General features: G+C 70.9%; 52 protein-coding genes and 2 tRNA genes (1 of these 54 running past the window's edge). 30 read left to right on the top strand and 24 right to left on the bottom strand.

The features are described 5' to 3' along the window. From CEK69_RS04300 to CEK69_RS04290, 3 genes are all read right to left on the bottom strand, one after another. Positions 1–1005 carry the 5' end (the start) of a TonB-dependent receptor gene (locus CEK69_RS04300; RefSeq protein ID WP_226975034.1) on the bottom strand. The gene continues 1908 nt to the left of window position 1, outside the view, so 1005 of the gene's 2913 nt are visible here — the first part of the coding sequence; its start codon is at positions 1003–1005; the stop codon falls past the left edge of the window. Between the two features lie 845 nt (positions 1006–1850). Beyond that, entirely contained in the window at positions 1851–3497 is a 1647-nt protein-coding gene (groL, locus tag CEK69_RS04295; protein ID WP_010340980.1) for a chaperonin GroEL, read from the bottom strand. A 147-nt stretch (positions 3498–3644) separates the two neighbouring features. After that, entirely contained in the window at positions 3645–3932 is a 288-nt protein-coding gene (locus tag CEK69_RS04290; RefSeq protein ID WP_010340979.1) for a co-chaperone GroES, read from the bottom strand. Positions 3933–4212: 280 nt separating this feature from the next. Here CEK69_RS04290 and CEK69_RS04285 point away from each other — a divergent pair, with 280 nt between their 5' ends. The 4 genes from CEK69_RS04285 to CEK69_RS04270 all read left to right on the top strand — a co-directional run bounded on the left by CEK69_RS04285 (position 4213) and on the right by CEK69_RS04270 (position 9343). Continuing rightward, positions 4213–5991, top strand: a complete 1779-nt coding sequence (locus CEK69_RS04285) for an endonuclease (RefSeq protein ID WP_017907318.1) — start codon at positions 4213–4215, stop codon at positions 5989–5991. A gap of 127 nt (positions 5992–6118) precedes the next feature. After that, a complete protein-coding gene (cutA, locus tag CEK69_RS04280) occupies positions 6119–6451 on the top strand; it encodes a divalent-cation tolerance protein CutA (RefSeq protein WP_017907317.1) in 333 nt (110 codons plus the stop codon). 4 nt (positions 6452–6455) lie between these two features. After that, a complete protein-coding gene (locus CEK69_RS04275) occupies positions 6456–8753 on the top strand; it encodes a protein-disulfide reductase DsbD (RefSeq protein WP_152244037.1) in 2298 nt (765 codons plus the stop codon). Next, positions 8750–9343 (top strand): TlpA disulfide reductase family protein, encoded by a 594-nt coding sequence (locus CEK69_RS04270; RefSeq protein ID WP_152244035.1) that lies wholly within the window; start codon positions 8750–8752, stop codon positions 9341–9343. The genes CEK69_RS04275 and CEK69_RS04270 overlap by 4 nt, the downstream gene beginning before the upstream one ends. A 234-nt stretch (positions 9344–9577) precedes the next feature. Here the strand turns inward: CEK69_RS04270 and CEK69_RS04265 are convergent, their stop codons facing one another. Both CEK69_RS04265 and CEK69_RS04260 read right to left on the bottom strand, forming a co-directional pair. Then, positions 9578–10975, bottom strand: a complete 1398-nt coding sequence (locus tag CEK69_RS04265; RefSeq protein ID WP_193313888.1) for an FAD/NAD(P)-binding protein — start codon at positions 10973–10975, stop codon at positions 9578–9580. Between the two features lie 428 nt (positions 10976–11403). After that, entirely contained in the window at positions 11404–13359 is a 1956-nt protein-coding gene (locus CEK69_RS04260) for a beta-N-acetylglucosaminidase domain-containing protein (protein WP_152244031.1), read from the bottom strand. A gap of 311 nt (positions 13360–13670) precedes the next feature. On the opposite strand from CEK69_RS04260, the gene aroQ reads away from it, so the two are divergent. The 4 genes from aroQ to accC all read left to right on the top strand — a co-directional run bounded on the left by aroQ (position 13671) and on the right by accC (position 16509). Next, a complete protein-coding gene (gene aroQ / locus CEK69_RS04255) occupies positions 13671–14117 on the top strand; it encodes a type II 3-dehydroquinate dehydratase (protein ID WP_019801847.1) in 447 nt (148 codons plus the stop codon). A 92-nt stretch (positions 14118–14209) separates the two neighbouring features. Next, positions 14210–14692, top strand: coding sequence for an acetyl-CoA carboxylase biotin carboxyl carrier protein (gene accB, locus CEK69_RS04250; RefSeq protein WP_148827977.1), 483 nt, complete (start codon positions 14210–14212; stop codon positions 14690–14692). Between the two features lie 17 nt (positions 14693–14709). Then, complete coding sequence (locus CEK69_RS04245) at positions 14710–15087, top strand: four helix bundle protein (protein ID WP_026143397.1); 378 nt, start codon at positions 14710–14712, stop codon at positions 15085–15087. A gap of 54 nt (positions 15088–15141) precedes the next feature. After that, positions 15142–16509, top strand: a complete 1368-nt coding sequence (gene accC, locus CEK69_RS04240) for an acetyl-CoA carboxylase biotin carboxylase subunit (protein ID WP_017911501.1) — start codon at positions 15142–15144, stop codon at positions 16507–16509. A 239-nt stretch (positions 16510–16748) separates the two neighbouring features. On the opposite strand, the gene CEK69_RS04235 is transcribed toward accC, so the two are convergent. Further along, complete coding sequence (locus tag CEK69_RS04235) at positions 16749–17105, bottom strand: hypothetical protein (RefSeq protein WP_017911500.1); 357 nt, start codon at positions 17103–17105, stop codon at positions 16749–16751. After that, entirely contained in the window at positions 17102–18028 is a 927-nt protein-coding gene (locus tag CEK69_RS04230) for a hypothetical protein (RefSeq protein WP_152244029.1), read from the bottom strand. Before CEK69_RS04230 ends, CEK69_RS04235 begins: the two co-directional genes overlap by 4 nt. Before the next feature lie 435 nt (positions 18029–18463). Here CEK69_RS04230 and prmA point away from each other — a divergent pair, with 435 nt between their 5' ends. The 4 genes from prmA (at position 18464) to fis (ending at position 21290) form a co-directional block, all read left to right on the top strand. Further along, positions 18464–19384 (top strand): 50S ribosomal protein L11 methyltransferase, encoded by a 921-nt coding sequence (prmA, locus tag CEK69_RS04225; protein WP_152244027.1) that lies wholly within the window; start codon positions 18464–18466, stop codon positions 19382–19384. A gap of 86 nt (positions 19385–19470) precedes the next feature. Next, complete coding sequence (locus CEK69_RS04220) at positions 19471–19917, top strand: helix-turn-helix domain-containing protein (protein WP_017911565.1); 447 nt, start codon at positions 19471–19473, stop codon at positions 19915–19917. 456 nt (positions 19918–20373) lie between these two features. Further along, complete coding sequence (locus tag CEK69_RS21190; protein WP_017916453.1) at positions 20374–20901, top strand: DUF3426 domain-containing protein; 528 nt, start codon at positions 20374–20376, stop codon at positions 20899–20901. A gap of 116 nt (positions 20902–21017) precedes the next feature. Continuing rightward, complete coding sequence (gene fis / locus CEK69_RS04210; protein WP_010343856.1) at positions 21018–21290, top strand: DNA-binding transcriptional regulator Fis; 273 nt, start codon at positions 21018–21020, stop codon at positions 21288–21290. A 459-nt stretch (positions 21291–21749) separates the two neighbouring features. On the opposite strand, the gene CEK69_RS04205 is transcribed toward fis, so the two are convergent. From CEK69_RS04205 to CEK69_RS04170, 8 genes are all read right to left on the bottom strand, one after another. Continuing rightward, a complete protein-coding gene (locus CEK69_RS04205; protein ID WP_017916454.1) occupies positions 21750–22724 on the bottom strand; it encodes a phosphatidate cytidylyltransferase in 975 nt (324 codons plus the stop codon). Beyond that, positions 22721–23353 (bottom strand): lysophospholipid acyltransferase family protein, encoded by a 633-nt coding sequence (locus tag CEK69_RS04200; RefSeq protein ID WP_017909397.1) that lies wholly within the window; start codon positions 23351–23353, stop codon positions 22721–22723. The genes CEK69_RS04205 and CEK69_RS04200 overlap by 4 nt, the downstream gene beginning before the upstream one ends. After that, entirely contained in the window at positions 23350–24003 is a 654-nt protein-coding gene (locus CEK69_RS04195; protein ID WP_152237846.1) for a CDP-alcohol phosphatidyltransferase family protein, read from the bottom strand. The genes CEK69_RS04200 and CEK69_RS04195 overlap by 4 nt, the downstream gene beginning before the upstream one ends. Beyond that, on the bottom strand, positions 24003–25472 hold the full coding sequence (locus CEK69_RS04190; protein ID WP_152244025.1) for a TIGR04222 domain-containing membrane protein: 1470 nt from the start codon (positions 25470–25472) through the stop codon (positions 24003–24005). The genes CEK69_RS04195 and CEK69_RS04190 overlap by 1 nt, the downstream gene beginning before the upstream one ends. Continuing rightward, a complete protein-coding gene (locus tag CEK69_RS04185) occupies positions 25469–25918 on the bottom strand; it encodes a hypothetical protein (protein WP_152244023.1) in 450 nt (149 codons plus the stop codon). Before CEK69_RS04185 ends, CEK69_RS04190 begins: the two co-directional genes overlap by 4 nt. Then, positions 25915–27252 carry a phosphatase PAP2/dual specificity phosphatase family protein gene (locus tag CEK69_RS04180; protein ID WP_152244021.1) on the bottom strand — a complete coding sequence of 446 codons (1338 nt, stop codon included), beginning with the start codon at positions 27250–27252 and terminating at the stop codon, positions 25915–25917. The genes CEK69_RS04185 and CEK69_RS04180 overlap by 4 nt, the downstream gene beginning before the upstream one ends. Continuing rightward, on the bottom strand, positions 27249–29003 hold the full coding sequence (locus tag CEK69_RS04175; protein ID WP_152244019.1) for a bifunctional alpha/beta hydrolase/class I SAM-dependent methyltransferase: 1755 nt from the start codon (positions 29001–29003) through the stop codon (positions 27249–27251). The genes CEK69_RS04180 and CEK69_RS04175 overlap by 4 nt, the downstream gene beginning before the upstream one ends. Positions 29004–29065: 62 nt before the next feature. Then, a complete protein-coding gene (locus CEK69_RS04170) occupies positions 29066–29680 on the bottom strand; it encodes a CDP-alcohol phosphatidyltransferase family protein (protein WP_017911013.1) in 615 nt (204 codons plus the stop codon). A gap of 255 nt (positions 29681–29935) precedes the next feature. On the opposite strand from CEK69_RS04170, the gene purH reads away from it, so the two are divergent. From purH to yccS, 5 genes are all read left to right on the top strand, one after another. Next, positions 29936–31519 (top strand): bifunctional phosphoribosylaminoimidazolecarboxamide formyltransferase/IMP cyclohydrolase, encoded by a 1584-nt coding sequence (purH, locus tag CEK69_RS04165; RefSeq protein ID WP_152244017.1) that lies wholly within the window; start codon positions 29936–29938, stop codon positions 31517–31519. Between the two features lie 47 nt (positions 31520–31566). Then, a complete protein-coding gene (locus CEK69_RS04160; protein WP_193313895.1) occupies positions 31567–32394 on the top strand; it encodes a hypothetical protein in 828 nt (275 codons plus the stop codon). A gap of 55 nt (positions 32395–32449) precedes the next feature. Next, a complete protein-coding gene (gene purD / locus CEK69_RS04155) occupies positions 32450–33739 on the top strand; it encodes a phosphoribosylamine--glycine ligase (protein ID WP_152244015.1) in 1290 nt (429 codons plus the stop codon). 288 nt (positions 33740–34027) lie between these two features. After that, entirely contained in the window at positions 34028–34807 is a 780-nt protein-coding gene (locus CEK69_RS04150; protein ID WP_226975030.1) for a uracil-DNA glycosylase family protein, read from the top strand. After that, entirely contained in the window at positions 34777–37005 is a 2229-nt protein-coding gene (yccS, locus tag CEK69_RS04145; protein ID WP_152244115.1) for a YccS family putative transporter, read from the top strand. The genes CEK69_RS04150 and yccS overlap by 31 nt, the downstream gene beginning before the upstream one ends. Here the strand turns inward: yccS and CEK69_RS04140 are convergent. Then, a complete protein-coding gene (locus CEK69_RS04140) occupies positions 36944–38161 on the bottom strand; it encodes an MFS transporter (protein WP_152244013.1) in 1218 nt (405 codons plus the stop codon). The genes yccS and CEK69_RS04140 overlap by 62 nt on opposite strands. A gap of 214 nt (positions 38162–38375) precedes the next feature. Between CEK69_RS04140 and CEK69_RS04135 the strand changes: the two genes are divergently transcribed. From CEK69_RS04135 to CEK69_RS04100, 8 genes are all read left to right on the top strand, one after another. Beyond that, positions 38376–39302: a hypothetical protein gene (locus CEK69_RS04135; protein ID WP_152244011.1), complete on the top strand. Its 927-nt coding sequence runs from the start codon at positions 38376–38378 to the stop codon at positions 39300–39302. An 88-nt stretch (positions 39303–39390) separates the two neighbouring features. After that, a complete protein-coding gene (locus tag CEK69_RS04130) occupies positions 39391–40335 on the top strand; it encodes a LysR family transcriptional regulator (RefSeq protein WP_152244009.1) in 945 nt (314 codons plus the stop codon). 27 nt (positions 40336–40362) lie between these two features. Further along, on the top strand, positions 40363–42285 hold the full coding sequence (locus CEK69_RS04125; RefSeq protein ID WP_152244007.1) for an MFS transporter: 1923 nt from the start codon (positions 40363–40365) through the stop codon (positions 42283–42285). A gap of 153 nt (positions 42286–42438) precedes the next feature. Continuing rightward, entirely contained in the window at positions 42439–42666 is a 228-nt protein-coding gene (locus CEK69_RS04120) for a CD225/dispanin family protein (protein WP_017915514.1), read from the top strand. A gap of 46 nt (positions 42667–42712) precedes the next feature. Beyond that, positions 42713–42994, top strand: a complete 282-nt coding sequence (locus tag CEK69_RS04115) for a CD225/dispanin family protein (RefSeq protein ID WP_152240164.1) — start codon at positions 42713–42715, stop codon at positions 42992–42994. A 56-nt stretch (positions 42995–43050) separates the two neighbouring features. Beyond that, on the top strand, positions 43051–43473 hold the full coding sequence (locus tag CEK69_RS04110) for a DUF2752 domain-containing protein (RefSeq protein WP_017908845.1): 423 nt from the start codon (positions 43051–43053) through the stop codon (positions 43471–43473). 76 nt (positions 43474–43549) lie between these two features. After that, positions 43550–43900: a CD225/dispanin family protein gene (locus CEK69_RS04105; RefSeq protein WP_017912540.1), complete on the top strand. Its 351-nt coding sequence runs from the start codon at positions 43550–43552 to the stop codon at positions 43898–43900. Between the two features lie 5 nt (positions 43901–43905). Beyond that, the gene (locus CEK69_RS04100) at positions 43906–44313 is read left to right on the top strand and encodes a DUF2752 domain-containing protein (RefSeq protein WP_017908847.1); all 408 of its coding nucleotides are present in this window, start codon (positions 43906–43908) and stop codon (positions 44311–44313) included. Between the two features lie 73 nt (positions 44314–44386). On the opposite strand, the gene CEK69_RS04095 is transcribed toward CEK69_RS04100, so the two are convergent. From CEK69_RS04095 to CEK69_RS04075, 5 genes are read right to left on the bottom strand one after another with little or no spacing between them, the layout of a single operon-like run. Further along, positions 44387–45283 carry a hypothetical protein gene (locus CEK69_RS04095; protein WP_152244005.1) on the bottom strand — a complete coding sequence of 299 codons (897 nt, stop codon included), beginning with the start codon at positions 45281–45283 and terminating at the stop codon, positions 44387–44389. 52 nt (positions 45284–45335) lie between these two features. Next, positions 45336–46265, bottom strand: coding sequence for an NAD(+) diphosphatase (gene nudC, locus CEK69_RS04090; protein WP_152244003.1), 930 nt, complete (start codon positions 46263–46265; stop codon positions 45336–45338). A 48-nt stretch (positions 46266–46313) separates the two neighbouring features. Then, a complete protein-coding gene (gene erpA / locus CEK69_RS04085; protein WP_017908990.1) occupies positions 46314–46700 on the bottom strand; it encodes an iron-sulfur cluster insertion protein ErpA in 387 nt (128 codons plus the stop codon). Positions 46701–46731: 31 nt separating this feature from the next. Next, positions 46732–47181, bottom strand: a complete 450-nt coding sequence (locus tag CEK69_RS04080; protein WP_017908989.1) for a polymer-forming cytoskeletal protein — start codon at positions 47179–47181, stop codon at positions 46732–46734. Positions 47182–47188: 7 nt separating this feature from the next. After that, positions 47189–47923 carry a DUF6776 family protein gene (locus tag CEK69_RS04075; RefSeq protein WP_017908988.1) on the bottom strand — a complete coding sequence of 245 codons (735 nt, stop codon included), beginning with the start codon at positions 47921–47923 and terminating at the stop codon, positions 47189–47191. 185 nt (positions 47924–48108) lie between these two features. On the opposite strand from CEK69_RS04075, the gene CEK69_RS04070 reads away from it, so the two are divergent. The 3 genes from CEK69_RS04070 to CEK69_RS04060 are packed head-to-tail and all read left to right on the top strand — an operon-like array spanning position 48109 to position 53401. Then, complete coding sequence (locus CEK69_RS04070; protein WP_017912459.1) at positions 48109–48738, top strand: DUF4126 domain-containing protein; 630 nt, start codon at positions 48109–48111, stop codon at positions 48736–48738. A 41-nt stretch (positions 48739–48779) separates the two neighbouring features. Continuing rightward, positions 48780–50714 (top strand): EAL domain-containing protein, encoded by a 1935-nt coding sequence (locus CEK69_RS04065; RefSeq protein ID WP_152244001.1) that lies wholly within the window; start codon positions 48780–48782, stop codon positions 50712–50714. 2 nt (positions 50715–50716) lie between these two features. Continuing rightward, the gene (locus CEK69_RS04060; RefSeq protein ID WP_152243999.1) at positions 50717–53401 is read left to right on the top strand and encodes a hybrid sensor histidine kinase/response regulator; all 2685 of its coding nucleotides are present in this window, start codon (positions 50717–50719) and stop codon (positions 53399–53401) included. A gap of 646 nt (positions 53402–54047) precedes the next feature. On the opposite strand, the gene bfr is transcribed toward CEK69_RS04060, so the two are convergent. The 3 genes from bfr to CEK69_RS04045 all read right to left on the bottom strand — a co-directional run bounded on the left by bfr (position 54048) and on the right by CEK69_RS04045 (position 55523). Then, a complete protein-coding gene (bfr, locus tag CEK69_RS04055; RefSeq protein WP_017910327.1) occupies positions 54048–54518 on the bottom strand; it encodes a bacterioferritin in 471 nt (156 codons plus the stop codon). A 103-nt stretch (positions 54519–54621) separates the two neighbouring features. Continuing rightward, positions 54622–54831, bottom strand: coding sequence for a (2Fe-2S)-binding protein (locus CEK69_RS04050; protein WP_017912292.1), 210 nt, complete (start codon positions 54829–54831; stop codon positions 54622–54624). An 80-nt stretch (positions 54832–54911) separates the two neighbouring features. Next, entirely contained in the window at positions 54912–55523 is a 612-nt protein-coding gene (locus CEK69_RS04045) for an RNA pyrophosphohydrolase (RefSeq protein WP_010341422.1), read from the bottom strand. A gap of 120 nt (positions 55524–55643) precedes the next feature. On the opposite strand from CEK69_RS04045, the gene CEK69_RS04040 reads away from it, so the two are divergent. Both CEK69_RS04040 and CEK69_RS04035 read left to right on the top strand, forming a co-directional pair. Further along, positions 55644–55720, top strand: a tRNA-Met gene (locus tag CEK69_RS04040). A 41-nt stretch (positions 55721–55761) separates the two neighbouring features. Further along, positions 55762–55836 (top strand) — tRNA-Gln (locus CEK69_RS04035). Positions 55837–56003: the final 167 nt, after the last annotated feature.

Genomic DNA, 56003 nt, shown 5'->3' with positions numbered 1-56003 from the left:
CGAGCCGCTGTCGCCGCCGCTGGCGGCCAGCCAGTCGGCGTAGTCGTGGGCCATGCCGCAGTAGCCACCGAGGTTGCGCACGGTGTCGCTGTTGTAGTCGTAGCTCAGCCGCTGCGCATCGATGAACTGGCCGCCGAAGCGTGCGCAGGTGCCGCTGGGCGGCGCCAGGCGCGTGTTGTTGCCGGCGTCGACCAGGCTCAGGCCGGTGAACGGATTGAAGCCGTACTTGCGCGCCTGCGCAGTCCAGTTGCTGTAGGACTCGTCGTCCTGGTCGTCCATCTTCGGCCGCTCGCCGACCGAGAGCGGATCGCGCCGGGTCCACTGCAGTGCGTAGGTCAAGTTCCACGTGTCGCCGCTGCGCCCGCCGACCCAGGACAGGTCGACCACGTCGCGCCCGCCGGCGGTGGCGGTGCCGCCGCGCAGGCGCACCTGGTTGCCCTCGTAGCCTTGCTTGAGGATCACGTTGATGACGCCGGCGACCGCGTCCGAACCGTAGATGGCCGACGCGCCGCCGGTGAGGATCTCGATGCGCTCCACCGCCGCGGAGGGGATGTTGGCGTAGTTGGCGAAGTTGCTCTCGCCGGCGTACGGCTGCGGATAGTCGGCGACGCGGTGGCCGTTGACCAGCAGCAGGGTGCGTCCGGGGCCAAGGTCGCGCAGGCTCACCGGCGAGGCGTTGGGCGTGTGCGAGCCGTACTTGGTGTCGGCCTCGACGCTGCCCTGCTGGTTGAGCGTGCTGAGCACGTCGTAGACGGTAAGGAAACCTTCCTGCTGGATCTGCTGCGCGCTGATCGTCAGCACCGGTTCGGCGCCCTCCACCTCCGAGCGTTTGATCCGCGAGCCGGTGACCACGACCTGACCGAGGTCGGTGGTGGCGGCGGCCTTGGGCGCGGCGGTGTCGGCGTCCTGCGCGCGCGCCTCGCTGGCGCCGTACAGCGCCAGCACGATGCCGAACGCGAGGGTGGTGGATGAGCGAAGTGGCATGCGGTGTCCCCGGCAGCGGATGGAAGCAGCGCCGTGCGAACACGACCTGCGGCGCCCTCTTCGCTGCGCCGCGCCCACGACCGTGCTGCGCATGCCGCAGGCACGCGCCACCGTGCGCCGGCCGCGACGCAAACAAAAGGACGAACATGCGGGCGTGCAGATCCCCCTGGACGCCCGTGCGTCCTAACCTGCATGGCGCTGAAAACGCTGTCAACACGCGGCTACAGCGCACTTGTAGACGATTGCACGTTGTGCGCGATTCGCCGCGCAGCGCGTCGATTCTCGCCGTATCGCCACCGCAGGCCGTGCCAGCCGCACCTCTGGCGGAGACGCTGCTGGGCAACGATGGGCTGCATGCGCATCGCGATCGCGTGCCCCTCTTCCGTTGAGAGAGGGGTTGGGGCAAGGGTCCGGCGCGCAGCGTCTCGTGGTGTTTGAGGCGCATGGAGCGAAGCCTGCACTCGCATCCGTCCGGTTGGGTCACGGCCGCCTGGCACGCCTGTGCCGCGCCTCGGTCGGGGAGATCGCACAAGCCCGGCACAGGCAGCTTCCATGACCCGCTTCGCTGCTTACCGCAGCTCGGCGAGAAACGCCGTTGTCCTCGCGGGAGCGGCTTCAGCCGCGACAGGCATTCCCGGTAGCGCCTCGTCGCGGCTGAAGCCGTTCCTGCGCATGATCCTGCGTCCTGACGGGAAGCTCGCTACAGACGCGCGCCAAGCGGATGCGCCAGCGGCGCGGCCGGCAGGTTGGTCAGCATGCGAGCGCATCGGCATGCCCCGATGTCGATGACACAAAAAAAGAGCCCCGCATCGCTGCGGGGCTCCTTTCGACTGCGTGGAACAACGGGTCGGCCGAGGCCGGCTGGATCAGAAATCCATGCCGCCCATGCCGCCCATGCCGCCGCCCATGCCGCCCGGAGCGGCCGGCTCTTCCTTCTTCGGGGCCTCGGCCACCATCGCTTCGGTGGTGATCATCAGGCCGGCGATCGAAGCGGCGTTCTGCAGCGCCGAACGGGTCACCTTGGTCGGATCCAGGATGCCGAACTCGACCATGTCGCCGAACTCGCCGTTGGCGGCGTTGTAGCCGAAGTTGCCGCTGCCTTCCTTGACCTTGTTGAGGATCACGGACGGCTCTTCGCCGGCGTTGGTGACGATCTCGCGCAGCGGCGCTTCCATCGCGCGCAGCGCGATCTGGATGCCGTGGGTCTGATCTTCATTGGCGCCCTTCAGCTCGCCGATCGCGCTCAGCGCGCGCACCAGCGCCACGCCGCCGCCCGGGACCACGCCTTCTTCCACCGCCGCACGGGTCGCGTGCAGGGCGTCTTCGACGCGCGCCTTCTTTTCCTTCATCTCGATCTCGGTCGAGGCACCGACCTTGATCACCGCCACGCCGCCGGCCAGCTTGGCCACGCGCTCCTGCAGCTTCTCGCGGTCGTAGTCCGAAGAGGTCTCTTCGATCTGCGCCTTGATCTGCTTGATGCGCGACTCGATCGCCGAGGTGTCGCCGGCGCCGTCGATGATGGTGGTGTTCTCCTTGGAGACCTGCACCTTCTTGGCGCGGCCCAGGTCCTTGATGGTCGCCTTCTCCAGCGCCAGGCCCACTTCCTCCGAGATCACGGTGCCGCCGGTCAGCACGGCCATGTCTTCCAGCATCGCCTTGCGACGGTCGCCGAAGCCCGGGGCCTTGACCGCCACGACCTTGACGATGCCGCGGATGGTGTTGACCACCAGGGTCGCCAGCGCCTCGCCTTCCACTTCCTCGGCGACGATCAGCAGCGGCTTGCCGGCCTTGGCCACGCCTTCCAGCACCGGCAGCAGGTCACGCACGTTGGAGATCTTCTTGTCGTGCAGCAGCACGAACGGGTCGTCCAGGTCGGCCTGCTGGCTCTGCTGGTTGTTGATGAAGTACGGCGACAGGTAGCCGCGGTCGAACTGCATGCCCTCGACCACGTCCAGCTCGTTCTCCAGGCCCGAGCCTTCCTCGACCGTGATCACGCCTTCCTTGCCGACCTTCTTCATCGCGTCGGCGATGATGTTGCCGATCGACTCGTCGGAGTTGGCGGAGATGGTGCCGACCTGGGCGATGGCCTTGTCGTCGGCGGTGGGCTTGCTGATCTTCTTCAGCTCGGCCACGGCGGCCACGACGGCCTTGTCGATGCCGCGCTTGAGGTCCATCGGGTTCATGCCGGCGGCGACCGCCTTGGAACCTTCGCGGATCAGCGCCTGCGCCAGCACGGTGGCGGTGGTGGTGCCGTCGCCGGCGTTGTCGGAGGTCTTGGAGGCGACTTCCTTCACCATCTGCGCGCCCATGTTCTCGAACTTGTCGGCCAGTTCGATTTCCTTGGCGACGGAGACGCCGTCCTTGGTGATGGTCGGGGCGCCGAAGCTCTTCTCGAGCACGACGTTGCGGCCCTTCGGGCCCAGGGTGGCCTTGACGGCATTGGCGAGGATGTTGACGCCGCGCACCATGCGCGAACGGGCGTCTTCACCGAAACGGATATCTTTGGCAGCCATGTTGAGTTACCTCGGGAATAGGGAATGGAGAACAGGGAATCGGCAGATCAAGAGCGGGCGGTCGGGACGGGACGGAAATCGCGGGCGACGAAGGCGCCTGACCGATTCCCGATTCACCATTCCCGATTCCCGCGATCGGCGGCGCTCTTAGCCGACGATCGCCAGAACGTCGTCTTCGCGCAGCACCTTGTACTCGACGCCTTCGGCCTTGTAGCTGGAACCGGCGTACTGGCCGTAGATGACCTTGTCGCCGACCTTCAGCGCCGGGGCGCGCACGCTGCCGTTGTCCAGCGGCTTGCCGGCGCCGACGGCCACGACTTCACCCTTGGTGGACTTTTCCTTGGCCGAATCCGGGATCACGATGCCGCCGGCGGAGATTTCGTCGGCTTCGATCGGCTTGACTACGACGCGGTCGTGAAGCGGCTTGATGCTCATTGAGTGAGACCTCTTAAGTGATTGATTGGTCTAGGAAAGGCCGGCGATGTTAGCACTCGCCCATGACGACTGCCAGCAACGCTCGCGAAAAAACCCGGTAGCGCCGGGATGCGCCTGATGTAGTGCCGCGGCCGGGGCTTTCAAGGGCGGGAGGCAAAAAATTTTTGCCAGGAACGTGCATTCGGTGGCAAGCAGTGACCGAATCCCGTCACAGTGTCACAGAGGCAGGCTAGGCTGAGCGCGGACCCATGGGGGGATCCGTCACCAAAAGGAGTTGTCGATGAAGCCATCCGCCGTTGCGCTGCCGCTGGCCTGCCTGCTCGCCCTTGCCGGGCCGGCCCAGGCCGCCGTATTCATCAATGAATTGCATTACGACGATGCCACCGCCGCCGGCGACACCGGCGAAGGCGTGGAGATCGTCGCCACCGCCGGGGAGAGCCTGAGCGGCTACCGCGTCTACCTGTACAACGGCAGCAACCCGGGGTCGGCCACGGTCTACGCCAACAGCGCGGTGCCGGCCGGCAACCTGGTCAGCTGCGGCGGGCAGGTGCGCATCGCCACCGTCAGCTACGCCAGCAACGGCATCCAGAACGGGCCCAACGACGGCCTGGCGCTGGTCGACGGCAACGGCAAGGTGGTGCAGTTCCTCAGCTACGAGGGCGCCATCACCGGCGGCGGTGGCCCCGCCGCGGGCATGACCAGCCAGAACCTGCCGGTCAGCGAGAGCAACAGCACCCCGGCCGGCACCTCGCTGCAGCTGCGCGGCAACGGCAGCGCCGCGGCCGACTTCAGCTGGAGCGACAGCGCCACCAGCACCTTCGGCGCCTGCAACAACGGCCAGACCTTCGCCGGCGGCGGCGGCAGCAACGCCGCGCCGACCGTGACCGCCACCACCCCGACCCAGGGCGCCACCGACTTCCCCGCCGCCGGCGACCTGGCGGTGACCTTCAGCGAGGCGGTGAGCCTGGCCAGCGGCGCGTTCGGCCTGAGCTGCCAGCAGTCCGGCAGCGTGGCGCTGACCTACCCCAGCAGCGGCACCCAGTTCGCGCTGTCCACCAACACCGCGCTGAAGGCCGGCGAGAGCTGCACCCTGAGCATCGTCGCCGCACGCGTGAGCGATGCCGACGGCGCGCATCCGGCGCAGGATCGCAGCGTCGCCTTCAACGTCGCCAGCGGCTCGGGCGGCGGCGGCAACGGCGCCGGCAGCTACTACTCGCGGGTCAACACCTCCAGCCCCAGCCAGCTGCGCTGCTCGCTGCACGAGACGATCAAGGGCCACACCGTCTATCCGTACAGCAGCAGCTCCGGCACCGACACCTGGGCCATCCTGGAGATCGCCGACGAGGATCCGAACAACAGCCAGCGCGTCCTCGACGCCTACCGCAACCGCAGCTATGCCAAGGGCACCGACCGTGCCGGCAGCGGCAGCGGCCTGAAGTACAACCGCGAGCACAGCTGGCCGAACTCGCTGGGCTTCGGCACCGCCACCGGCAACAAGGGCCTGCCCTACGCGCCGTACACCGACACCCACATGCTGTACCTGACCGACGCCACCTGGAACGCCGACCGCGGCAACAAGCCCTACGCCAAGTGCGACAGCAACTGCGGCGAGCGCGCCACCGAGGCCAACGCCGGCTTCGGCGGCGGCAGCGGCCGCTACCCGGGCAATTCCAACTGGGTGCGCACCCCGGACGGCAACAGCGGCACCTTCGAGGTGTGGGACCACCGCAAGGGCGACATGGCGCGTGCGGTGATGTACATGGCGATCCGCTATGAGGGTGGCGTGGATGCCAAGACCGGGCAGTCCGAGCCGGACCTGGAGCTGACCGACGACCGCAGCAAGATCGTCAAGACCTCGTCCTCGCCGGCCTACATGGGCCTGCTGTCGACCCTGATCGCGTGGAGCCAGCAGGACCCGCCGGACGACGCCGAGCGTGCCCGCAACGAGGTGATCTACAGCTTCCAGGGCAACCGCAACCCGTTCATCGACCACCCGGAGTGGGCGACCTCGTCGCTGTTCACCTCGGCCAAGCCGGCCAGTTGCCAGTTGCTCAACTGAGCCGTGGTGCCTCGCCCGCTGCGGCTGCAGCGGGCGGGGATTAGGGATTAGGGATTGGGGATGCGCGGCGGCCGGCCGCGGACCGGCGCCGCCAAAGCCCGGCCGGCATCCCTATACTGTCGGCCGCATGTCCGCGCCCGCCCTCCGCTTGCTGCTCAGCACCTGCCCCGATCCGGCCAGCGCCGCGCGGGTCGCCCAGGCGCTGGTCGACGAACGCCTGGCCGCCTGCGTCAGCCGCCTGCCCGGCGTGCAGTCCACCTATCGCTGGCAAGGCGAGGTGGAACAGGGCGAGGAGGTGCTGCTGCTGATCAAGACCGCCGCCGACCGCCTGCCCGCGTTGCGGCAGCGGCTGTGCGCGTTGCACCCCTACGAGGTCCCCGAACTGGTCGAACTCGAGGTCGCCGGCGGCCTGCCGGCCTACCTGCAGTGGGTGCATGCCGAAACCCGTGAGGAACCGTAAGCCGATGACCCTGCTGCACCGCCTCGCCGCCCTGTGCCTGCTGGCCGTGGCCGCCTTCCCCGCCCTGGCGATCAGCGAAAAGGACCTGCTGCCGGTGGACCAGGCCTTCGCGCTCAGCGCACAGGCACCCGAACGCGGCCGCATCGCGCTGCACTGGGACATCGCCAAGGGCTACTACCTGTACCGGCACCGCATCGCGGTGAAGGTGATCGGCGGCTTCAAGCCCAACCCAACCCTGCAGTTGCCGGCCGGCCACAAGAAGACCGACCTGTACTTCGGCGAGGTGGAGACCTACCGCGACGAACTGAACGCGGTGCAGAGCGGCGTCGCCGATCCCGGCACCAGCCGCGTGCAGCTGGAGGTGCGCTACCAGGGCTGTGCCGATGCCGGCGTGTGCTATCCGCCGCAGAAGCGCCTGCTCGAGGTGACCCTGCCGGCCGCCACGGCCGCCACCGATCCCGCACCGGCACTGCCCCCACCGGCCGCGACGGGCGGGCTGCCGGGCAGCGGCCCGGGCGCGGGCAACGGCGCCAAACCGCTGTTCGGTCCCGGCCCCGGCACCGCGGCGGTGCAGGGCCTGCCGCTGCCCTCGGACCAGGCGTTCCAGTTCGAAGCCATCGTCGGCGACGGCAATACCCTGCTGCTGCGTTTCACCCCGGCGCCCGGCTACTACCTGTATCGCGACCGCACCGCGCTGGCGCTGGAGGGCGCGCCCGGCATCCGCACCGGCATGCCGCGCTGGCCCAAGGGTAGCTCGCACCAGGACGAACACTTCGGCAACGTGGTGGTGTACTTCGACCAGACCGAGGTCACCGTGCCGCTGCAGCGCCAGCGCGCCGACGCCACCGCCGCGACCCTGGTGGCCACCTTCCAGGGCTGCCAGACCGACGGCATCTGCTACCCGCCGATGACCCGGCGGGTGAAGCTGGCGCTACCCAAAGGCACCGTCACCCCGGCCGACCAGGCAGAGGTCAGCCCGCTGCTGGTGACGCCGCTGGACAGCCGCCAGGCCGACGCCAACGACGCGGCCGCGGCCACGGCCGCCGATGCCCTGCCGGCGACGCCGGACGCCTCGGCGCACAACGCCGCGCGCAGCGCCGCACCGCCGCCGGCCACGCAGAACCTGCTGTGGATCCTGCTGCTGGCGCTCGGCGGCGGCCTGCTGCTGAACCTGCTGCCGTGCGTGCTGCCGATCCTGTCGCTGAAGGTGCTGGGCCTGGCGCAGAGCGGCGAGAGCCGCGGCCGCGCCCGCAGCCATGCGCTGTGGTACACGCTGGGCGTGCTCGCCTCCTTCGCCGTGGTCGGCGGCATCGCCGTGGCCGCGCGGCTGCTGTGGGGCTTCCAGTTGCAGCGCCCGGGCTTCGTCGCGGTGCTGGTGTACCTGATGTTCGTGGTCGGGCTGAGCCTGTCGGGGGTGTTCACCCTCAGCGCCAACCTCGGTGGCGTCGGCCAGTCGCTGTCCACGCGCAGCGGTCCGGTCGGCGACTTCTTCACCGGCGTGCTGGCCTGCGTGGTGTCCAGCGCCTGCATCGGCCCGTTCATGGGCCCGGCGCTGGGCTATGCGCTGACCGCGCCGGCGGCGGCGGCGATGCTGGTGTTCCTGACCCTGGGCCTGGGCCTGGCGCTGCCGTTCCTGCTGATCGGCTTCGTGCCCTCGCTGGCCAGGCGCCTGCCCAAGCCGGGCGCGTGGATGGAGACGCTCAAGCAGGTGCTGGCGTTCCCGATGTACCTGAGCGCGATCTGGCTGCTGTGGGTGCTGGGCAAGCAGCGCGGCGTGGACGCGGTGGCGCTGCTGCTGATCGGCGCCACCCTGCTGGCGCTGGGCCTGTGGTGGTTCGAGCGCGCGCGCTGGCGCGACCACAAGACCGGCATGCGCCTGGCCGCCGTGCTGCTGCTGGCCGCGCTGGTGCCGGCCTGGGGCGTGACCCGGCTGCCGCCGCCCAGCGCCAGCGTCGAGCGCAACACCGTGGCGTACTCGCCGCAGATGCTCGACCGCCTGCGCACCGACAACCGCGTGGTGTTCGTCAACATGACCGCCGACTGGTGCGTCACCTGCAAGGCCAACGAACGCAACGTGTTCGACAGCGACGCGTTCCGCGACACCATCAAGCGGGTGGACGCGGTGTACATGAAGGGCGACTGGACCAACGAGGATCCGCGTATCAGCGCCTTCCTCGCCGAGCACAAGGCAGTGGGCGTGCCGCTGTACGTGGTCTATGGCCCTGGCGCGCCGCCGACGGTACTGCCGCCGGTGCTGAGCCAGGCGGTGGTCGAGGACGCCCTGCTGCGCGCGGCGCGATGACCCCCGCCAGCGCGCGCCTGCTGGCGGTCGCCGCGGTGGCGGCGGTGCTCGGCGTGGCGGCGGCGCACTGGTGGGAACGGCGGACGCCGGCGCTGCCCCCGGCAACGTCCGCCACGGCCAGCGGCCATGCGGCCGCGCCGCCGGTCGCCGCGGCGCGCCCGGGCGATCCCGCCCCGGCGCTGCGCCTGCGCACGCTCGACGGCGGCCACCTGACGCTGGCGCAGTTCCGCGGCCGGCCGCTGCTGGTCAACGTCTGGGCGAGCTGGTGCGAGCCCTGCGTGCGCGAGATGCCGGAACTGGACCGGCTGGCCCGCGCGCAGCCGGCCGACGGCCTGCAGGTGCTGGGCATCGCCCTGGACCGTGCCGAGGACGTGCGCGCCTTCCTGCAACGGGTGCCGATCGGCTACCCGATCGCGCTGGAGACGCCCGGCCCGGCCGACGCCAGCGTGCGCCTGGGCGACACCCAGGGCCTGCTGCCGTACAGCGTGCTGATCCACGCCGACGGCCGCATCGTCAGGCAGAAGCTCGGCCCGTTCGCGCCAGGCGAAGTGGAGGGCTGGGTGGGCGGCGGCGCGCAGCCGACGCAGTAGCCGCCGAGCCAGCCGCCGATGCGCGCCCTTGTGGGAGCGACGTCCGCGTCGGCGACGCATTGCCGATAGCGCTGTCGCGACTCACCTCGCGCCTCCCAAGCGGCTTGCGGCGAGCCTGCCGGGTGCACTGTGGGAGGGACTTCAGTCCCGACGCATTGGATTATCGGGAAAGCGCGCTGCAGCGTCGTGAGAGTTGCCTCCCACGCCACGTCCACGCCGCACCGGATCAGTCCGCTAAAACGCCTGCCGCTGCCGCGCTTCGCCAACACTGCCATTCCCGGTCCGCACCTGCGCCAGCGTCGCCAGCTCCTCGGCCAGGCGCTGCGCGGCGGTACGCAGTTCCGGCACCGCGGTGATCTCCCACAGCACGCCACGCAGCAGCGGCCCGATGCAGTACAGCCCGGCGACCGGATGGCCGCTGCCGTCGCGCACCCGCAGGCGCTCGTCCACCTGCAGCCCCAGGCCCAGCGGATCGGCCTGCAGCAGGCCGGCGTCGCGCATCGTGGCGACCAGCGGATGGCTGGTGCGGGCGACGTCGGTGTCCAGCCCGGTGGCGCGGATCAGCACGTCGAAGTCCTCGGTGCGCGCGTTGCTGCTGGCGCGATCGCGGATCACCGCTTCCACCGCGGTCTCGCCGAGCCGCGCGCGCAGCAGGCGCCCGGCGCGGATGCGCAGCTGGCCCTGCGCCTGCAGTTGCGCCAGCGCGGCCGCCGCGGCCGGCGCCAGCCGATGCCGCGCCGCTTCCCAGTACGGCCGCAGATGGCGCAGGAAGCGGGCGCGCGCCGCCGGCGCCAAGCCTTGCCAGAACGGCTGCAGGTGCGGACGCAGCGCATCCACCACGCAGCGCCAGTCCTCCACCACCGTGGTCAGTTGGCGCAGGCTGCGCACCAGGCCGCGCAGGTCGTAGCTGCGCAGCGCCTGCACGACGCTGGGCGGCAGGCTCACCGGCGCGCCCGGCACCGCCAGGTGCGCCTGCGGCGCCAGGCCGCGCCGCGACAGCGCGGTGATCGGGCCGCGGTGTCCGCGCCAACGCAGGGTCAAGGCCACATCGGCCATGGTCAGGCCGGTGCCGACCAGCAACAGCCGCGCCTGCGGCGGCACCTCGTCCAGCACGCCGTCCTGCCACGGCCAACCGATGTAGCGGCGATGCACCGCCAGGCGCGGGCCGATGCCCGGCAGCGCCGCCGGCGGCAGCGCGCCGATCGCCAGCACCACCACGTCGGCGACCACGGCCTCGCCATTGGCCAGGAACAGGCGGAAGCCGTCCGGATCGCGTTCCACCGCCACCGCCTCCTCGCTCACCCGCGCCACCTCGACCGGCGACGCCGCCAGCGCGTCGTCCAGGTGCTGCTGCAGGTAGCGGCCGTACAGCAGCCGCGGCAGGAACTGCAGGCGTTGCGCGGCATCCAGCTGCAGGGCGTCGGCGAAGCCGCCCGGCTCCTGCGGATCCACGCCCAGGTCCTTGGCGCGCACGTTCAACACGTGTTCCGGCCGCGCCGCACCGTAGGCGATGCCGCGGCCGTAGGTGTCGGCCACGCCGACCAGGGTGATGTGGCGGGCGGCGCCCTGCCTGGCCAGCGTCGCGGCCAGCACGTTGCCGCAGAATCCTGCGCCGATGATCGCAATTCGCATGGCTCGCACCTTGGCCGGTCGGGCGTTCTTTGTGCCCGGGATGTCCGCCGGAGATGTAAACCCTCGGTTAATGCGTGCGCAGATCGCCATGGCAATGCGGCATCAGCACATGGGCGATGTCCATGAGTCAGGCTGCACGGCGATCGGCAAGGCCGAGCCGGAGGCCGCTGACGCCGCGGCAGACACAGAAGCGCTCGGTCCACACGTACCGACGGCGCCACCCTCGCGGCTCGCGGCTGCGGCCTCCTCGCGCGGCGTCGCCGCGGGGCCGATCAAGCTCCGCGCGTTCTCGCCGGCAACGACGCCGCCCGCCGCCTCGTGTCGGACACCGCGCGGGCCGCATCGGCAAGGTGCCGCGCCGGACCCGGCGTCCGCCGCGCAACAGGTGAGCCGTCGGCAAGGAGCGCCGTGGTGCGCCGATCCTGGCGCTAACGCGCCGGCGGACGCTGCACCAGGCCGGGGGCATCGGCGACGAAGGTGTCGAGCACGCCGTCGGCGACCTTGACCGGGCCGCCGAAGCGGGTGGCGCCGGGGATGGACGGGATCGCCGCGGCCTGCGCGGCGAGTTGCCCGGCGGTGGCGAAGGCCTGCTCGGCCGCCGGATCGCCGGCCAGCGCCTGGTTCAGCCCGTCCACGCTCAGGCGCAGCGCGCGGCCCCATAGCGCGGTCGCGTCCAGCCATGGAGCTGCCTCGGCCACGAACGCGCCGGTGGTGGTGCCGGCACGGATGCGCTGCGGTGCCGCCACCAGGTCGTCGGCGGCGCGGCCCAGCGCGGCCAGCGCCGCGCTGCGGGCAGCCGGATCGCCGTCGGCCAGCGCATCGCGTGTCGCATCGATCAACGCCTTGAGTCGCGGCGCCTGCGGCTGCCAGGGCAGATGCCCGAAGGTCGGCGCCAGGTGCTGGGTGTCGAAGAAGGTCAGCAGCGCGTCGGCGACCTGCGCATCGCCACCGGCCAGGTCGCGGGCGGCCACGCGCCAGGTGCGTTGCGCGTCGTAGCCGCGGTCGTTCCAGGCGAAGGCGAGCAGCCCGGCCACCGCCGGCCGGCTGGCCACTTCCTGGTTCATCGGGTTGGACACGATGCCGCTCAGCTCCGTCGACAGCCCGGCCTGGCGGCGGTCGTACGGCGCCAGCAGCAGGCGCCCGGCGGTCTCGGCGAAGTCGTTGACCGGGTAGTTGTCCCACAGCAGGGTCTTGCGCCCGAACGCCTTGGTCGCGTTCTTCGCATCGCTGACCGAGATCGACGCCGGGACCACATCGGTGCCGGTCCACTGCACCACCACGCGCGGATCCAGCGCCTTGCGCAGGGTCGCCTTGTACGGCGACTCGGTGACGTTGTAGTACTCGGTCGGCACCATGATCAGCGCACCGTGGCCGGCCGCGGCGATGTCCGCCTGCACCGCGTTGAGCAGTTGCGCCTGTGCAGTGGCCGCGGCCTGCTCGCCGGCCGGGCCGAACGCGGTGGCGTCGCCGGGGCAGTTCCACTTGGTGTATTCGATGTCGTCGAAGGCGATGTAGAAGCTGCGCACGCCGCGCGCGCGCAGCGCGGCGAACTTGCGCCGGATCGCCTGCAGGTCGGCCGCATCGCTGTAGCAGATCGACGGCCCCGGCGAGAGCGCGTAGACGAAGTTGATGTGCTCGCGATTGGCCACCGCGGCCAGCTTGCCCAGCGCCGCCAGCGTGGCCGCCGGGTACGGCGCGCGCCAGCGATCGCGCGCGAAGGCGTCGTCCTTCGGACTGTAGATGTAGGTGTTGGCCTTGAACCGCGCCAGGAACGCCAGGTGCGCGGCGCGCTCGGCCATGCTCCAGGGTTTGCCGTAGAAACCCTCGATCGTGCCGCGCACCGGCATCGCCGGCGCGTCGGTCACCGCCACCGAGGCGATGCGCCCGTGCGCGACCAGTTGCCGGAAGGTCTGCGCCGCGTGGTACAGGCCGGCGCCGTCGCGGCCGGCCAGCACGATCCGCGTGGCACCGCCGCTGGCCACGCTACCCAGCGCATAGCCTTCTGCGCGTTCCGGCACGTCCAGGTCGACGGCGGCCAGCGCATCGCGCACCGGCGCCGCGTCGACGGTGCCGAGCACCACCGACACCGCCTGCGGGTCGTGCGGCAGCGTGCTGGCGCGGCGGATGCGGGAAACCCCGGCCTCGCGCAACACCGCGCGCACCAGCGCGTCGGTGGCCGGGTCGGCCTTGCCGGCCTGCACCAGCACCACCGATGGCCCCAGCGGCAGCTCCGGCCCGAGCAGGCGCAGCGCGGTCGGCGTCGGGTACACCGCCGGCAGGGTGGCCGGCGCCGCCGCCAGCGCGGGCGCGGTCGCCCCGGCCAGCAGCGCGAACGCCAGGATGTGGCGGCCAAGGCCACAACGGCCAATACGCTCGGTTCGCATGCGCCTACCCTCGACTGGTATTTCAGTGATTTTGAAATGGTATATACCACTTCCGCCGGCGCGTCGACGCGCGGTGGCGATGGCGCTGCACTGTGGCCGTCCCATGCTGCAGCGACACTTGCATGGCCCGCACAAGATGCGACATAACCGCAGGCAGTGGCGCGGCCCGTTGCCCGCCCGCCATGCCTGCGCTGACGCGACGCAGACCGGCGAAAAATCAAACATTTGTTTAAAACACCCGCAACTTCGCCTAACTGGACAGCAATGCCGGCTTCGCGCAGACTGCCGCCCTTTCCGCTGCTTTGTTCCCGATGGCGCGACTGCTGCTGCTGCATGGCCCCAACCTCAACCTGCTCGGCACCCGCGAGCCGGGCGTGTACGGCCATGCCACCCTGGCGCAGATCGATGCCGCGCTGCTGGCCCAGGCCAGCGCCGCCGGTCACGCGCTGGAGAGCCTGCAGTCCAACGCCGAGCACGTGCTGGTGGACCGGGTGCAGGCCGCGCGCGGCGACGGCACCGCCTTCATCCTGATCAACCCGGCGGCCTTCACCCATACCTCGGTGGCGCTGCGCGACGCGCTGGCGGCGGTGGCGATCCCGTTCATCGAGATCCACCTGTCCAACCCGCACAGCCGCGAGCCGTTCCGCCACCACAGCTATTTCAGCGACCACGCGGTCGGTGTGGTCTGCGGCTTCGGCGCCGACAGCTACCGCTACGCGATGGACGCGGCGCTGACCCGCCTGGGAGCGGCCGCATGAGCCGCGCCCACACCCAACCGGCACCGCACACCCCCGTCTGAGTCCCCGGGCCGCGCGCCCGGTCTTTTTCAAAGTCACCTCACGAGGCCGTTATGGATCTCCGCAAAATCAAGAAACTGATCGACCTGCTGGAAGAATCGAATCTCGCCGAGATCGAGATCAAGGAAGGCGAGGAAAGCGTGCGCCTGGCGCGCACCCCCAAGGGCATGACCGCCAGCGCGCCGCAGTACGTGGCCGCCGCCCCGGCGGCCGCGCCGGCCGCGGCCGCACCGATGCCGATGAGCTCGCCCACCGAGGCCTCCACCGGCGGCAGCGCCAAGCCCGGCAACGCCCTGCCCGAGGGCCACGTGCTGCGCGCGCCGATGGTCGGCACCTTCTACACCTCCCCGGCCCCGGACAAGCCGGCCTTCGTCAGCGTCGGCCAAGCGGTCAAGGCCGGCGAGACCCTGGCGATCATCGAGGCGATGAAGATGTTCAACCCGATCGAAGCCGACGTCTCCGGCACCATCGTCGCGATCCTGGGCGAAAGCGGCCAGCCGGTGGAGTTCGACCAGCCGTTGTTTGTGATTGGCTGAGACGCCGGGAATCGGGAGTGGAGAATGGGGAATCGTCAAAGCGACCGCACGAGCGGCTCGACGTCTGGCGCGACTCCATGGATCTGGTGGAAATGATCTACCGCCTCTCCGAAACGTTTCCGGCGACGGAACGTTTCGGGCTGACGGCGCAGCTGCGCCGCGCAGCGGTCAGCATTCCCGCCAACATCGCCGAAGGCGCGGCACGCCGCTCCACTCCCGAATACCTGCGTTTTCTGTCGATCGCACGTGGCTCGCTGTCCGAGGCCAGCACGCACCTGCAGATCGCGCGCCGGCTCGACTACACCTCCGACATCGCGGCACTCGACGGATTGATCGATACGATCTTCGCCAAACTGACCGCATTGATGAATGTTCTGAGCAAGCGCGGAGATTGACGATGCACGCCGTCCTCCATTCCCGATTCTCCATTCCCAATTCCCGGCCTTCCCATGCTCGATAAAGTCGTCATCGCCAATCGCGGCGAAATCGCGCTGCGCATCCTGCGCGCGTGCCATACGCTCGGCATCCGCACGGTCGCGGTGCATTCCACCGTGGACCGCAACCTCAAGCACGTGGCCATGGCCGACGAGTCGGTGTGCATCGGCCCGGCGCCCTCGTCGGAGAGCTACCTCAACATCCCGGCGCTGATCGCCGCGGCCGAGGTCACCGATGCCCAGGCCATCCACCCCGGCTACGGCTTCCTGTCGGAGAACGCCGACTTCGCCGAGCGCGTGGAGCAGTCCGGCTTCATCTTCATCGGGCCCAAGGCCGACACCATCCGCCTGATGGGCGACAAGGTCGAGGCGATCCGCGCGATGAAGGCCGCCGGCGTGCCGTGCGTGCCCGGCTCGGGCGGCCCGCTGGGCGAGGACATCGTCGCCAACACCAAGATCGCCCGCGAGATCGGCTACCCGGTGATCATCAAGGCCGCCGGCGGCGGCGGCGGCCGCGGCATGCGCGTGGTGCATTCGGAGGCCGCGCTGAAGGCCGCCATCGAGACCACCAAGTCCGAGGCCAAGGCCGCCTTCAGCAACGACCAGGTGTACATGGAGAAGTTCCTGGAGAATCCGCGTCACGTGGAGATCCAGGTGCTGGCCGACGGCCAGGGCGGGGCCATCCACCTGGGCGAGCGCGACTGCTCGATGCAGCGCCGCCACCAGAAGGTGGTGGAGGAAGCGCCGGCGCCGGGCATCACCGAGGAACTGCGCAACGAGATCGGCAAGGTCTGCGTGGACGCCTGCATCCGCATCGGCTACCGCGGCGCCGGCACCTTCGAGTTCCTGTTCGAGAACGGGCGCTTCTACTTCATCGAAATGAACACGCGCATCCAGGTGGAGCACCCGGTCACCGAGCGCATCACCGGCATCGACCTGGTCTGCGAGCAGCTGCGCATCGCCGCCGGGCACAAGCTCAGCATCAAGCAGAAGGACATCGTCCTGCGCGGCCATGCGATCGAGTGCCGCATCAACGCCGAGGACCCGGAAACCTTCATGCCCAACCCGGGCCTGATCACCGGCTTCCACCCGCCCGGCGGCCCCGGCGTGCGCGTGGACACGCACATCTACAGCGGCTACAAGGTGCCGCCGAACTACGACTCGATGATCGGCAAGCTGATCGTGCACGGCCCCGACCGCGAGACCGCGATCGCGCGCATGCGCGTGGCGCTGAGCGAGATGGTGGTGGACGGCATCAAGACCAACATCCCGCTGCAGCAGCGGATCATGCGCGACAAGGGCTTCCAGGCCGGCGGCCAGAACATCCACTACCTGGAAAAGCGTCTGGCCGAGCGCAAGAACAAGTCGATCGCGTTGGTTTGACAGCCGGGAATGGAGAAACGGGAATCGGGAATCGGCAGTGCCGGCTCCCGAGTTTCGGCGGTGAAGGCCGCGACCTCGCCGCAGGATCGGGACGGAACGAATAGGTCCCGGGAGCGAATGGCTTCGATGCAGCGCGTCGGCGCTCGTCGCCGACATCGTTGCGACAACCACCGCGCAGTGCAATGAGGGGGCCGGGAACCCGCTCTTGCGATTCCCCATTCCCGACTCCCCATTCCCGGCTACTTCCCCTGCTGCGTCCCCGCCACCGGCTCCACGCCCAGGCTCGAGGTCGGGCTGACGATCATCACCGTCTCGGTGGAGCCGTCCGGCCAGACGATCTGGAAGGTGCTGCCCGGGGCCAGGGTGGAGAACGGCATGCCGCTGTTGGCGCGGTAGATCGCCGCCACCTGCGCGGCGCCGGCGCGGCGCACGTCCGGCGCGGCGTGCGCGGTGGTCAGTTCGACCTTGGACAGGCCGCGGTAGCGCTGCTCGGCGGTGTCGATCAGCAACAGGCCCGCCGCCGCCGCCGAATAGGCGACGAAGGCCAGGACCCAGAACCAGAATTTGGCGCCGTGCAGCCATCGCCGGTAATTCATGAGCCTGCTCCCTTGCTGTCCACCAGTCGATTGACCATGTCGTTCATCGTGTCCGTGCCTTGCCGCGGCACCGCGGCGTCATAAACAAAACTGCTGAAGTCCTGGGTGGGGTCGCGCGAGCAGATCCCGCCGTTGGCGCAATAGCGGGTCATCAACTCGCTGTCCGGGCCGCAATCCAATCCCAGCCTGCAGGCGGCCAACTGCCAGGCCAATTCGGAAAACTGGGTGCCGGCCACGCTGCCGCCCAGGCTGTCGTCGCCGCTGGCGGCCAGGCCCATCGCCGGCGACAGCGCCACGTAGGCATCGGGATCGCCGGAGGCGCGCACCCGCGCGACCAGGTCGCGCTTGTACTCGGCGCCGGCATGCAACGGCTGGCCCAGCGCCAGCAGCGCCGCTTCGGCGGCCAGGTTGCCGCCGCGCGCGGCCTGCACGCGCTGGGCCACGATGGCCTGGCGGGTCAGGCCGTCGCCGGGCGCGAAGCCGGCGCAGCGGCGGCCGACGCGAGCGCGCGCCTGCACCATCTGCGCCGAGGTCGGCAGGCGCGCGTCGGCGATCGCGCGGGTATCGGCGCCGTAGCCGACCGGGTCCATCGCATAGCCGGCGCAGTAGTCGTAGATGCGGCTGAGCCGCCAGGACGCCTCGGGGTCGCCGTGCGCGGCGGCGATCGACAGTTGCTGCGCGGCGCGGTAGAGGTCGGCGCCGCGTTCGCCTTCGTTCTTCTCCCGCACGCGCGCAGGCGTCGACGCCTGGCGCGGCGCCGTGGCCGGCGCGGCCGCAGGGTGGGCGTCGGCCGCCACCGCACTCGCCGGCGCGGGCGCCGCCGCCGGTGCAGCCGGCAGCGACAGCACGCGATAGGCGACCACGCCCAGCAACAGCGCGGCGGGCGCCAGCAACAGCCAGGTTGGACGGGACACGACGGGCATGCGCGAAAGAGCCGGACCACGGGCAGAAGCGCAGCCGGACCCCCTGTCGCCCGGCCGCTGCGAGCCGGCAGTCTACCCCAGGCTACGGCCGCGGCATGCGCCAAATGCGTGCCGCGATCCCGGCGCATGGACGTGCGGACCGGCGGCAAGGACGAACGGCACAGCGTCACGGGCGGCGCGGTGCAGATCGCAGTGCCGGTGCTGGCCCGGCAGCGTCCGGACGCATTGCTGGGCCCTGTTCGGCCCGGCGCGGCGCGGCCAGCGCGACGCCGCGTACCGCCGTCGCGTGTCGCATTCCGAACGGCGCCGGCTGGACGTAGGTGTTCGCAACCGGCCGAAATGCGTGCCGTACCCCGCTCCGCCGCAAGACAGCCTCCAGCGCGAAGCCCGCCGCCCGTCTAAGATGCGCGCTTCCCCTGATTGCCCCACCGACCGATGCCGTTCCTCGAACTGACCCTGCGCTGCACCGACGCCACCCAGCCCCGCTACGAGACCGCGCTGGAGGATGTCGGCGCGCTGGCGGTGACCCTGCTCGATGCCGACGCCGACACCAGCAACGAACGCGCGATCCTGGAACCGGGCGTGGGCGAGACCCCGCTGTGGGGCACGCTGGTGCTCACCGCGCTGTTCCCCGAGGAGCAGGACGCGCTGGTGCTGCTGGCCGCGCTGGAGGCGTTCGACCCCGGGCTGGACTGGACCCAGGCCACCTTCCGCAAGGTCGACGACCAGGACTGGGAACGGGCCTGGCTGGACCAGTTCCAACCGATGCGCTTCGGCGCGCGCACCTTCATCGTGCCGTGGAACCACGACCTGCCCGAGGACGCCCGCGGCACCGACGCCGCGGTGGTGCGCCTGGACCCGGGCCTGGCGTTCGGCTCCGGCACCCACCCGACCACCGCGCTGTGCCTGCGCTGGCTGGATGCGCTGGCCACCGACGGCGTCCTGGCGCAGGCGCGCGTGCTCGATTTCGGCTGCGGCTCGGGAATCCTGGCGCTGGCCGCGCTGAAGCTGGGCGCCGCCGCCGCGGTGGGCGTGGACAACGACCCGCAGGCGCTGCTGGCCAGCCACGACAACGCCGAACGCAACGACGTGGGCGAGCGCCTGGCGGTGTACCTGCCGGCCGACGAGCCGGCCGCGACCTATCCGGTGGTGGTGGCCAACATCCTGGCCTCGGCACTGGATGCGCTGGCGCCGACCCTGGCCGCGCGCGTGGCGCCGGGCGGGCGCATCGCCCTGTCCGGCATCCTGCATGGCCAGGAACAGGAGCTGCTGCAGCGCTACGCCCCGTGGTTCGCTCAGCTGCGCACCGAACAGGACGGCGACTGGATGCGCATCGACGGCGTGCGCCGGGACTGAACCGGGGCACGGCCACGCCGCGGCGTGGCCCACCTCAAGGCCAGCAGCCCCATTGCGCCGAGGACAGTATCGCTAACATTTCACTGATGGACAGCGCCGCGAACCAAGCGCAGTGGCCGGCGCGGCTATATCTCGCCTCCCCTGCGGAGGTGCGTGTGAACAGCAAGTTGTACGAACGGGTGCGCGAAGCGCGCAAGCTCACCGGCCTCACCCAGGAGGCCCTGGCGCTGGACCTGGGCGTGACCCGCAGCGCCGTGGCGCAGTGGGAAATGGCCGAAGGCACCGCGCCGGCGCTGGAGCACCTGATCGCCCTGGCCCGCCGCAGCGGGCTGCATTTCGAGTACCTGGCCACCGGCCGTGGCGAGCGCGTGTTCGGCGAACCGATGGCGGCGGACGCCGCGGCCATCGGCGAGCTGCCCAACCACTACCAGTTCACCGACCAGCAACTGCGCCTGCTGGAGCGCTTCGACAGCCTGAGCCCGCGTCAGCGCGCCGGCCTGCTGGACCTGCTCGACACCCGCAAGTCGCGCTGAGCACGCCGCGGGCCCCTCGCGCCGTAGAGCGTCCAGCGCTGAGAAAGGCCGCGATCCGCCGGCAGCGCACTGCAGATCCCGCCGGCGCGTGCTTGAATACGGCTCTCGCCGTCGTCGCCCGCGCGCATGCCCGATCGCACTCCGCCCCGTCCCAGCCTCGCCACCTTGCTGCGTCAGCCCGATCCGTCCGCCACACAGGGCGAGACCCCGGTCGCGCCGGCGGCGGGCGGTGACACGTCGGCACCCGCGACGTCGCTGACCGACACTGCAGCGCCGCCCGTGGCGTCGAGCGTCTCGCCAGCGTCTGCGAACGTGACGCCGGCCGAAGAGGAGGCCGGCGCGGTCCACGCCGCACCTGACGCGGGCGACCTGGAAGCACTGCCGCCCGCGTCGGCGACGGACCCGGCACTGGCACCGGCCACGGTCGCGTCCCCCGCGACCGCCCCCCCCTCGCCAATGTCCGCCGCCGCCGCGCCCAGCTTCCTGCATGGCCCGCGCGAACGCCGCCCGGTGCTGCGTGCCGCGCCCTGGCAGTGGATCGCACTGGCTGGGCTGGGCCTGCTGCTGGCGCTGCAGATCCTGATCGCCGATCGCCAGCGCCTGGGCGCCGACCCGCGCTGGCGGCCGTGGGTGGCCGGGGTCTGCCAGGTCCTGCGCTGCAGCGTGCCGGCCTGGCGCGAGCCGGCCGCCTTCACCATGCTCAGCCGCGAGGTGCGGCCGTTGCCCGGCCACGCCGGCACCCTGCAGGTGCAGGCGACCTTCCGCAACGACGCGCGCTGGGCGCAGGCCTGGCCGCTGCTGCAACTGTCGCTGGCCGACGCCGACGGCCGCACCATCGGCAGCCGCGTGCTGCGCCCGCAGGAGTACCTGGGGCGCGCACGGCCGGACAGCGCCACACTGGCGCCGGGACAGAGCGCACAGATCGCGTTCCAGGTGCGCGAACCGGCCGCCGAGACGGCGGCATTCAGTTTCGATTTCCACTGAGAACGCTGCGTTCGGGCACTACGCCATGGCAGCGGCGCAGGCCACGCGCTAGACTCGTCCCCCCGCGCCGGCCCTCCTGCCGTCCGGCGCCGCTGTCATCCGGGGATCCGTCGAACTTGAACGCCGCCACCACTCGTCCTGACTCCAGTCGCGGCGCGCCGAAGCCGCCGCTGCGCGAACACGTGGCGCAATCGGTCCGCCGCTACCTGCGCGACCTCGACGGCTGCGACGCCGACGACGTGTACGAGATCGTGCTGCGCGAGATGGAGATCCCGTTGTTCGTGGAAGTGCTCAACCATTGCGAAGGCAACCAGAGCCGCGCCGCCGCGCTGCTGGGCATCCACCGCGCCACCTTGCGCAAGAAGCTCAAGGAATACGGGCTGGCCTGAGAGAGGCCGGGATTGGGGATTCGGGATTCGGGAATCGGGAATCGGGAATCGGGAATCGGGAATCGGGAATCGGGAATCCAGCGTGCTGTCCCGCATGACTTGACTGTCAAGCGATCCGACACACATAGCGACCCAGCGTGTAGTGCCTGCACATCGCCCTCATAGGTGCGGCTTCAGCCGCGACGCCTAAAACCCACCCAGGCGAGAGCAAACGCGCTACCGCGGCGAAGAAACCACAGAACGCCGAACGCGGCGCCTCGCCATTGTGGGAGGGGCTTCAGCCCCGACGCGACATCGTCCGAAGATGCAGGTGCGGAAGCCATGCTGTGCTCCTGCGCGATCAGCCGTTACGCGCTCTCGGTAAAGCATCGCGGCTGACGCCGCTCCTACGCAGGCGCAACACTCGCAGCGCGCGCCACTCCAACGAATCCCCAATCCCGACATCCCCACTCCCCGCCCTCACACCCACCCATAGCGGATCAGGTGGAAGAACACCGGCGCCGCGAAGCACACCGAGTCCAATCGATCGAGCACGCCGCCGTGGCCTTCGATCATGTGGCCCCAGTCCTTGATGCCGCGGTCGCGCTTGATCGCCGACATCACCAGGCCGCCGAAGAAGCCCATCAGGTTGGCGACCAGCGCCAGCGCGAACGCCTGCAGCGGCGAGAACGGGGTGATCCACCACAGCGCCGCGCCGAGCAGGCTGGCCGAGAGGATGCCGCCGACGAAACCTTCCACGGTCTTGGACGGCGACAGCCTGGGCGCGATCAGGTGCCGGCCCAGCAGCTTGCCCCACACGTACTGCAGCACGTCGGAGGACTGCACCACGATCACCAGGAACGCGAACAGCAGCAGGTTGCGGTCCTCGTAGCCGGGAATGCGCAGGTTCAGCAGCGCCGGTACGTGCGAGATGCAGAACACGCTGATCATCAGCCCCCACTGCACCTTGGCGGTGCGCTCCAGGTAGCGCGTGGTGTCGCCGCCGATGGTGGACAGGATCGGCAGCACCAGGAACGCGTAGACCGGGATCAGCAGCGTGTACAGGCCGTACCAGTCGCTCCACACCAGCCAGTACTGCCATGGCAGCACCACGTAGAACGCGGCCAGCAGCGCGTAGTAGTCGCCGCGCCGGGTGGGAGTGAGGGTGATGAACTCGCGCAGCGCGAACAGCGACACCAGCGCGAACAGCACGATCACGCCAAGCCGGCCGAAGGCGAACGCCAGCGCCACGACCGTCGCCATCACCCACCAGGCGCGGATCCGCGCCACCAGGTTGTCCAGCACCGCACTGGGCCGTTCGCGCGCCCGCCAGCGCAGGGTCTCGGCGATCAGCGTGGCCACCACCAGCACCGTGGCGATGCCCAGGAACAGCCATACCGTCTGTTGCCGCAGCGAGGATTGCTGCAGGTGTTCGCTCAGCGCGATCGGATTCATCGGGCGGCCTCCGCCTGCTCCGGCGCCAGCGCCAACAAGGCCGCGCGCGCGCGATCGAGGAAGGCCTGCTTGTCCTCGCCGGCGCCCAGCCGCAGCGGTTCGCCGAAGGTGGTGGTGCACAGCAACGGCAACGGCAGCCACTTGCCCTTGGGCATCACCCGCTTGAGGTTGTCGATCCACACCGGCACGAACTCCAGTTCCGGACGCTGCCGCGCCAGGTGATAGAGACCGCTCTTGAACGGCAGCAGCCCCTCCTCGGTATTGCGCGTGCCTTCCGGAAACAGGATCAGCGAGCCGCCGCCGTCGACCGCCTCGCACAGGCAGGCGATCGGATCGCGCTGGCGCTGCTGCGGATCGCGCTCGATCAGCACGCCGTTGAACACCGCGTGGATCAGGTAGCGGCGCAACGCGTCGCGCTGCCAGTAGTCGGCCGCCGCCACCGGCCGCACCTCGCGTCGCAGCGCTGCCGGCAACGACGACCAGATCAGCACGAAATCGCCGTGGCTGGCGTGGTTGCCGTAGTACACGCGGCGCTCGCTGGACGGCATGCAGCCGCGCCACAGCGCACGTGCGCCGGTGAGCAGACGGATCGCGGCACTGCAGCCGCGGGCGATCAGACGGGCGATCATTTCCACTCCAGTTCGCGCACGATGGCGCGCACGCGAATCACGATGGTCAGGGCGGCGGCGGCGATCAGCAACGCCAGCGCCACGGCAAGCAGCATGTAGGCCAGTGTGGCGTGTTGCAGCAGCAATGCAGCGGCCGCCGCCAACGCGGCCAGCGACAGCCAATGCATGCGCTGCACGCGCGCCATCGGCCCCTGCAACGGTTCGCGCACCGCGCAGGCCAGGCCGAGCATGCGCACGTAGGCGGTGCCCATGCACACCAGCGCAGCGGCCCAGCCCAGCTCCGCACCGACGCCCAGCACCGGCTGCAGGCCATAACCCACGCCCAGGCACACCGCCACATCCGACAACCGGTCCGGCGCCTCGTTGTACACCGCACCGGCGCGGCCAATCATCTGCGCCTGCTGCGCCAGCAACCCGTCCAGGCGGTTGCACAGCAGCCGCGCCTGCAGCGCCAGCGCCGCCAGCACCAGCAGCGCGGCGGCATTGGCCGGCGGCTCGCGCCAGGCCAGGGCGAACATCAGCGCCGCCAGCACCGCGCACGCCAGTCCGGTCCAGGACACGCCATTCGGCGTGGCCCCACGCGCGCGCAACGCCAGCGCCAGCCGCGCGCGCCACTGCGCGCGCCGCGCCTGCCAGGTCGAAGCGGCCATCAGTCGCCGCCTCCACAGCCGCCGCAGCCACCACCGCCGCAACTGCTGCCGCCGTCGCTGCTGCCACCTCCCCCACCGCAGTTGCTGGTCGAACAGCTGCCGCCGCGGCCGTTGGCTGCGGGCGCACGCAAGGCGTGATAGTCGGCCCAGGGCGTGGTCATCAGCACGCTGGTCCCGGCCAGGGCCAGCGGCAGCGCCAAGTGCGAACCGGGCGCCAGCGAGGGCGCGGCGACGCCATCGCGCCAGGCCGCATCGCGCTCGGCCAGCAGCGCGTCGCCGGCGACGCTGCGCCGCGGCGGCGTGAGCAGGAAGCCGAGCGCAACGACCGCGACCACCACCATCGCCGCCACCAGAAAGCCGATCGGGCGCTGCAACTGCAGGCCGATGCGCAGCTTCAGCAGGCCCACCATCCACAGCGCCAGCAACGGTGCGGCGCCGAACAGGCGTGCGCACAACGCCTGTCCATGGCCCAGCCACAGCCCCTTGGCGACCAGCGCCCGGCGCAGCGGCGCGGCATCGCGTCGCAACGCGGCCAGCGCCTGCTGCAACTGCGGGTGCGCGCGCACGATCGCCAGCGCGCGCTGCAGCGTCGGCGGTACCGCGACCGTGGTGGACTGCAGCCGCGCCTGGCGGCGCACGTGCGGCTCCGCCTGCAGGCGCACCGCGCCGGCCGCCAGCAGCAGGGCCAGCTGCTGGTCGGCGACGCGCTCGCTGCCGCCGGCCAGATAGGCCAGTTCGGTGGCGTCGAGCGGCGTGTCGAGCGCGGCGCCGCGCAGTCCGCGCACCACCAGGCGCAGGCGCGCGCCCAGGCTCCAGGCCAGACCGATGCCGGCCAGAAACAGCAGCAGGAACGGCGGTCCCGGCCAGTGCAGCGGCGACAGCGGGCCGTGGCGCTGCCAGAGCACCGCGAACAGCAGGGCAACGCCCAGCATCCAGCCCCACAGGGCGATGCCGCCGCGCGTGGGCGCGGTGCGGCGCGTGCGTGCCTGGCGCGGTGCCGGCGCGGGCGGCCGCGTGCCGGCCGGCGCCGGCCAGCACGCCGTTGGCGGTTCGCCGAAGTAGTGCCGGTACTGCGCCAGGGTGGCCGCGTACTGGGCCTGGAAGCGCGCGGCGTCGGCCGGGTCGCCGCGCCCGGGATGGTGGTGCAGGGTGCGGCGCAGGATCTGCGGACAGAACCGCTGCCAGTATTCGCGGGTGTCGGTGAGGTGTGCATGCCAGGCCTGGTCGACCAACGGACTCGGCGTGATCTCTTCGCCGGCGACGCAGGCCAGGAAGCAGAAATGCCGGTATTCCTCGACCAGTTGCGTGGCCAGCGCCGGCGACACGCCGGCCTCCTCGGCGACGCGACGCTCGAACGCCGCCAACGCCGTCTCGCCCTCGCCGAAGTCGTCGGCCTGCAGACGCTGCCACAACGCCGCGTGATCGGGATCGACCGCGGCCGGCCGCAGCGGCGTGGACGTTGGTGTCATCGCATCGCCTCCCAGCCGACTGGGGCCATGCACAGCGCCACCACCAAGGCCAGCACCTGCAAGGCGAAGCACAGCAGCTGTCGCCGCAGCAGGTGGCGCATGCCCTGCCAGCGCGCCAGCCAATCGCGCGGCGGTGGCAGCGTGCGCAGCAGGCCCAACCGCTGCAGGACGGCGTCCAGGTCGGCACCGGCGCGCGGCAGGTCCGGTTCGGCCAGCACTGCCTCAAGCAACGCCACGTCCAGGCCAACCCGTGCCGCCCAATAGCGCTGCAACAGGCCGGCCAAGGCGGCGACGCCGCAACAGGACACGGCGAGGACGGCACCGATGCCGGCATACCACGCCGCCAGCAGCACGCTGACCGCGAGCAACAGCAGCGACAGCCGATCCAGCGGCGCACCCTGGCGCAGCACCGCCGCCATCGTGCGCAGTTCCAGCGGCGTGCTCATGCCGGCAGCTCCTGCGCCTGCAGCGGCGCCGGCGGCGCGGTGCAGGCGGCGGCGATGGCGGCACGCTGCGCCGGTCCCAGCACGATCCGTGGCGCGCGCGCCCGCAACAGCGCCAGCGCGTCGTCCAGCGTGGCGGCACGGCCGCTGCGCAGCAGCCAGGTGGCGACCGCGGCCGCACTGCGCGAATAGCCCAGCGCGCAACAGGCCAGCACCGCGCCGTGCGTGCGCGCCGCCGCGATCGCGTCGGCGGTTGCGCGCAAGGCCGCGGCCGGCGGCGCCACCAAGTCCAGCATCGGCACCACGCGGTCGTGCGCCTGCGCCTCGCGCAACGACAGTTCCGCACTGACATCGACCACCGTGGCGAAGCGCGTGCGCTCGCCGCGGCCGGGCAGGCGCCCGAGCCAGACGCCGTCGGCGATCTCGCGCGGCGCCGGATCGCGCCAGGTCCAGGCACGCGAGTTGAGCCAGGCGGCGGCCAGGTACGGCGCGTACAGCCAGCGCGCAGCCAGGCTCAGGCGGCCGTCGTCACGTTTCTGCAGGCCGAGCGGGCCGAGCAGCGCATAGCTGAGCGCGACCAGCAGCAGCGACAGCGCCGGCCACAGCAACCACCAGCCGGCGCCACCGAGCGCGCGTGCGGCGGCCGCGCAGGCCGCGCTGCCGAGCAGGTACAGCGCGGCCAGGCGCCAACGCCGCGAATCGCGCGCCGGTGCCGCGGCGCGCCACGGCGCGGCGATGCGCTCCGGCCACAGCCACACGCACAGCCAGCCGGCGGCCAGGCCGGTGGGCACGTCGAGGAAGTGATGCTGGTAGGTGGTCAGCACCGACAGCCCGATCAGCGCGAACCAGCCGTGCAGGGCCAGCCGCGCCAGCCCGTGCAGGTGCTGCGCATAGCGCACCCACAGCACCACCAGCAGCACGATGTGCAGCGACGGCGCCTGGTTGAACGGCTTGTCGAAGCCGAGCAGCACCGCGAACAGCCAGCCGAACACGCCCTCGGTCGGCGGCCGCTCGAAACTGAAGCGCAACGGCCACAGCAGGAAGCAGCCCACCGCCAGCAGTTGCGCGGTGAGCAGACGCCGCGCATGCGTGTCCAGTTCGGCGCGCGTGCGGCAGACGAAGAACGAGATCACGTAGAACAGGTCGATCGACCAGTACGGAACGATGGTCCACGGCCAGAACGGGATCTGGGTTTCCCAGGCGAACGGCAGCGACGGCACGGCGGCGCGACGCGCGGCCAGCGTGTTGGCCAGGCCGTAGCTGAGGAAGAAGAACGGCCCCAGCAGCGCCAGCCAGGCCAGCGCACGCCGCCACGGCCGCGCGGCCGCCATGCTCATGGCGCGATCCGCTGCGCCAGCGACACGGTGAAGATGCCCCATTCGTCGATGCGCTGTTCGAGCTTGCGGAAGCCGGCCGCGCGCACCAGTTCGTCCATCTCCTGCTGGGTGCGTCGGCGCATCACCCAGGCCGCGCCGCCGCGGTGGCTGGTCAGCGCGCGGGCGATGAACTCCAGCTGCGGATGCCAGGGCTGGCCGGTGTAGGCCAGGTAGCCGCCCGGTTCCACCGCCGCGGCCACGCCCTGCAGCGAGCGCAGCACCTGGTCGTTGTCCGGGAACAGTTCGTACAGGCCCGACACCACCGCCAGCGTCGGCCGCGGCTGCAGCGCGGCCAGCGCGTCGCGGTCGAAGGCATCGCCCTGCTCGAAGCGGGCGATGTCGGTGGCGCCGAGCGTGGCGATCAGCGCGCGACCCTGCGCCACGTTCAAGGGGCTGAAATCGCGCAACAGGATCGCGTCGGCGCGCTGGCTGCCGCCGGCCAGCGCTTCGAGCACGTAGCGGCCGTGGCCGGCGGCGATATCCAGCGCGCGCACCGGCAGGCCGGCGGCGCGCAGCCGCTGCATCGCCAGGCCCAGCAGCTCATGCAGGTGCTGGCGGCGCACGCGGATGCCGCGCCAGCCGATCGCATCCAGGTAGTTGCGGTCGATCATCCGCCCCAGCGGGCCGCGCCCGGCCGCCTGGTCGCGGTAGATGTAGTCCAGCGTGCTGCCGGAATCGAAACCGGTCTGCAGGCCGAGGGCGATGCCTTCGGAGAGCTGTCCACCCACGCGCAGGCCAGCGCGCACGCCGCGCCAGCGCAGCTCCTGCAGGCTGTAGCGCTGCGGCGGCCAGGCCAGGCGCTCGGCCTCCTCGAAGGTCGGCCCGCGGCGGTGCGCGTGGCGCAGACTGGGCAATGCCGGTTCCTCGGCGAAGCGCTCGCGCACGAAGCGACGGATCTGCGCCAGCGCCGGCGCGCGGTCGCGCTCGCCCAGCGTGTCGTGGAAGAAACCGGGCAGCAGGTGACGCTCCTTCACCGGCGAAGACAGGCGCTCGTAGAAGCGGTCCTGCGGGCCGCGGTGCACCACGAAGTCGCTGCCGGACACCAGCAACTGCACCGGCACGGTGATCGCCTGCGCATCGCCGACCACGCGATCCGCCGCCGCGTACAGCCCCAGCAACACCCGCACCGAGATCGGCCGGGTGATCAGCGGATCGTTGCGATAGCTTTCGACCCGCGCCGGATCGTGGGTCAGCCACTGCGGCTTGACGTAGCTGTTGACGAAGAAGTTGCCGCGCAGCGTCTGCATCAGGGCCAGCCCGGGCCGCGCGAACGGCACGTACAGCTTGACCTTGAACGCCGGCGAGGCCAGCACCAGCGCGCGCAGCGGCGGCGCGTAGTCGTGCACCCAGGTGCTGGCGACCACCGCGCCCACGCTCTGTGCCACCACCACGATGTCCTGCACGGCGATGCCGTGGACCTCGCCGATGTGCGCGACGAAGCGGTCCAGGTCGCGCACCAGCGCCGGGAAGCCGGGCGCGTCGCCGCGCGCGCCGGGCGAGCGGCCGTTGCCGCGCGCATCCCAGGCGAACAGCGCGCACTCGTCCAGGCCCAGTTCCTCGGCCAGGTGCATGACCCGCCCGGAATGCTCGTGGCCACGGTGCAGCAGCACCACCGCCCGCGGCGGCGCCGCCGGCGTCGTGGCCGGCCAGTGCCGGTAGAACAACCGTGTGCCGTCGAAACTGGCGAATTCGCTTTCGTTGACCTGCCGCATCCGTTGCCGATTCCTTGTCTGTCTTGAATCCCTGTTCGCCGCGGCCACGCCGGCCGTCCCGCTCACGCGCGTGCCGCCGCCTCGCGCAATCCCGCCGCGACCCGGCGCAGCACGGTCGCCGCGCACAACAGCGCCACGGCCATGGCGACGGCCGTGACCGTCGCCGCGCCGATCCAGGCGCCGGCCAGCAGCAACCCCAGCACGCCGATGACGAAGGCACGGTCGCTCTTGCCCATCGGCCCATCGTAACGGCGGCTGGCGCCGACCATCAGCCCGAGCACGCCGGCATATTCGGTCAAGGCCGCGGTCAGCGCCATCAGCCACAGCCAGCCGGCACCGACGCCGGGCACGCCGAGCAGGCTCAGGTACAGCGCCGCATCGGCGACCACGTCGCACAGTTCGTTGAGGTAGGCGCCCAGCCGCGACTGCTGGCCGAACTCGCGCGCCAGCATGCCGTCCACCGCGTTCAAGGCCATCCGCAGCAGCATCCACAGCGGCAGCAGCGCGTACCACAGCGGTTGCGCCGCGCCTTGCGTGTAGACCACCGCGGCGACCAGCAGCGACAGCAGCGCCGCGGCCGCCGTCACCTGGTTGGCGGTGACGCCGAGCCGATACAGCACGCGCACGCCGGGCCGCAGCAGGTCCTGGAAACGTCCTTTGAGGGCATAGATCGACACGCGCGTGGTCCTGACGGCGAGGGCGGGGCGGCGACAGCCTAATGCATCGCAGCGGCTGCGCGCGCGGCCGAGGCCACGGCGCAGGTGTTTCGCACGGCCCGCACGCACCGCGCGCGGGCTCCACGACGAGGCGCGCACACCGTGTGCCGGCGCCGCCGCACACGCGATCCGCAGGCCCGTGGGCCCCGCCGGCCGGGCGTCGGCGGGCCTCAGCGCCTACAATGGCGGCCCGTTCCGCTGCCCCCGCCCTGCCCCATGTCCTCCGATTTCCTGCCCGTGCGCCGGGCGCTGCTGTCCGTTTCCGACAAGACCGGCCTGATCGACCTGGCCCGCGCGCTGGCCGCGCGCAACGTCGAACTGCTGTCCACCGGCGGCACCGCCAAGGCCCTGCGCGAGGCCGGGCTGGCGGTGAAGGACGTGTCCGAACTGACCGGCTTCCCGGAAATGATGGACGGCCGGGTCAAGACCCTGCACCCGCTGGTGCACGGCGGCCTGCTCGGCCGCGCCGGCACCGACGATGCGGTGATGGCCGAGCACGGCATCGCCGCGATCGACCTGCTGGTGCTCAACCTGTATCCGTTCGAGGCGGTCACCGCCAAGGCCGACTGCACGCTCGCCGACGCGGTGGAGAACATCGACATCGGCGGCCCGGCGATGCTGCGCTCGGCGGCCAAGAACTTCGCCCGCGTGGCGGTGGCCACCGATCCGGCGCAGTACCCCGAACTGCTGGCCGAGCTGGAGGCCAACGACGGCCGGCTGTCGGCGGCCAAGCGCTTCGCCCTGTCGGTGGCCGCGTTCAACCGCGTCGCCCAGTACGACGCGGCGATCAGCAACTACCTGTCCGCGGTCACCGCCAGCGATGCCGCGGTGCCGACGCGCAGCGCGTTCCCGGCGCAGATGAACTCCAGCTTCGTCAAGGTGATGGAACTGCGCTACGGCGAGAACCCGCACCAGCAGGCCGCGTTCTACCGCGACCTCTTCCCCACGCCCGGCACCCTGGCCACCTTCACCCAGCTGCAGGGCAAGGAGCTGTCCTACAACAACATTGCCGACAGCGATGCGGCCTGGGAATGCGTGCGCCAGTTCGACGCGCCGGCCTGCGTCATCGTCAAGCACGCCAACCCGTGCGGCGTGGCGGTCGGCGCCGGCTGCGGCGACGCCTACGAACTGGCCTACGCCACCGACCCGACCAGCGCCTTCGGCGGCATCATCGCCTTCAACCGGCGCCTGGATGCGGCCACCGCGCAGGCGATCCTGGACCGCCAGTTCGTCGAGGTGCTGATCGCCCCCGACTACGACGACGCCGCGCTGGAATACGCCAAGAAGAAGGCCAACGTGCGCGTGCTGCGCGTCCCCGCCGGCGACGGCGCCTACGGCATCGACAGCAAGCGGGTCGGCTCCGGCATCCTGCTGCAGACCAGCGACGCGCACGTGGTGCCGCGCGATGCGCTGAAGGTGGTGACTCGGCTGGCGCCGACCGAGGCGCAATTCGCCGACCTGCTGTTCGCGTGGAAGGTGGCCAAGTACGTCAAGTCCAACGCCATCGTCTACGCCAAGGACCACCGCACCATCGGCGTCGGCGCCGGGCAGATGAGCCGGGTGTACTCGGCGCGCATCGCCGGCATCAAGGCCACCGATGCCGGCCTGGCCGTGGAGGGGTCGGTGATGGCCTCTGATGCGTTCTTCCCGTTCCGCGACGGCATCGACGCCGCCGCCGCGGCCGGCATCAAGGCGGTGATCCAGCCGGGCGGTTCGATGCGCGACGCCGAGGTCATCGCCGCGGCCGACGAGCACGGCATCGCCATGGTGTTCACCGGCGTGCGCCACTTCCGGCACTGAGGTCTGCAGCGATGCGCCTGTCCGCTGTCGTGCCCCGTCCGCTCGCAATGCTGGCCGTGGTCGGCGCCCTCGTGCTGGGCGGTTGCACGCCGGCCGCGACACCCGCGCCCAGCGCCGCACCTGCGGCCGCGCCCACCAGCGCCGCCGCGCCGGCGCACGTCAGCCGCACCGCGCGCCTGCAGACGTTCCTGCAGCAACGCTACGGCAGCGCCGCGACGCTGGCCGGGCATTGGCCGGGGCAGTGGAGCCAGGACGGCGAGAGTCATGCGGTGGACTGGCAGGTCTGCGCCGAACAGCCGGTGGTCACCGGCGACGGCTGGCAGCAGTTGCTGGCGGTGTGCGGCGCGCTGCGCGATGCCGGCCATCCCGAACCGGGCACCATCGACTTCTACGTGCTGCGCCCCGAGGGCCAGGGCTTCGCCGTCGCCGCCGAGCGCACCGGCGGCACCTACGGCAGCCAGGGCCAACCCGGCGAGGTCGGCATCGTCCGCGCCGGCAGCGATTTCTACGGGTTCCGCGTCGAGGACGGCTGGTTCGGCCAGGGCTATGCGCTGCAATCGCAGACCCTGATCCTGCCCGGCCCCAAGGGCCTGGTCGACGCCGGCAGCGTGCGCAGCCACATCGACAACGGCGCCGCCGCCGACTGCGACGCCGCAGATGCTGCAGCGGACTGCAAGGCCGGCCAGTTCGCCATCGACTTCGCCCTGCGCTTCGACGACCGCGACCACGCCGCCCGCGTCTGGCCGCTGCTGATCGAGGAAACCGGCACGGAGTGCGGCCAGCGCCCGGTGCAGCGCAGCCACCGCTTCGCCCTGGACGCGAAGACCTGGACCTACCATTTCCCCGAGGCGCTGCAGCGCGAAGGCTGCACGTGAGGCGCGCGCGCCCGGCGCAGCCGTTCCCCTTTCCCCTGCAATCTGGAATTCCGCGATGAAACTGCTCGTCATCGGCTCCGGCGGCCGCGAACACGCCCTGGCCTGGAAGCTGGCCCAGTCCCCCCGTGTCGACGAAGTGCTGGTCGCGCCCGGCAATGCCGGTACCGCCGGCGAGGCCAAGTGCCGCAACGTGCCGGTCAAGGTCAACGACCTCGACGGGCTGCTGGCGCTGGCCCGTGACGAAGGCGTGGCGCTGACCGTGGTCGGCCCGGAAGTGCCGCTGGTGCTGGGCGTGGTCGACCGCTTCCGCGCCGCCGGGCTGCGCATCTTCGGCCCCAGCGCCGCCGCCGCGCAGTTGGAAGGCAGCAAGGCCTACGCCAAGGACTTCCTGCAGCGCCACGGCATTCCCACCGCGTTCTACGCCGTGCATACCGAGGTCGAGCCGGCGCTTGCCTACGTCCGCGCCAAGGGCGCGCCGATCGTGATCAAGGCCGACGGCCTGGCCGCCGGCAAGGGCGTGATCGTGGCGATGTCGCTGGACGAGGCCGAGGCCGCGGTGCGCGACATGCTCTCCGGCAACGCCTTCGGCGACGCCGGCGCGCGCGTGGTGATCGAGGAATTCCTCGACGGCGAGGAAGCCAGCTTCATCTCCATGGTCGACGGCCACACCGCGCTGCCGATGGCCACCAGCCAGGATCACAAGCGCGTCGGCGACGGCGACACCGGCCCCAATACCGGCGGCATGGGCGCGTACTCGCCGGCGCCGGTGGTGACGCCCGAGGTGCACGCGCGGGTGATGCGCGAGGTGGTCGAGCCGACCGTGCGCGGCATGCGCGACGACGGCGTGCCGTTCACCGGCTTCCTCTACGCCGGACTGATGATCGACGCCAGCGGCGCGCCCAAGGTGATCGAGTTCAACGTGCGCTTCGGCGACCCGGAAACGCAGCCGGTGATGTTGCGCCTGCAGTCGGACCTGCTCGACCTGCTCGAGGCCGCGCTCGACGAACGCCTGCACGCCACCGAGGCGCAGTGGGATCCGCGCCCGTCGCTGGGCGTGGTGCTGGCGGCGGCGCCGTATCCGGAAACCCCGGTCACCGGCGAAGCGATCACCGGCCTGGACGCGGTGCCGGGCAACGCCAAGGTGTTCCATGCCGGCACCACGCTGGACGCGCAGGGCCGCGTGCTCAGCGCCGGCGGCCGCGTGCTGTGCGTGGCGGCGCTGGGCGACAGCGTGGCCGAGGCGCAGCGCCATGCCTACGCCGGCGTGGAGCAGATTCGCTGGGCCAGCGAATTCCACCGCCACGACATCGGCTGGCGCGCGATCGCGCGCGAGCAGGGGGCGTAGCACGTCGCCACGGGCAGGAGCGGCTTCAGCCGCGACGAGCAAAGCCCGATGCCGGCTGACACCATCCGGCGTCGGGACTGAAGTTCCTCCCACAAGGACACCCGATCCACTCCCTGTGGGAGCGGCTTCAGCCGCGACGAGTGAAGTTCAAAGCGCGGCTGACATCCTCGCTTGCCGGGACTGGTGTCCCTCCCACAAGGAGCGCACACCGCTCTCGCGTGGAAGCCCGCACGCAGCCACCATCGCCACTGCGCTAGCCTGGATTCCCCACCGATTCGCACATGCTCCATGGCCCTGTCCCCCGCTCTCCGCACCCGCTTCCGCGCGCTCGCCGCGCAGACCGACGGCATCGATACCGCGGCCTATGCCGCCTGCGGCAAGGATCCGCTCGATCCCATCATCGGCCTCGGCCGCCGCGATGCGAAGGTGTGCATCCTCGGTCGCGACCCGGGCCGCAGCGAGGTGGAACACGGCGCGCCCTTCGTCGGCAGCGGCGGCCAACTGGTGCGCAAGGCGCTGTACCGGCACCTGCACCACGGCGCGGAGATGCCCGACTTCGCCGCCGGGCTCGAGGCCGGCCGCGTCGCCTTCTGGCTCAACACCGTGCCGTACAAGCCGGTGGGTAACAAGGCGTGGTCGATGCCGGTGAAGCGGCGCTTCCACCCGCTGATGCGGCGCCTGCTGCTCGAGCAGTGGCGCGGCGATGCCATACTCACCCTCGGGCGCGAAGCCTTCCTGTGGTTCGGCATCGACCAGCCGCGCGAGGTGCGTGCGGCGCTGGAGGCATTCTGGGCGCACGAGGACCGCTTCCAGGCGCAGACCGAGGTCGAGCTGCACAGCGAGGACGGCCGCCGCAGCCGCCGCGTGGTGCTGCATCCGCCGCGTGGTGCTGCATCCGCTGCCGCACCCCTCGCCACTCAACCAGACCTGGTACAAACGCTTCCCGGCGCTGCTGGACGCACGCCTGCGACAACTCGCGGTCTGAGCCGGCCTCTCAAAGTGGATCGCATACAGCGACGGTGCGTTATCGTGGCGCGGTGCCGACCCCCTCGATCGAAACCCGCCTGAGCCGCCTGTGGGCCCATGAAAAGGCCAGCTACGGGCTGCGCGTGTTCATCGCGCTGGCGGTGGCGATGGGCGTGTGCTGGCACCTGCAGCAACTGGAGGCGGTGCCGGCGATCTTCCTGGGCACCATCGCCAGCGCCATCGCCGAAACCGACGACAACTGGCTGGGCCGGATCAAGTCGGTGCTGCTGTCGCTGCTGTGTTTCGCCGCCGCCGCGGCCGCGGTGGTACTGCTGTTCCCGTATCCGTGGCCGTTCGCGGCCGGCCTGGCGCTGTCCACCTTCGCCCTGACCCTGCTCGGCGCGCTCGGCGAACGCTACGCCTCCATCGCCCAGGCCACGGTGGCGCTGGCGATCTACGCGATGATCGGCCTGGACCACGGCACCCAGAACGGCCACGTCGGCGGCAACGCCTGGCACGGCGTGGCCTTGCTGCTGCTCGGCGCCGGCTGGTACGCGGTGCTGTCGGTGCTGTGGACGGTGCTGTTCGCCAACCGGCCGGTGCGCGAGCGGCTGTCGCGGCTGTACCTGGAGTTGGGCCGCTACTTGCGGCTCAAGGCGGCCCTGTTCGAGCCGGTGCGGCAGAGCGACCTGCACGCGCGGCGGCTGGCGCTGGCCGAGCAGAACGCGCAGGTGGTGGCCGCACTCAACGCGGCCAAGACCGCGATCATCAGCCGCTTCGGCCGCTCCGGCCGGCCCGGCGTGCAATCGGGCCTGTATTTCCGCCTGTACTACATGGCGCAGGACTTCCACGAGCGCGCCAGTTCCTCGCACTACCCGTACGAGGCGCTGACCGACGCGTTCTTCCACAGCGACGTGCTGTACCGCTGCCAGCGCCTGCTGGCCCTGCAGGGCAAGGCCTGCGCGGCGCTGGGCGAGGCGATCCGGCTGCGGCAGCCGTTCGACTACGGCGAGCAGACCCAGCAGGCCACCACCGACCTGCGCGAGTCGCTGGATTTCCTGCACGCCCGTGGCGACCCACGGCAGGCGCGGCTGCTCGGCTCGCTGGAATTGCTGGTGACCAACCTGCATAGCATCGAGCGGCGCCTGGCCGAGGCCGCGCAATCGGACACCACCAGCGACGCCCTCGACACCCGCCTGCGCGACTCCTCGCCGCACACCCTGCGCGAGATGCTGCGGCGCCTGGGCCAGCAGCTCACGCCCGGCTCGGTGCTGTTCCGGCACGGCCTGCGCATGGCGATCGCGCTGGTGCTGGGCTACGCCATCATGCAGTCGATCCACGCCAGCAACGGCTACTGGATCCTGCTGACCACCGCCTTCGTGTGCCGGCCCAACTACGGCGCCACCCGCCTGCGCCTGGCCCAACGCATCGCCGGCACCCTGATCGGCCTGGGCGCGGCGTGGGCGCTGATGCAGCTGTTCCCGGGCACCGAGCTGCAGTTATTGTTCGCCCTGCTCGGCACGCTGGTGTTCTTCGTCACCCGCACCGACCGCTACATGCTCGCCACCGCAGCGATCACGGTGATGGCGCTGTTCTGCTTCAACCTGATCGGCGACGGCTTCATGCTGATCTGGCCGCGCCTGCTCGACACCCTGATCGGCTGCGCGATCGCCGCCGCCGCCTCGTTCCTGATCCTGCCGGACTGGCAGGGCCGGCGCCTCAACCAGGTGCTGGCGACGGTGCTGTCCAGCAGCGCGCGCTACCTGGCGCAGGTGCTGGAGCAGTACCGCAGCGGCATGCGCGACGACCTGCCCTACCGCATCGCCCGCCGCGACATGCACAACGCCGACGCCGCGCTGTCGGTGGCGCTGTCGAACATGCTGCGCGAGCCCGGCCGCTACCGCCGCAACCTGGATGCCGGCTTCCGCTTCCTGGCCCTGTCCAACACCCTGCTCGGCTATCTGTCGGCGCTGGGCGCGCACCGTGCGACGCTGGCCGGCGAGACCGATCCGGACATCGCCCGCGCCGGCGACTACCTGCCGCAGGCGCTGGGCGCGCTGGCCGACGCACTGGCCGAACGACGTGCGCTGCCGGCCGCCGACGAGGCGGCCGAGATCGCACTGGCCGAGGCGCTGGAACGCGAGGACGGCATCGACGAGGCCAAGCGCCGGCTGGTGCGCAACCAGCTCGCGCTGACCCTGCGCCTGCTGCCCAAGCTGCGCGACGCCGCGCAGGCGGTCACTGCCGCGACGATGCCGCCGGCGCCGGCGCCGGCGCTTGCCGCGCCGGCCGCACGCTGAGGCCCATCCACAGCAGCGCCACCACCGCCAGCGCCGCACCGCCGAGCGCCACCCCGCGCCAACCGGCGTAGGCATAGGCCGCGGTGCCGAGGCTGGACCCGATCGCACCGCCGATGAAGTAGCAGGTGACGTAGGCGGAGGTGATGCGGTTGCGCGCGGCCGGATCCAGTTGGTAGATCACGCTCTGGTTGCCGATGTGCACGCCCTGCACCGCCACGTCCAGCAGCACCACCCCGGCGATCAGCAGCCACAGCGAGTGCGGCGCGCCGAGCAGCAGCAACCACGACAGCAGCAGCATGACCAGGCCGCCCCAGCCGACCAGATGGCCGGCGCCGCGGTCGGACAGCTTGCCGGACAGGTTGGCGGCGAACGCGCCGGCCGCGCCGATCAGCCCGAACAGGCCGATGGTCGCGGTGCCGTAACGGTAATCCGGGCCGGACAGCAGGAACGCCAGCGTGGTCCAGAACATGCTGAAGCCGGCGAACAGCAGCCCGCCCAGCACCGAGCGCGCGCGCAGCACCGGCTCGTCGCGCAGCAGCGCCAGCACCGAACCGATCAGGTGCGGATAGGACAGGTGCGGGTTGCCCGGGTGCCGCGGCAGGCCGCGCCACAGCAGCCCCGAGGCCACCAGGATCAGCGCCGCCGCGACCCAGTACACGGTGTGCCAGCCGCCGATCCCGGCCAGCAGGCCGGACACCGTGCGCGCCAGCAGGATGCCCAGCAGCAGGCCGCTCATCACCGTGCCGATGACCCGGCCGCGCTCGTGCGGCGCGGCCAGGGTCGCGGCGAACGGCACCAGGATCTGCGCCGCCACCGAACTCAGGCCGGTGATCAAGGTGCCGAGCAGCAGCAGCGCGAAGCTGTGCGCCATCGCGCTGACCAGCAGGCCGACCGCGCTGAGCGCGTACAGGCCGACGATCAGGCTGCGGCGCTCGAAGCGGTCGCCCAGCGGTACCAGGAACAGCAGGCCCGCCGCATAGGCCAGCTGCGCGGTGGTGACCACCGCACCGGCGCGGCGCACGTCGATGGCGAAGGTCTGCGCCAGCACCTCCAGCAGCGGCTGCGCGTAGTAGTTGCTGGCCACCGCCAGGCCGGTGGCGGTGGCCATCAGCAGCACCAGGCCGCGGCGCATCGGCGGATGCGAGGTCGTTTCCATGGACGGACACCGGATCGTGGGGAGGGGCGCAGTCTGTGGCGATGGCAGCGATCGTTCAAACGCATTTTTTTCACCACTGCCATCTGTTTTCGAGATAGTGTGATTCCCGCGCCGACAGGCCGGCCGGTTCGCCGGGGCCGCCGCTTCGAACGCAGACGGCGTCCGAACTGGAGCGCCGCCCCACCACCGCCCCCGCGCCGAAGGAACCCGCACCATGCCCAGCACCGACATCGCCGAGGCGCTGCAGCAGCACGGGTATGCGGTGGTCCGCGGCTTCCTGGGCGACGGCGACATTCCCGACAGCCTGCTGCGCTTCCTGGAAGGCGCCGAGAAGTTCCACGACGGCGTGATCGGCGACCTGCCGGCGGCGGACATGCAGCGCATCCAGGCCCGCATCGCCGCCACCGTGCCGGCGGTGGCCGCGGCCATGGGCCTGGCGATCGCCGTCGACCGCTTCGGCTACTGCGCCATCCGCATCCGCGAAAGCCATGCCGCGCCAAGCCTGCGTCTGCCGTTCGACCAGCACCGCGATCCGAAGACCGCGCCGGGCGGCGCGCTCAACTGGCACCTGGATCACTTCAGCTATTTCCTGCATGGCGACCACCGCAACTACCTGATCTGCTACATGCCGGTGCGCAAGCCCGATGCCGACCTGGCCAACGTGGCCATCGTCGCCGACAACGTGGTCGCGCGGCTGGATCCGCAGCTGCACCAGCGCATCCAGGGCCGCGGCGCGCTGCGCTTCCGCTGCGTGGAGGCCGACACGCTGGACTGGTTCCGGATGCGCTTTCCTGGCGAGGCCCTGGCCATCGGCGACTGGTACGCGATCGAGGATCTGTACGACGCCAGCCCCGGCTGGAAGATCGGCTTCGACCTGGAAGCGCACAAGGTGGTGCCGCACCTCGCGGTCGGCGATCTGCTGATCATGCGTGCCGACGTCATCCACCGCACCCACGACGCCGGCTGCGACCGCATCTCGGTGCGCTGCGACGCCCTGCCCGCGCAGGCGCCGCGGCTGGACACGCTGCGCGGCCTGCTCGGCATCACCCTGCGCTACCCGTTCATGAGCCGCAAGCGCCGCTACAACATCCGCCTGTGGCTGCGCCAGCAATGGCGCAAGCGGCTCGGGCGCACAGCATGAGGCGGGCACTGCGACAGACGGCGCGTGGCGCATGCAGCCCCGGCGCGGATCGGCTGCGGCCTCGCCACCGTGCGCGCCAGGCAGCGCCATGCTGACCCTGCGCCAGCTCGAATTCGCCGTCGCCGTCGCCGAGGAAGGCAGCTTCACCGCGGCCGCGCGCCGCTGCCACACCGTGCAGTCGGCGCTGAGCCACCAGATCGCCAAGATCGAGCAGGCGCTGGGCGCGCGGCTGTTCGAGCGCGGCGCGCGCCACGTGCGCGCCACCGCCGCCGGCGAGGTGTTCCTGCACAACGCACGCGCCACCCTGCGCGCCGCCGAACGCCTGCACGAGGAAATGGCGCAGACCCTGGGCACGGTGCGCGGCCGCCTGCAGATCGGCCAGATCTCCTCGTTGAACGCAGTGCAGGTGCCGGCGGTGCTGCGCCGCTTCCGCGAGGCGCACAGCGCGGTGGACGTGCACCTGCGCACCGGCATGAGCGATGCGCTGCTGCTGGAACTGGGCGAAGGCCGGCTCGACGTGGCCCTGGTCGGGGTCGGCCCGCACGTGGCGCTGCCGCCGCAACACCTGCTGCTGCACGAGGAACCGCTGGCGCTGATCGCCGCACCCGGCAACCGCTTCGCCGCGCGCCGCCAGGTCTCCCTGCGCGACCTGGAAGACGCACCGATGGCCGGGCTGATCCCCGGCGCCGGCGTGCGCGGCATCATCGACCGCGCCTTCGCCGCCGCCGGCCTGCGCCAGCGCCTGCAGTACGAGGTCACCCATGCCGACCTGCAGCGGCAACTGGTGGCCGAGGACCTGGGCCTGGCGGTGGTGCCGCAGACCATGGCCACCGGCATGCACGGCGTGGCGACGGTGGCATTGCGCGAGCGCTTCCGCTTCCTCACCTATGCCGTGTGGCGGCCGGATCCGACCCCGGCCGCACGCGCCTTCATCGCCCTGCTGCGCGCCCAGCGCGACGCCCTGCAGGCCGCCGCCGACAGCGCCAGCACCGGCCGCCGCGCGCCGCGCCTGCGCGCGCGGCGAACCTGCTAGGCTGCGCGCGTTCGCAAAGGAGCCTGCATGTCCGCCCACAGCCAGTTCGCCCTGTTGCGGCAACGCCGCTTTCTGCCGTTCTTCGTGGTCCAGTCGCTGGGCGCGTTCAACGACAACGTGTACCGGCAGGCGATCATCGGCTTGCTGTTCTATCTGGGCGTGACCCCGGAGCAGCGCACGCTGTACACCAACCTGGCGCCGGCACTGTTCATCCTGCCGTACTTCCTGTTCTCCTCGCTGGCCGGGCAGATCGCCGAGAAGCTGGAAAAGTCGCGGCTGGTGGTCATCACCACCACGATGGAGATCGGCATCATGTCGCTGGCCGCGGTCGGCTTCCTGACCGAGAACATGGCGGTGCTGCTGGTGGCGCTGTTCTGCACCGGCCTGCAGTCGACCCTGTTCGGCCCGGTGAAGTACTCGATCCTGCCCTCGGTGCTCAAGCCGGAAGAACTGACCGGCGGCAACGGCCTGGTCGAGATGGGCACCTCGATCTCGATCCTGTGCGGCATGATCCTGGGTGGGCTGATCTTCCAGATCGCCGGCAGCCACGGGCCGGTGGCCGCCGCCACCGCGGTGGTCGCGCTGGCGGTCACCGGCAACCTGATGGCGCGCTGCATCCCCAAGGTCGACGCCGGCGCACCCGAGCTGAAGATCAACTGGAACCCGCTGCCGGAATCGCTGGCGATCATGCGCCTGACCCGGCGCCAGCTGGCGGTGCGCAACGCCGTGCTCGGCGTGTCCTGGTTCTGGTTCGTCGGCACCGTGCTCACCGCGCAGTTGCCGACCTACGCCGAACTCAACCTGGGCGGCGCGCAGGACCTGTACATCTTCGCCCTGGCGCTGTTCTCCATCGGCACCGGCACCGGCTCGCTGCTGTGCGAGAAGCTGTCCGGGCGCACCGTGGAAATCGGCCTGGTGCCGCTGGGCGCGTTCGGCATCAGCGCCTTCATGCTCGACCTGTACTTCGCCCGGCCTGGCGCCGCGCTGCAGACCGGCCTGGGCATCGGCCAGTTCGTCCACCAGGCCGGCAGCTGGCGGATCATGTTCGACCTGGTCGGCATCGGCCTGTGCACCGGCCTGTTCGTGGTGCCGCTGTTCGCGCTGATCCAGAGCCGTACGCCGAAGGCGGAACTGTCGCGCGTCATCGCCGGGCTCAACATCCAGAACTCGCTGTTCATCGTGCTGGCCGCGATGATCGGCATCGCCCTGCAGATGCAGCAGGTGCACCTGTTCGGCGTGCGCATCCCGATGCCCGGGCTGAGCATCCCGCAGGTGTTCCTGGCACTGGCCATCGCCAACGCGGTGGTGGCGATCTGGATCTTCAGCATCGTGCCCGAATTCCTGATGCGCTTCCTCAGCTGGCTGATGGTGCGCACCCTGTACCGGCTGCGCCTGCACGGCGTCGAACGCCACGTGCCCGACGAGGGCGCGGCGCTGATCGTGTGCAACCACGTCAGCTACATGGACGCGCTGGTGCTGGCCGCGGCGATCCCGCGACCGGTGCGTTTCGTCATGTACTACCGCATCTTCAACATTCCGGTGATGCGCTGGATCTTCCGCACCGCCAAGGCGATTCCGATCGCCGGGGCGCGCGAGGATCCCGAGCTGATGCAGCGCGCGTTCGACGCCATCGACGCCGCGCTGGCCGAGGGCGAGCTGGTGTGCATCTTCCCCGAAGGCGCGCTGACCAAGGACGGCGAGATCGCCGCGTTCAAGTCCGGCGTGGAGAAGATCCTGGCCCGGCGCGCGGTGCCGGTGGTACCGATGGCGCTGCGCAACATGTGGACCAGCATGTGGAGCAAGCGCGATTCGCGGCTGCGGCGCATGCGCGTGCCACGGCGCTTCCGCGCCCACATCGAGGTGATCGCCGATGCGCCGGTGCCCGGGGCCCAGGCCACCGCCGAGACGCTGGAGGCGCAGGTGAGAAGGCTGCGTGGCGATGCCGCCTGAGTGCGGCGCAGGTGCCCTGGGCACGCGCTTCGGGTAAATTAACCGCAGGGGAGACGCCACAGGCCGTGGCGTCCAGTGCGAAGGACCGAGCGGACAGTGAACCAGCCCGAACCACCAGCAGCGCCCAACGCGGGCGTCTATGTGCCCAACAACATGGTCTGGGCGATCCTGTCCACGCTGTTCTGCTGCCTGCCGCTGGGCATCGTGTCCATCGTCTACGCCGCGCAGGTGGATGGCCGTCGCGCTGCCGGCGACATCGAGGGCGCGCGCGCCGCCGCACGCAAGGCCGGCTGGTGGGCGCTCGCGTCGCCGATCCTGGTCGTCGTGTGGATCTTCGTGGCCATCCTGCTGGAGGCGATCGGCAGCCTGGCCGGCAACTGACCCCCACCGTTTCCCGTTCCACCACCCAACCACCGGAGTAACACGGATGAATACCACCGCACCGCAAGTGTCCAACAACCTCGTCTGGGCGATCCTGACCACGCTGTTCTGCTGTCTGCCGCTGGGCATCGTGTCCATCGTCTACGCCTCGCAGGTCAACACCAAGCTCGCCGCGGGCGATGTGGCCGGTGCGCGCGATTCGTCGGACAAGGCCAAGAAGTGGGCGATCTACTCGGCGATCACCTCGGTGGTGCTGATCGTGCTGTACCTGATCTTCCTCTTCGCCCTGGGCGGCCTGGGCATGATGCAGCAGTCGTCCATGTCCTGAGGACTGCGGCCGCCGTCGCCTGCGACGGCGGCCGGCCACGCGATCGTCCGCCTGCCATGTCCCTTCAGCGCCTGCAGTCCCTGCCCCGCTGGCTGCCGCTGGCCGCACTGAGCGGCGCCGCAGCGGTCGCCACCGTGGTGCTGCGCCGGGTCGATCCCAATGTCCCCGGCAATCCACTACCGGGTTGCCCGTTCCGCGCCCTCACCGGCCTGTATTGCCCCGGCTGCGGCAGTACACGCTGCCTGCACGCGCTGGTGCACCTGGACCTGGCCCATGCCTGGACCAGCAATCCCCTGCTGGTGGTGGCACTGCCGCTGCTGGCGATCATGGCGCTTAACGCCGCCGGCCTGCGCCTGCGCCCGCTCGCGCCGCTGCTGAAGATCCTCGCCGACCCGCGATTATGGCTATGGGTGCTGCTCGGCTATGCGCTGCTGCGCAATCTGCCCTGGTATCCCTTCACGCTGCTCGCGCCGCACTGACGGCCCGCCACCTCCGCACCGCAGCGACTCGTCTAGACTCACCGACTGCCGTGCACCACCCATCCAGGAGATCCACATGAGTACCGTCAGCCCCGTCGCGCCCCCGCCGCCTCCCGCCTCCGGCGTCCCCGGCCCGGTTCCCAACCACCTGGCCTGGGCGATCATCTCGACGGTGCTCGGCTTCTGCCTGTGCTGCCCGGCGCTGATCACCGGCATCGTCGCCATCGTGTTCTCCAGCAAGGTCAACGGCCTGCTCAACCAGGGCGACCTGGAAGGCGCGCGCCGCGCCTCCAACACCGCCAAGACCTGGTGCTGGGTGACCACCGCACTGGCCATCATCGGCCTGCTGATCAATGCCGTCATGGTCGCCACCGGCGGCATGCAGAGCTACATGGACTACATGCAGCAGATCCAGCACGCGAGCTGATCGGCGTGCGCGCCTGGCAACAACGGGCGTGCCTGGGCGCCGCCGCCGCATTCGCGGCCGGCGGCGCCACGCTGTTGTACCGCTTCGATCCCAATGCCGCGAACAACCCGTTCGCACCGTGCATGTTCCATGCGCTCACCGGCTATTACTGCCCGGGCTGCGGCATGACCCGCGCCCTGCATGCGCTGGTGCACCTGGACCCGGTCGGCGCGTTCGCGATGAATCCCGGCGCGATGCTGGGCCTGGCCCTGTTGCCGGGCCTGATCGCCTGGAAGGCCGGCTGGCGCGCGGCCTGGTTTGCGCCAGTCGTGAGCGTGGTCTCGCGGCCGAATTTCTGGCTGGTCGCGCTGCCGGGCTACTGGATCGCGCGCAACCTGCCGTGGTTTCCGTTCACCCTGCTGGCGCCGCACTAGCCGGACGCAACACCTTGCGATTCGCACCGGGCGCGAGCAAGCGCCTGCGCGTAGGCGATTCTCGGCGCCTGGCTCAGCTGACCCAGCCGGCGATCACCAGCAGCGCCAGCAGCACCAGCCACAGCAGCAGCACCCGCCACACCTGGCTCATCGCATCGCGCAGTTCGGGCAGGCGCCGCAGCGCCGGCACCACCATGCCCGCGTCGCTGTAGTCGTGCGCCTCGGCATCGAGTTCGCCGCGCACGCTGGCGCACGCCACCGGCCCGAGAAAGCCGGTGTCCAGTTGCCACCGCTTGCCGCCGGCGGCGCGCCAGGCGCCGAACACCGCTTCGAAATTGCCGACCAGGGCCAGCGAGAAGGTCATCAGGTGCGCCACCGGCCATTCCAGCGCCGCCAGCAACGCGCGCGCGCCGGCGGCGGTCGCCGGCGGCAGCCGCGCGGCATAGGGGCCGACCGCGGCCAGCGCAAGCAGCCGATAACCCAGCGCGCCGAACGGCCCCAGCAACAGGAACCAGAACAGCACCGCGAACCAGCGGCGCAGCGCGCTGACCGCCACCGCCTCGACCAGCCCGGCCGGATCCTCACGCAGCGGCCCGCCATCGGCCTGCAGTTGCGCCACCGCCAGGCGTCGCGCGCTGGCGTCATCGGCGTCGATGATCGCCTCGACGTCGGTGTCCAGGTCGCGCGGGCCCCAGCTGAAGGCCAGCACCACGATCCCGAACAGCAGGGTCAGCAGGCCCAGGTGCGGCGCCGCCAGCAGCCACTGCAGCAGGCCGACCAGCAGCAGCGGCGGCAGCAGCGCCAGCGCGATGCCGTAGCGGCCGCGCCAGGCGCTGCCCTCGCCGGCATGCGTGTCCAGCCAGCTCAGCCAGTCGCCGAAGGCGTCGAAGCGGCGCAACGAGGCCACCATGCCGGGCGCGACATGGCCCAGCACCAGGGCGACGATCACAGCGACGAGGGTCGTGAACATGCAGGTCCTCCGGGACCGTTCTGAAGCGGGTGCGCGGAACGTGCCGGCGCGGTCAGGCCGGCGCGCCGTGCCGGTACCAATCCTCGATCAGCGCGCGGGCGATGGAGATGCGTGGCGGCAGACGCAGGCCGTGCCCATCGTCGGCACTGTCGCCCTGCGCCGCCAGGCGCGCCAGCGCGGCGCCGACCTCCTCGCGCTCGAACCAGCGCGCGTCTTCCAGTTCGCCGTCGACCTGCGGCGTGTCCGCCTCCGCCTGCGCACTGAAGCCCAGCATCAGCGCGCCAGGAAACGGCCACGGCTGCGCGCCGTAGTAACGGCAGCTGCCCGGCCGCACCCGCACCTGGGTCTCTTCGGCCACCTCGCGCGCCACCGTCTGTTCCAGCGATTCGCCGGGCTCGACGAAGCCGGCGATCACCGAGTAGCGCCGCGCCGGCCAGCTCGCCTGGCGCCCCAGCAGCAGGCGCCGGCCATCGCTGACCGCGACGATCACCGCCGGATCCACCCGCGGATAGTGTTCGCTGGCGCACTGCGTGCAGACGCCGAGGAAGCCGCCGCGCTGCAATGCGATGGTGCCGCCGCACACGCCGCAGAAGCGGGTGCGCGATTGCCAGTGCAGCATCGCGCGGGCGTAGGCGAACAGGCCCGCCTCCGGCGCCGGCCACTCGGCCGCGGCGCGGCGCAGGTCGATGCGCTGCGGCGGCGCCAGCGCCTGCGGCAGCGCGTCGGCGGCCAGCGCGAACCAGGCCTGATCCTGGTCCAGGCCAAGGAAGATGGCCTGCTCTGCCAGCGCGCCCAGGGCGGCGGCGCTGGCGATCAGCGGGCGTCCGTCGGCATCGGCATGCGCCTGGCCATCGGCTTCCAGCACCAGCACCCTGGCCTGTTCCCAGGCCTGGCGCAGCGCGGCCGGGTCGTTGCGTACGGCATCGGCACGGTCGATCGCAGGACTGGCGAAGGCGAAAGAGGCAGGCGTCGGATCGGACATGCGCCGCAGGGTGCAGGCAAACCGTGCGTCCCGCAAGCCGCAGCGTGTCTACACGCTGAAGCTGCTGCCGCACCCGCAGGTGGTCTTGGCGTTGGGATTGCGGATCACGAACTGCGCCCCGTGCAGGCCTTCGCTGTAATCCACTTCCGCGCCCATCAGGTATTGCAGGCTGAGCGGGTCGACCAGCAGGGTGACCTGGTCGGTCTGCACCGCCAGGTCGTCCTCGGCGCGGTTCTCGTCGAACTCGAAGCCGTACTGGAAGCCGGAACAGCCGCCGCCCTGGATGTAGACGCGCAGCGCCAGCGCGTCGTTGCCTTCCTCGCGGATCAGCTCGCGCACCTTGGCCGCGGCGGCCGCGGTGAAGTTCAACGGCCGGTCCAGGGACTGGTAATCGGGCGTGGGCGCGGCGCCGGGCAGGGAGACGAGAGTGCTCATGGCGGGAGAATGGGGACGGCGGACGGCCGAATCAAGCCTCGGCGGTGAGCGCGCGCGGCGGCTCGGCGTCGCCGGCGGCCTCGCGGTGCGCTTCCGGCGGCGCCAGTGCGGCCAGGCTGCCGGCGTGGATCAGGCGCCCGGTCAGCTGCGCGCCGGCGTTCATCTCCACCACCTGGTAGTGCACGTTGCCCTGCACCCGCGCCTTGGACGCCAGTTCCACGCGCTCGGCGGCATGCACGTCGCCGATCAACTGGCCGTTGATGATCACCACCGGTGCGCGCACCTCGCCCTCGATACTGCCGTGCTCGGACAGGGTCAACGTGGCCGGCGCGCCGTCTTCGGCGACGACCTTGCCGAGGATGCGCCCTTCCACGTAGAGGCCGCCGCTGAACACCAGGTCGCCGCGGATCACCACCTGCGCGCCGATCAGCGTATCGACCACGGTCTGGCCGCTGTTGCGGCTGTTCTTGTTCCCAAACATAGGCTGATTATTCCCCTTTGCCGTTACCGGCCAATGTCCAATCGAAGGTCTGGCTGACCGGCGCCCCGCCGCCGCTCAATGCCACCCGCACCCGTTGCGGGGTGAAGCCCTTGGGCAGGATCACGCTGCCGTCCAGTTGCTGGAAGTAGCGGAACGAGTAGTCCTGCCCGGGCACACCGGTCTTCTGGTGCAGTTCGTCCCAGCCGACGCTGGTCAGTTTGCCGCCGCGCACGCCTTCCACGGTCAGCCGCAGTTGCCCCTGGCTGATCGCGCCGCGGTTGAGGTTCTGGGTCAGCACCACGTTGTAGCGCCAGGTGCCGCCGGCCTCGGCGGAGAACTCCACCGAATGCACGCTCAAGCCCTTGCGCTGGCTGGTCGCGCCGACCAGGCGCTCGTAGAACGCCACGTCGGCACGCAGCCCGGCGATCTCCTCGTCGCGCTCTGCCAGCGAACTCTGCACCTCGTTGTTGGCGGCGCGGCTGATCTGGTCAGAACGGGCCAGGGTCGCCTGGCGCTGGTTGAGCGTCTCGATCTGCCGCTGCTGCGCCTGCAGATTGCGTTCGGCCTCGCGCAACTGCGCGCTGACCGCACTCAGCCGCGGCGCGGCCTGGCGGCTGGCCAGCCACCAGGTCAGGGCCAGCGACAGCAGCCACAGCCCGGCGAGCAGCAACCACAGCCCGCGGCCGCGGCGGGGCGCGGCGCCATTGGGCACGATCTGGAAACGGGGAACGGGTCGGTTCATGCGCGCTGCCGCGCCACCGAGGCGGCGCCGGCGTCGATCCTCGCGGGTCGGCCTGCTGGGCCACCTAGTGTAAGCCACCCTCCTGAGCGGCGCCGGACTGCGCGGCCGGCCCGCGCCGCGGGCTGGCCTTCGTGGCGGGCTTGGCCGATAGTGGCCGGCATCCGTGCTTTGCAGGAGCGCCTGCCATGACCGACGCCCATCTCTTCGTAATCGGCATCCTGCTGGCCTGGCTGGCCGGCATCCGCGTCTACCTGACCGTGTTCGGCATCGGCTTGGCCGGCCTGCTCGGCTGGCTGGAGCTGCCGCCGGCACTGCAAGCGACGCAGTCGTGGTGGGTGCTCGGCACCTCCGGCGCGCTGGCGCTGGCCGAGTTCTTCGCCGACAAGATCCCCGGCGTGGATTCGGTGTGGGACCTGCTGCAGACCCTGACCCGGATTCCGGCCGGCGCCTTCCTGGCCGCGGCCACGCTTTCGCCCGACGGCCAGCTGAGCGCCGGCGCGCTGGCCACCGGCGCGGGCGTGGCGCTGACCAGCCACGCGCTCAAGGCCGGCACCCGCGCCCTGCTCAACACCTCGCCGGAACCGGCCAGCAACTGGATCGCCTCGCTGGCCGAGGATTCGGTGGTGATCGCCGCGCTGGCCCTGGCCCTCGCGCACCCGTGGCTGGCACTGGCCGTCGTGCTGGCGGCGAGCGCGCTCGGCGCGTTGCTGGTGTGGTGGACATGGCGCCTGCTGTGGCGGGGCATGCGCCGCCTGCTGGCCTCGCCGACGGCACCGGCCGGCAACGTCTCGCACCCCGGCGCACAGCCATCGTGAACTTCGTCGCATAATTGGACGCGCCCCAGGAACCAGACGCGATGCCCGCCAACGACACCGCTCCGCTTTCCCCTCGCGAGGACGCGCGCGCGCGCCATGTCCGCGCCGAGACCCCGCCGCCGCACTACTGGCGGCGCTGGGTCGGCGACGCGGAGCGCGCGGCGCCCGCCGATCCCGCCGCCGGTGACGGCATGGCCGATCCGGTGCCCACCGAACTGGCGGCAGCCGCCACGCCACTGGCCGCCAGCGAGCACGACGACGGCACCGGCGACGCCAACGCGGCCGCCTTCGTGGTCGCCGACGCCGCCTCCGATCCCGCCGCACCGGCCGCGGCCGCGCCGTACCGCGTGCTGATCGTCGAGGACGACCGCGCGCAGGCGCTGTTCGCGCAGAGCGTGCTGCATGGCGCCGGCATGCATGCGCAGGTGCAGATGCAGGCCGAAGGCGTGCAGCAGGCCATCGTCGACTACCGGCCGGACCTGATCCTGATGGACCTGCACATGCCGGGACTGGACGGCATGCGCCTGACCGCGCTGATCCGCCAGCAGCCACAGCACCAGCTGCTGCCGATCGTGTTCCTGTCCGGCGACGCCGATCCGGAACTGGAATACGAAGTGCTCGACAGCGGCGCCGACGACTTCCTGACCAAGCCGATCCGGCCGCGGCACCTGATCGCCGCGGTGTCCAACCGCATCCGCCGCGCCCGCCAGCAGGCCCAGCAAGGCCACGCCGAGGCGGTGCCGCTGAACAACCCCGAGACCGGCCTGCCGACCCGCGCCCACGTGCTGCAGTTGCTGGACACGACGCTGCGCGCGCGCCGCCCCGGCAGCCTGTACTTCATCGAGATCGCCAGCGCGCTCGGCCTGCGCGAACGCTATGGCTACGCCGCGTTCGAGCGGCTGATGGTGCAGGCCGGGCGCCGCCTGGCCGGCATCACCGCGCCGCAGCCGTTGGCGCGGCTCAACGACAACAGCTTCCTGCTGCTTGCCGACGACGCCGATGCCGACGCGCAGCGGCAACGCGCGCAGAGCCTGCGCGACACCCTGTCCGGCCACGCCTTCCCGTTGCGCGAGGACGAGGCGCTGCACCTGCGCTGCGCGATCGGCTACGCCGACTTCGGCCATGGCTTCGAGGACGCCGGCAGCGCGCTCGAAGCGGTCGAACGCACCGCGCTGCAGGCGCGGCTGCATCCGCAGAGCATCGCCGCCTACGTGCCGCCGCGCACCGACGAGGACCTGCAGCGCATCGCGATGCTGGAGGGACAACTGGAACCGGCCTACCAGCCGATCGTCGCCGTCGCCGGCGGCGACATCGCCCAGTACCAGGTGCTGCTGCGCCTGCGCCAGCGCGACGGCAGCCTGCTCTCGGCCGGCCAGGTGCTGCCGGCCGCCGAGGCCGGCGGACGCCTCGCCGACCTCGACCAGCAGGTGCTGGACCACGCGCTGGGCCTGCTGCATCTGTACCAGCACGCCACTCCGCCGCTGCGCCTGTTCGTCTCGCAGTCCACGCGCACGCTGGCGCGCACCGCCTTCGCCGAATGGCTGATCGACACCATCGGCCGGCGCGGCGTCACCGGCACCTCGCTGGTGATCGACCTGCGCCTGGACGATGCGCTGGTCCACACCGCCACGCTGCAGCAGTTCTGCGCACGGCTGATGCCGCTGGGCGTGCAGTTCTGCATCAGCCAGTTCGAACCGGGCGCCGAGGCCGAAGCGCTACTGGCGCATCTGCCGCTGGGGTATCTGCGCCTGTCGGCACGCTTCGCCGGCGCGCATGCCGATCCCGAACTGCGCGACCAGCTGCGCGCCACCATCGACTTGGCGCACCGCGCCGGCCTGCTGATCATCGGCCAGCAGATCGAACAGGCGCAGGCCGCGGCCGCGATGTGGATGGGCGGGGTCGACTTCATCCAGGGCAACCTGGTGCAGTCGGTCGGCGACCAGCTGAACTTCGACTTCCAGAACGCGGTGCTCTAGCCATGTCCGTCCGCAGACGTCGGCCCGTTCCGCGGCCGGCGACCTTCGCCGCGGCGCTCGCCGTCGCCGGCACCTTGCTGGCACTGCCGCCGCTGGCGCTGCCGTTGCCGCCGCTGTGGCATTGGCTGGCGCCGCTGTGCATGGCCGCCGCCGCGGCGCTGGCCACCCTGGCTGGCTGCCGCGCGCGCCAGCAGATCGAACGCCTGGATGCGGCGCTGGCGCGTGCCGCGCTGGCCGAGTCCGAGCGCAACGCCCTGCAGCACGACGTGCACGTGCGCGAGCGGCTGGAACAGGAACTGCTGCAGGCCAAGCAGGCCGCCGAGGCCGCCGTGCTGGCCAAGGGCGAGTTCCTGGCGACGATGAGCCACGAGATCCGCACCCCGCTCAACGGCATCATCCCGATGCTGGAACTGATCGGGCGCGGCCCGCTCGGCCTGGACCAGCGCGAGATGCTGCGCGCGGCCAACACCTCCTCGCTGCAACTGCTGCGCATCGTCGACGACATCCTGGACTACTCCAAGCTGGAAGCGAACCGGCTGGAGCTGGAGATCACCACCTTCAACCTGCGCGAACTGCTCGACGGCGTGCTGGAGCTGATGCAGCGCGCGGCCGAGGCCAAGGGCCTGCGCATGGCGCTGCAACTGGACCCGGCGGTGCGCCTGCCGGTGCGCGGCGACCCGGTGCGCCTGCGCCAGGTGCTGAGCAACCTGCTCGGCAACGCGGTCAAGTTCACCGCGCGCGGCGGCATCGACCTGGGCGTGCGCCGGCTCGGCGAGACCCCGGCACAGCACCTGCTGCGCTTCGAGGTACGCGACACCGGCATCGGCATCAGCGCCGAGCGCCAGGAGCACCTGTTCCAGGCCTTCACCCAGGCCGACGCCTCCACCACCCGCCTGTACGGCGGCACCGGGCTGGGCCTGACCATCTGCAAGCGCATCGTCGAACTGATGGGCGGGCGCATCGGCGTGGCGTCGCGGCAGGGCCAGGGCGCCACGTTCTGGTTCGAGATCCCGCTGCTGAAGGTGATCGGCGACCTGCCGCAGAATCCGGGCGGCCTGCCGCGGCTGCATGCGCTGCTGGTCGGCGCCGACCAGCGCCTGCAGCAGCGCCTGAGCGTGCTGCTGCCGAACTGGGGCGTGCAGGTGAGCAAGGTCGATTCGACCCAGGAGGCACTGGAGCGGCTGCGCGGCAACGGCAGTGGCGGTAGCGTGCGCCCGACCTACGATCTGGTGATCGGCGACCTGGATGGACTGCGGCAGAGCGCGCGCGCCCTGCAACGGGCGGTGGCGCGCCTGCCGGCGCCGCAGACCGCGCGGCTGATCTGGCTGTACGGCGAGGCCGACATTCCCGAGGAAATCCGCGCGCACGGCGCGCTGCTGTCGCGGCAGGCGGCGGACATCGACCTGCGCAGCATGCTGGCGCTGGCCCCGGCGACGCCGAGCCTGGCCAGCGAGACCGCTGGCGAAGGCGCCGACACCGCCGACGCGTTCTACCACGATGCCTTCGCGACGGACCTCATGGACGCCCCCGCACCGGCCCGCGCCGCGGAACCGACGGCCGTCGTGGTCGACGCGCCGCCGCCGCGCAGCGGCTACCGCCTGCTGCTGGTCGAGGACAATCCGGTCAACCTGATGGTGGCGCGGCGGCTGCTGGAATCGCTCGGCCACCACGCCGACAGCGTCGAGGACGGCGCCGCCGCATTGGCGCAGTTGTCGCGGCAGCCGTACGACCTGGTGATGATGGACTGCCAGATGCCGGTGCTGGACGGCTACGCCGCTACCCGGCAGTGGCGCCAGCGCGAGGCCGATGCGTCGCGCCCGCGCCTGCCGATCGTGGCGATGACCGCCAATGCGATGGCCGGCGACCGCCAGCGCTGCCTCGATGCCGGCATGGACGATTACCTGTCCAAGCCGCTCGACCGCGCGCGGCTGGAGGACTGCCTGCAGCGCTGGCTGCCGCTGCAGCCGGCGGCCGCGCCGGCCAGCGCGGCGTTCGCGCCGGAGGCGGATGCAGCCGCGGACGGGTCCGCGGCGATCGCCAGCGGGCCAGCGGCGGATGCGCTCGCCGACGCGGTGCACGTCGAAGCGCAGGACACCCGCCACACCACCCAGCACACGACGGACGCCGCCACGGCGTCCAGCCCCACCACCACGTCGACCGCCTCGCTGCCATCGCCCGATCACGCCACGCTCGACGTCCCCCCGGCAGCGCCTGCGTTGGAACAGGACCTGGCATCGCGCGGCGCCACCGCAACGTCGACGCTGCCGCTCGCCGCGCCGGAGGCAGACGATCCGGAACCGCCATCAGCGGTGCCGGCGCCGGTGCTGGAGATCGCCGTGCTCGACGAGTTGCGCGAGGTCATCGGCTCGGCCAGCGTGGCGCAGATCGTCGAACTGTTCCTGGCCGATGCGCCGCTGCTGATCCAGCGCCTGGAGCAGGCTGCGGCGACGACGCAGAGCGACGTGCTGCGCGAGGCGGCGCACACGCTGAAGTCCTCGGCCGCCAACCTCGGCGCGCTGGCGCTGTCGGCGGCGGCGCTGCGCATCGAGTCGGGCGTGCGCACCGGCACGCTGGATCGCCCCGTGGTCGCGGTCGCCCTGGTGATCGCCGAGTTCGCGCGTGCGCGCTTGGCGCTGAACGGCTACCGCGCCAGCGTCCGCGATGCCGCCGAGCCCGCCGAACCCTAGCGCGGTATCGCGCTACGGCGCGTCTGCAGGCGACACGATCGCCCGCAAGACCCGGCCACAGTGCATCGAAGACATCGACGCACGGCCTACTGCCTTTCTTGTAGGAACGCTTCAGCGCGACAAGGCGCTACCGGTAACGCCATCGCGGCTGAAGCCGCTCTTACAGGAACAGTGGCGCTGTGCATGCATGGCATGTCGTGGTGCACCTGCATGACCTTCGCCAAGCCGCATGCTCCGCCCGCGATCACGCGCAGAGGACGCCGCGAGATTCAGCAACGACGTGTTGCGGTGGTCCGCACAGGAAGGTCTCGCTGCGCTTGCGCCGTACCGCCGTAGTCGCCGCCTGCCCTGTGCGTACAGAAACGGCTTCAGCCGCGACGATCACCATCAACGCGTCGCGGCTGAAGCCGCTCCCACAGGAGAGCGAGGTGGTGCGATGGCGATGCCATGTCGGCCGCATGGACTCTCGCAGGAGCGGCATGTGCTGCTGTTCGGGATCAGCGGCGACCTTGCGCCAGCCACGCGTCGCGGCTGCATGACAGTTGACTCCTGCACGTGCATGTCAGCGCCATCCCGGAGCGCAGAGCGAACAACATCCTGCGCGGCGCCGACACAGGCCAGCGCCGCGGCCTCATGCGCCGACGATTCAGTCGTCGAGCTTGGTCAGCAGGTAGTTCGGCTCGCCGATCCGGTCGATCAGGTCGAGCTGGGTTTCCAGCCAGTCGATGTGCTCTTCTTCCGATTCCAGGATGTCGGCCAGGAGCTGGCGGCTGACGTAGTCCTGGATCGATTCGGCGTAGGCGATGCCTTCGCGCAGGGTGACCGTGCCGTCCTGTTCCAGCGCCAGGTCGCACTCGAGGATTTCCTTGGGGTTCTCGCCGATGCGCAGCTTGCCCAGCGCCTGGAAGTTGGGGAGCCCCTCGAGGAACAGGATGCGGTCCGCCAGCTTGTCGGCGTGCTTCATCTCGTCGATGGATTCCTTGTACTCGTGCTCGGCCAGTTCCTTCAGGCCCCAGTTCTTCAGCATCTTGGCGTGCAGGAAGTACTGGTTGATCGCAGTCAGCTCGTTGTAGAGGACCTTGTTGAGGAACTCGATGACTTTGCTGTCGCCCTTCATTGCATCGCTCGCGTAAGCCGGAAAGCGCAGACTCTAGCGAATCGCGCTGCGACGTGAAGGAACGCGAATCGTGATCATCCCGCGCTGCAGCGCGGCGACGGCCTCAGGCGGCGCGAGCCAGGCCGCCGAGCACCGGCAGGGGCAGCTCGCGGCTCAGCGCGCGCTCCAGCAGGTCGCCCGCCATGTCCAGGCAGGAGCCGCAGGTGGCGCCGCAGCCCGTGCGCATGGTCAGTTCGGACACGCTGCGGCAGCCGGCTTCGGCGGCTTCGCGGATCTGGCGATCGGTGACCCCATTGCAGATGCAGACGTACACGGCGGGCTTGGCGGCGGACGGCGCGGACTGCGCCTGGCGCCCATTCAAACCAAAGTGAGAATGGTTGTCAATTCCGCCCGTTAATCGTTATTAATCCGTGCCGCCCAGGGTCCGCCGCGCTTGCGTGGACGCTTGCGCGGCCGCTCGTGGCCCGCCGTATTGCCCGGCAACCAGGCCTCCTGGGCCAGGGTCGGCATGGCGCGGATGCCGGCGCCGGCGATGGTCTGCGCCAGCGGCGCCAGGTGGCGCAGCGCCCGCGCGTAGACCCCGCGCTTGAACAGCACCACGTGCTCCACCGGGTACCAGAAATCGACCCAGCGCCAGTGATCGAACTCCGGCGTCTCGGTCAGTTCCAGGTTCAGCTGGCTCTCGTCGCACTGCATCCGCAACAGGAACCAGACCTGCTTCTGGCCGATGCAGACCTGGCGCTCGTTGCGGCGGATGGCCCGGCTGGGCAGGCGATAGCGCAGCCAACCGGGGGTGGCGCCGAGCACTTCCACATGCTCGGGCAACAGCCCGGTTTCTTCGCGCAACTCGCGGTACATGGCCTCCACCGGGGTCTCGTCGGTGTTCATGCCGCCTTGCGGGAACTGCCAGCCGTCCCGGCGCACACGGCGTGCCCAGAACACCTGACCATCCGGCCGCATCAGCACGATGCCTACGTTCGGTCGATAGCCGTCCGGATCGATCACGATGCGGACTCCTGAAAAATCTACTGGCTCCGACTCTGCCATGGCTGCGGCCGGGCCACAAGCAGCGCAGAAACCCGTTGACAGCCGCCCGCTTCTCCATAAGAATTGGCGGTTCACCAGGGCTATGTAGCTCAGCCGGTTAGAGCACAGCACTCATAATGCTGGGGTCGGTGGTTCGAGTCCACCCATAGCCACCATGGTGTGTACGCTCAAGGCGTGTGATACTTGCAGTCCACATTGCCCCGTCGCCAAGCGGTAAGGCACCTGACTCTGACTCAGGCATTCGGTGGTTCGAATCCATCCGGGGCAGCCAAACACACAAAAAAGGCCGATCGAAAGATCGGCCTTTTTTGTGTGTTTGGCTGCGGGTTCGCGCAGGCGCAAAGCGCCTGCGCCCCGCGCCTTGCTGCGCAAGCGCCGGGCCCCCGCCCTTCCGCCTCCACATCCCCCCTCCTTTCGGCGCCGCCCTCTTGCCTCCTA

The sequence above is a fragment of the Xanthomonas sp. LMG 12462 genome (assembly GCF_009192885.1).
In the GTDB taxonomy this organism is placed as follows: Bacteria; Pseudomonadota; Gammaproteobacteria; order Xanthomonadales; family Xanthomonadaceae; genus Xanthomonas_A; species Xanthomonas_A sontii.
The sequence above is the reverse complement of the archived record's forward strand: the minus strand, read 5'-3'. Positions and strand labels throughout refer to the sequence as shown.

Excerpts from the sequence above, each read along its gene's own strand:
- groL (WP_010340980.1), bottom strand. The coding sequence starts at position 3,497 with ATGGCTGCCAAAGATATCCGTTTCGGTGAAGACGCCCGTTCGCGCATG.
- CEK69_RS04290 (WP_010340979.1), bottom strand. The coding sequence starts at position 3,932 with ATGAGCATCAAGCCGCTTCACGACCGCGTCGTAGTCAAGCCGATCGAA.
- CEK69_RS04285 (WP_017907318.1), top strand. The coding sequence starts at position 4,213 with ATGAAGCCATCCGCCGTTGCGCTGCCGCTGGCCTGCCTGCTCGCCCTT.
- cutA (WP_017907317.1), top strand. The coding sequence starts at position 6,119 with ATGTCCGCGCCCGCCCTCCGCTTGCTGCTCAGCACCTGCCCCGATCCG.
- CEK69_RS04275 (WP_152244037.1), top strand. The coding sequence starts at position 6,456 with ATGACCCTGCTGCACCGCCTCGCCGCCCTGTGCCTGCTGGCCGTGGCC.
- CEK69_RS04270 (WP_152244035.1), top strand. The coding sequence starts at position 8,750 with ATGACCCCCGCCAGCGCGCGCCTGCTGGCGGTCGCCGCGGTGGCGGCG.
- CEK69_RS04265 (WP_193313888.1), bottom strand. The coding sequence starts at position 10,975 with ATGCGAATTGCGATCATCGGCGCAGGATTCTGCGGCAACGTGCTGGCC.
- CEK69_RS04260 (WP_152244031.1), bottom strand. The coding sequence starts at position 13,359 with ATGCGAACCGAGCGTATTGGCCGTTGTGGCCTTGGCCGCCACATCCTG.
- aroQ (WP_019801847.1), top strand. The coding sequence starts at position 13,671 with ATGGCGCGACTGCTGCTGCTGCATGGCCCCAACCTCAACCTGCTCGGC.
- accB (WP_148827977.1), top strand. The coding sequence starts at position 14,210 with ATGGATCTCCGCAAAATCAAGAAACTGATCGACCTGCTGGAAGAATCG.
- accC (WP_017911501.1), top strand. The coding sequence starts at position 15,142 with ATGCTCGATAAAGTCGTCATCGCCAATCGCGGCGAAATCGCGCTGCGC.
- CEK69_RS04235 (WP_017911500.1), bottom strand. The coding sequence starts at position 17,105 with ATGAATTACCGGCGATGGCTGCACGGCGCCAAATTCTGGTTCTGGGTC.
- CEK69_RS04230 (WP_152244029.1), bottom strand. The coding sequence starts at position 18,028 with ATGCCCGTCGTGTCCCGTCCAACCTGGCTGTTGCTGGCGCCCGCCGCG.
- prmA (WP_152244027.1), top strand. The coding sequence starts at position 18,464 with ATGCCGTTCCTCGAACTGACCCTGCGCTGCACCGACGCCACCCAGCCC.
- CEK69_RS04220 (WP_017911565.1), top strand. The coding sequence starts at position 19,471 with ATGGACAGCGCCGCGAACCAAGCGCAGTGGCCGGCGCGGCTATATCTC.
- CEK69_RS21190 (WP_017916453.1), top strand. The coding sequence starts at position 20,374 with ATGTCCGCCGCCGCCGCGCCCAGCTTCCTGCATGGCCCGCGCGAACGC.
- CEK69_RS04205 (WP_017916454.1), bottom strand. The coding sequence starts at position 22,724 with ATGAATCCGATCGCGCTGAGCGAACACCTGCAGCAATCCTCGCTGCGG.
- CEK69_RS04200 (WP_017909397.1), bottom strand. The coding sequence starts at position 23,353 with ATGATCGCCCGTCTGATCGCCCGCGGCTGCAGTGCCGCGATCCGTCTG.
- CEK69_RS04195 (WP_152237846.1), bottom strand. The coding sequence starts at position 24,003 with ATGGCCGCTTCGACCTGGCAGGCGCGGCGCGCGCAGTGGCGCGCGCGG.
- CEK69_RS04190 (WP_152244025.1), bottom strand. The coding sequence starts at position 25,472 with ATGACACCAACGTCCACGCCGCTGCGGCCGGCCGCGGTCGATCCCGAT.
- CEK69_RS04185 (WP_152244023.1), bottom strand. The coding sequence starts at position 25,918 with ATGAGCACGCCGCTGGAACTGCGCACGATGGCGGCGGTGCTGCGCCAG.
- CEK69_RS04180 (WP_152244021.1), bottom strand. The coding sequence starts at position 27,252 with ATGAGCATGGCGGCCGCGCGGCCGTGGCGGCGTGCGCTGGCCTGGCTG.
- CEK69_RS04175 (WP_152244019.1), bottom strand. The coding sequence starts at position 29,003 with ATGCGGCAGGTCAACGAAAGCGAATTCGCCAGTTTCGACGGCACACGG.
- purH (WP_152244017.1), top strand. The coding sequence starts at position 29,936 with ATGTCCTCCGATTTCCTGCCCGTGCGCCGGGCGCTGCTGTCCGTTTCC.
- CEK69_RS04160 (WP_193313895.1), top strand. The coding sequence starts at position 31,567 with ATGCTGGCCGTGGTCGGCGCCCTCGTGCTGGGCGGTTGCACGCCGGCC.
- purD (WP_152244015.1), top strand. The coding sequence starts at position 32,450 with ATGAAACTGCTCGTCATCGGCTCCGGCGGCCGCGAACACGCCCTGGCC.
- CEK69_RS04150 (WP_226975030.1), top strand. The coding sequence starts at position 34,028 with ATGGCCCTGTCCCCCGCTCTCCGCACCCGCTTCCGCGCGCTCGCCGCG.
- CEK69_RS04140 (WP_152244013.1), bottom strand. The coding sequence starts at position 38,161 with ATGGAAACGACCTCGCATCCGCCGATGCGCCGCGGCCTGGTGCTGCTG.
- CEK69_RS04135 (WP_152244011.1), top strand. The coding sequence starts at position 38,376 with ATGCCCAGCACCGACATCGCCGAGGCGCTGCAGCAGCACGGGTATGCG.
- CEK69_RS04130 (WP_152244009.1), top strand. The coding sequence starts at position 39,391 with ATGCTGACCCTGCGCCAGCTCGAATTCGCCGTCGCCGTCGCCGAGGAA.
- CEK69_RS04125 (WP_152244007.1), top strand. The coding sequence starts at position 40,363 with ATGTCCGCCCACAGCCAGTTCGCCCTGTTGCGGCAACGCCGCTTTCTG.
- CEK69_RS04120 (WP_017915514.1), top strand. The coding sequence starts at position 42,439 with ATGGTCTGGGCGATCCTGTCCACGCTGTTCTGCTGCCTGCCGCTGGGC.
- CEK69_RS04115 (WP_152240164.1), top strand. The coding sequence starts at position 42,713 with ATGAATACCACCGCACCGCAAGTGTCCAACAACCTCGTCTGGGCGATC.
- CEK69_RS04110 (WP_017908845.1), top strand. The coding sequence starts at position 43,051 with ATGTCCCTTCAGCGCCTGCAGTCCCTGCCCCGCTGGCTGCCGCTGGCC.
- CEK69_RS04105 (WP_017912540.1), top strand. The coding sequence starts at position 43,550 with ATGAGTACCGTCAGCCCCGTCGCGCCCCCGCCGCCTCCCGCCTCCGGC.
- CEK69_RS04095 (WP_152244005.1), bottom strand. The coding sequence starts at position 45,283 with ATGTTCACGACCCTCGTCGCTGTGATCGTCGCCCTGGTGCTGGGCCAT.
- nudC (WP_152244003.1), bottom strand. The coding sequence starts at position 46,265 with ATGTCCGATCCGACGCCTGCCTCTTTCGCCTTCGCCAGTCCTGCGATC.
- erpA (WP_017908990.1), bottom strand. The coding sequence starts at position 46,700 with ATGAGCACTCTCGTCTCCCTGCCCGGCGCCGCGCCCACGCCCGATTAC.
- CEK69_RS04080 (WP_017908989.1), bottom strand. The coding sequence starts at position 47,181 with ATGTTTGGGAACAAGAACAGCCGCAACAGCGGCCAGACCGTGGTCGAT.
- CEK69_RS04075 (WP_017908988.1), bottom strand. The coding sequence starts at position 47,923 with ATGAACCGACCCGTTCCCCGTTTCCAGATCGTGCCCAATGGCGCCGCG.
- CEK69_RS04070 (WP_017912459.1), top strand. The coding sequence starts at position 48,109 with ATGACCGACGCCCATCTCTTCGTAATCGGCATCCTGCTGGCCTGGCTG.
- CEK69_RS04065 (WP_152244001.1), top strand. The coding sequence starts at position 48,780 with ATGCCCGCCAACGACACCGCTCCGCTTTCCCCTCGCGAGGACGCGCGC.
- CEK69_RS04060 (WP_152243999.1), top strand. The coding sequence starts at position 50,717 with ATGTCCGTCCGCAGACGTCGGCCCGTTCCGCGGCCGGCGACCTTCGCC.
- bfr (WP_017910327.1), bottom strand. The coding sequence starts at position 54,518 with ATGAAGGGCGACAGCAAAGTCATCGAGTTCCTCAACAAGGTCCTCTAC.